Below are 57671 nucleotides of genomic sequence, written 5' to 3' on the forward strand. Positions count from 1 at the left end.
CCGTTATTCTGACTGACTTATCGCTATCTGAAGTGTTTACCCCTGACAGCGGAGGCGCATTCTACGGAAGAATTTTTCAAAAGCAATAAGTTTTTTAATAAATTTTTAAGCGTTTATTTGTTGCATCACTTATTCGATAATACAAGCCCTGATAAACAGTAGTATTTAGGTCTCGTAACGGATGAATCCTCTTTTAAAAATAAGAATAGTAATAATGATAGCTTCGCTTGTTTTTTACTCAACAGGCAGCTTATCGAACGATAAAGTCATTAATGCAGTTGTGAATATAGAATTTAATAAAGTGACTCCCTGGGATGATGGCTACAATTCTTCAGGAGTCGGGACAGGTTTTGTAATCGATAGTAAGCAAGGCTTAATACTAACAAACAAGCATATTTTGAATGTAGGTCCAGTCGTGGCTTATGGTGAATTCTCAAACAAACAGAAATTGGCACTTACGCCTGTATATCGCGACCCAGTGCATGATTACGGTGTATTTAGGTACAACCCAAGGGAGCTACAGGACCTAGAGATAATTCCAATAGAATTAAGTACAAAAGCTCAAGTCGGAGACCAAGTGCGCTTATATGGAAATGATGGGGGAGAAGCCTTATCAATCATCGAAGGAGTACTATCCAGACTAGATCGAACCGCACCCGACTATAATAGTACTACGACTGATTACAATACATTTTACATGCAGGCTGCTTTAGGAACCAGTGGGGGCTCCTCAGGTTCGCCAATATTAAATGAATCAAATCAAGCAATAGCGATAAACGCTGGCGGAAGGAGTGATACGGCAGCAGCATTTTTTTTACCCATGGATATAATATTACCGACGATAAAAAAAGTGTTAGAAGGAAAAGTAGTTCGCCGAGGCACATTTCAGTCTGTTCTTGAACATATACCTTTCAACCAACTTTCTGAGTTTGGTTGGAATGTAAGCGCAATAACTGCGCTCCGAGAACAAACGCCTGAAGCACTTGGAAGATTGAAAGTTAGGCATATTGTCAAGAACAGCCCCGCATATTCTCGATTGCAAGTAGGTGACTTGCTGCTCTCTGCAAATGGCCAACACATCAGTAATTTTGTTCAACTAGAAAAGACTTTGAATGAAAATGTGGGTAAAGAAATTGAATTATTAGTCTCTAGAGATCACAAAGAAGTTTCACTTACTCTGGAAGTATCAGATCTTTTTAAGTTGGTTCCTGACCAATATATAGAATTAGGTAAAGCCGTATTTATTCCTATTGGCTTGAGTACTGCAAGGCAATTTAATGTGCCGGTGGAAGGAGTTTTGTTGACCGCACCGGGTCGGTTTTTTGGTGGGCATAATATCAGTAGTTTTGCACGTTTAGAGGAAATCAATGGACAAGCCGTCTCGTCTTTAGATTCTCTTAAAAAGATCTTTCAAAAAATTCCAATTAACTCAACTTTTGGTATTAGATATCGCTATGTCTACAACCAAAAAGATCAAGAATACAAACGAGTGCGAAATTTAGCGCCATTTTTTATCAATAGGCATTGCAGAAATACCTTGGAGAAGAAAGTTTGGCAGTGCGAAAACATTAAATTTTCCGACGAAATAGCACAGTCTAAAAAACTCACTCACGGAAAACCCGTTGGTTCGCCACTTGTTGAGATAGAGGTATTTAGACCAATAGAGGTTAACATAAATCGAGAAGTGATCAGAAAAGGCAAAGGTGTCATCTTAGATATTAATCAAGGACTAATTCTGACAAACAAAGACATAATCGATTCTAGCCTTAGTCAAGTAAACGTATTTTTTGACAATGGAAACTCTTCTTCTGCCTCTGTTGAAGCTATACATCCTTACCTGAATATGGTGCTGATAAAAGCGAATTTAAGTAAGTTTAAAATTTCAAAAGATCTGATCCCCCAAGTCACCACTGAAAGGTTGGAAGAATATTCTAACAACGAAGTAAAACTCATAGGCAGAACCGCGCATCAAGATTTTACGACAAATGTCAGTATTGATTGGGAAGCAGTTTATTACGGCAAAACTACTTTTGATACTAGAGATGTAAGTTACATTCCAGATGAGTTTTCTATTTATATTAATAAAGACGGTGAACTTTTGGCGATTGCGCCAGGCTATGATGAAAACAACGGTATTTTAGGCATTATACCTTCAGAACTAATCGGCGCGTTTATCAATGACTATAAAATTAACAATCATCAAGTTTTTGAGATCAAGGACAAATTTGACTACATTAGCTACGCAAATGCTGTTGAACTCGGACTACCAACAAACGCTAGCACTTCAGTTGAGAGGAAAATATACGTAACCAAAGCTGAGGAACTAGAACAAAGTGGATTTGCTTCGGGAGACATAATTCTAAAGGCTCCTGATGATGCAAATTCTTTGAATAATTTGTATCTATCGTTTGATGAACCCACAGAAAACTTTACTATTTTGCGTGACGGAAAAATTCAAGATCTGAGTATTAACTTGAGAGAATCGCCTTATCTAATGCTAAATGAAGTCATTATATGGGGAGGTGCCGTTATACATGAAATACCTACCGTGATAAGCACGCCAGCAGGAATCAGAGACAAATGTATCCGAGTTGGCTTTAGATATTTTGGAGCACCACTATATACCGCAATGAATGTAGATCCCATATGCATACTGTCAATTGATGGACATATAATTTTAAACTTAACTGATGTGGTCAATGCCTTAGAGGGGAAACATTCAGGAGAGTTTACTTCGGTTGAAGCGATACGGTTGGATAAAAACTTTCAATTGTCAGAATACCAAGTGAGAGAAGAAAACTATTACTGGCCCACACTGTATTACAAGCGATTAAATAAAGTATGGGCATTTGAACCAATTTCTCAATTGGTACACTAAAAACGGTGAGCTTATAGTGACTCGTTTGGATTACTTCAGCTCGGAGTCTTCATCTGATGCAGTATTTTCATCAAAATCTGCATCAGCTTCCGTATCACCGACCAAATCCTCCAATGTGACCTTATCGACTGTTCTAAATGTATTGATGGGCCCTGCGACTGCATAAAGTAAAAATACAGTTAACAAAACGAGCGAAGGTGCCGTTGCAACGATGATAAACACCAACATAATCGCCAATATCGCCACAAATGGCACTTTACCGTGCCAATCGACTTCTTTAAACGAATTGTATTTAAAATTACTCACCATCAAGACACCTGTCATGCCAGTGATTAAGGCTACGAGATACTCATAGTCATGTCCATTCAAATCATAATCTTGGCAAGCCCACACCATGCCTGCTACAACCGCCGCAGCTGCAGGACTGGCCAAACCTTGAAAAAAGCGCTTATCAGCCGTTGCAACTTGCGTGTTAAACCTTGCGAGTCTCAGCGCAGCGCAAGAGACATACACAAACGCAGCTAACCACCCTACTTTACCTAGCTCGGTCATACCAAAATTGTACGCCACCAAAGCAGGTGCAATGCCAAATGAAACCATATCTGCCATTGAGTCGTACTCAGCACCAAAAGCAGATTGAGTATTAGTGATTCTAGCTACTCTACCGTCTAGGCCATCAAAGATCATAGCCACAAAAATTGCTACAGCCGCATGTTCGAACTTACCGTTCATGGACATAACGACCGCATAAAAGCCACTAAATAAACCGGCGGTAGTCAATAAGTTAGGAAGTAAATATATCCCACGTCTTTTAGTCATCTTATCTCTCTTAATACAATCCATCTAAATAATACATATTCGCAGACGAGTTTGAAAGGCGTGATACAACAGAATTAGTGTGTATAATTGACGATACTTTAAAATTAAACATAATAGCTAAAGTAAGGGCTAAATAGCTTAGTTTAAGCGACAGTGTTACAAAAATAGCGAGATGCTTTCAAAGACTTCCACAATGTTAAGTGAGCAATAGTGTGGTTTTTGTTGTGTCCATATTTTTTACACGAAGCAAAATTTAACAAACATTTAAATTTAAAATCATGCACTTATACATTGGAATACTTTTTGCTTTTTAGGCTATAGATGATTTTAAGGATTTCTTCTTTTGGGAAAGCAATGAAAAAAACAATATTAAGCTCAATTGTGACTTGTTGCAGCATTTTTGTCGCATCAAATAGTCATGCCGCGTTACGTGTTTTGGATTTTGACTTAGACGCCAATGGAAATGCTATACAAAACGGACAAATAATTGATGACGAATACAGCAGCTGGGGCGTGCAAATCAGCGGTTGTAATATCAATGGTGCAGTCAGCTCAGGCACAGATCAAATCAATGGTATTTGTGCAGATGATGGTGGTGACAAAGCACAACGCCAAACGACTTTTGACACCTCACTAGAAAATACAGCGGATCCAGATCTAGAGTTTTTCAACAATGGAACACAGTATGAGTCAAGAGAAGGTACTGACAGCGTAAAGAAATTTTATGACCCGCTTAGCGAGCGCAAAGAATTTTACGAAGATTTATACAGCGATGAGCGCAGAGAAACATATAAAAAACCGGGCAATGTGCTAATTATACATGAGAACAACACCTGTAATGGCAATGAATGTAGTAATCCGGACGATGAAGGCACCAGACCAGCAGGGTTCTTTGTCTTCGAATTCACAAACAACCCTGTAGATATACTAAGTTTAGACTTCTTTGACGTAGAAGTAACAGAGTCTCAATTCGGACAGCCAGCGACTAAATTGTATTTTTTCTTGACAAACAACACGGTTAGAGAAGCTGATGTACCCGGAATTGGGCATGGCCACTATCAAAGAGAAAACTACAGTAATATGTTCGGCGTGACTAAGTTAGTGGTGAATATGCCCGGCTCTGGTGCTATAAATAACCTAGTATTTAGAGACTCGACACCGCAATCAGCAGAAGTAAATGCGCCCGCAGCACTGGCGTTTCTTCTCATCGGATTTGGCTTTATTTATCTCCGACGTCGATAACAAACATGTTACTAACAAAGCGTCCCTCTCGTGGGACGTTTTTTTTTGCCGATAAAAATTTATAATTTAATCGACTGCGGTTACCATAGAAATTCCGTCATCCTTATTAGAGGTTAACTTGAAAGCACTATTTACAATTTTTGCACTACTATTCTCTGTAAATGTATTTTCACAAGTATCAGATACTTATGAAAAAGCACTTCAGAGTTATAACAAAAATGATGTGGAAAGTGCTTACATTTACCTAAAAAATGCGCTTCAACAATCTCCGAACCATTTGCCATCCAAAATACTCATGGGAAAGACATTATTTTCTAAAGGCTTTGCTCGAGATGCATTAATTGAATTTGAAGAGTCTATCGCAGCAGGAGCGGATGAAAATATAGTCGTTGTAGATTTGGCTAAGATACACTTGTATTTAGGCGATGAATCTGCAATTTTTAATTTAAAAGACGCAAGCCTTAACCAAAAAAACAAATTTGAATTGGCTTTAATAAAGGCAACCACCGCTTTCAACACCAACAACGACAAACTCGCTGAACAGTTTTACCTAGACGCGCTGGCAATCAATGCGCTTTCTCCAAGAGCGCTTCAATCCATTGCTTATTTTTATCTTTTTACTAAACAAAGCAGTAAAGCAGAAACCTACATCCAGCAACTGATTGCTATTAACGAAAATGACCAGCGTACACTGCATTTACAAGGGCAATTGGAAAAGAGCAAAAATAATAACGCAGAAGCGCTAATATATTTCAAAAAAGCCTTTGATATAGCCCCACAAGATCCGTTAATACAAAGAACGTTGGCTAGTGCATATTTGGCTGTCAATCAACTGGAAAATGCAAAATCAATAGTCGAAAGCATTATCGAGCAAACGCCTGATGATCCCTTTGCTTTGCTCTTATACGGTAAACTTATTGATTCGAGTGATACAATGCTAGATGAGGATGTGTTTTCGCAAATCAATCAAAAACTGTCATTACTGCCCGACGAAATCAAATCGGAAAGAGCAGAACTTAGCTTTGTAATGGCTTTAGCTACCTATATGTCGGGAAACTACCAACAGGCCGTCACAGAGCTTGAAAGCTATCTAATCAAAAACCGTAAAGACGTAAATGCGATCGGTATTTTGGCAGACGCTTACATAAAGATGAACCAATCTTTTAAAGCGCTGAATCTCTTAGATAAAAATCAAAGTATCATAAAAAACAACTTAACCCTGAATATCTTGTTATGTGACCTCTACATAGAATCCCCAAGAAACTTTAAGTGTGAGCTCCTGCTTGACGAGATAAGTAAAATACATAAGCCAAACAATCCAAATATTGTATTTGCAAGAATTAAGGCTTTACTGAAACGCGGAAAAAACAAAGAAGCCTTACAGCTCTTTGAAGGACTATTTGCAAACCAACTCGATCCAATATCTGTCTACACGGCAATCGATATTTACCGTGAAAACGACATGCTAAACAAAGCTCTGGATAAAGTGAATACGCTCATTGAAAGACTCCCAAATGAATCACAAGCACATATTATTAAGGCAGAGATTCTCATTGCTAAAACTCAATATCAAGAAGCGATAACAATACTCAACAATTTACTTGCGCATGATAGTGCTTCATATTCAGCTAGAAAAAACAAAGCGATAGCGCTCATTAACACAGGGCAATACAGCCAAGCCGAAAATATCCTCTCTCGCTTGATCGAAACAGATAACAAAGATGCATCACTCCATACTTTAATGGGGCAAGCCCTACTTGCACAGGATCTCCACGAGCGCGCTTTACGAGCATTGAATCTGTCTAAATCTCTTACTGAAGATGACACATATGCTTCTGAATTACTGGTACAAGTGTACAAGCGAATGGGAGAAAAAGAAAAAGCCATCTCAGAACTCGATGCACTCCTCAGAAACAGGTTCTTGTTTACGCCATATATTGAAGAAAAAGCCAAACTACTTATCGAGTCAAACGACTACCCCAAAGCCGCGAACGAATTGCGCGTTCTGTTTGGATTGTGGACAAAAGACCTGAATAAATTACTGCGACTTGCGAAGCTTCAAGTGGCTGCAAACGATGTAAATGGCGCATTAAAATCCTTAAGCACAGCTGAACAACTGGCCATTAACAAGGCACCTGTTTTAGTTGAAATGATTCAAGTATATTTACTTCAAGAAGATGTCGCGTCGGCCGAATCCTCACTAAAAGAACTACAAGCAACAGGCATTGAGTCGCCAGTTTTACTTCTATTAGAAGGTGAAATTGCGGCTATCGAAGGCAAAATAGAGAAAGCACACAAAGCATACAAAGCTGCTTACTCTATGAATAACACTTATGTAATAGCAGCAATAAAGCTTTATCAGCTAGCTCAAAAAGGATTCAAGGGTAAAGAGTTTGAAGCAATTGTGAGTAAAGCAATTGAGAGTGAAACCACGCCAATACTTATTTCAAACCTCCTAGCAGACTATTATTTACAGCAAAATAGAATTGAAGAGGCATTGTCTTTATATAAAACACTTGACCAAGAAAGCTATAAAAATCAGAGTATTGTCCTCAATAACATCGCCACGCTATATCTCGAAAAGCTCGACAATATAATGCAAGCTAAATACTATGCCGACAAAGCATTAAAAAAAGCCCCCAACTCTGCGGAAATAATTGATACCAAAGGCTGGATACTTGTTAAAGAAGGAAGACTAGAAGAAGGGTTAACATATCTAAGACAAGCGTACACCCTACTTTCTGATGATGCACAAATTCAGTATCACTTGGCCTATACTCTGCACAAACTATCTCGGATTGACGAAGCAAAAAACATGATACTTGAAGCGTTAAACAACCCCAATGTAACGCTTGTCGCCAACAAAATAAAAGAATTGAACGAAGATCTTCAAGCAGTTAAGGGTGAAAATTAGAGCGTACCTTCAATAACAGCTACCGTTGCGATTACAACAATGATTGCAAGGGCGCAATAAGTCTTCAACACCTGCGCATTGTGTTTATTTTCCTCTAGAACAAAAGACAAATGTTCAACCTGTCGTTTGGCATTCGTTGGCAAAGATATCATCAGTGTTTTGATAAAGCACAGGTAAAGGACTACCGCGGAAAAAATCCCAACTAATGATTCAGATACACGTGTATATAACTGATTAATATCGTCGAGTGTGCTTAACATTGAAGTCAAATTAACCAAGAGATAAATCGTACCTGCAGAGATTATCAATCTCCCCAGATAGTTTAAAAACATGTAGATAGCAATAACTTGCTGTTCCTCCTTTACGCCTTTGAACGCCCCCACTATCAACGGAAAACACGCGCTCCCATATGATGAAAAAGCACCTATACCCGCTATAGATAAGATGAACAATGCTGCCGGAATAGACATCACGCTATTGCTAAGAATTGATGTAGCGAGCATGACCACCAACAAAATTACGAACAATCCTAAAAGCCGAAAAGCGGATGCCTGTTCGCCATTTTGCTCAGTTTGATATCTTATTTCGCCGTGAATCAAAGCTCGGTTTATTAGCCTGTGTTTTTGTACCTGTAAAACCAATTCAGACAACACTACAGCATAAAAAAGAGAAATTTGAATAACGGCTAAAGCGGGTCCAATCATTTTAGGGATTGTAAGATTGACAACAATCAGTAGCAGCCCAACACCCAATGCAATATAAAACCCAATAAAGAAAACTGCGACATCGCATTAAAAAGAGCAATTTTATTTGACAGAATCGAAATAAGTGGTCATTTTTTAACCAAATACTAAAAGTCCATCTCCACTTCATTTTTATGACGTAGCCCTACAGAGCTATAAAAGTGTTCAGACATTAAGGAAAATTGATGAACCTGAATCTACCTTGCAAGCTATATTTAACATTTACATTTATATTGCTCACTGCCTGCGGAGGCGGAAACAGTAGCGCACCAACTAGTGACGATAGTAATGTAAGCTCTCCCCCTCCTTCAAGCCCTTCCCCCGTGTTGGTAAGTGGCAGATTATTCCCAATTGTTCAAGGGTTAACATACCAAGTTGGATCAGAACAGAGAGTCACGGATAGCGAAGGAAAATTCAATTATGAAGAAGGAGAAAGAATAACCTTTTCTTTAGGCGGAATCGAGTTTGGGGTAACAGAAGGTCAGGAATTTATTACTATTCTCGATATTGCAGACAGTAACACAGAAGATATTCGAGTACAGAATATCTACAGGTTACTTTTGATTCTTGACTCCAATGAAGATATTTCCGATGGTATCCAGATTTCGGATGAAGTTCGGGTAGTATCCCCAAACTTTGCTCAACCCGATTTTTCACAACTATTGCAAATTACGGTCACTCTGGACCACGCACATTGACGAATAGAACCAACAACACGTTTTGATTGGACCAACACTCTGAATCAAATGGACCAGAACTTACCAAATTAGTGGCACAGCCACCTTTAGCCTATTCAACCGCTATTGTTTACTTACCCCCTACCGAAATACGCTGCCTAGAGAATTGGACATTCTGCCCATAGCGGACATAAAAAATGCTTCACTATTGTGGCATTAATATTTAACTAAATGAAAACAATCAACTTTTCAAGTTCTCTGACCCCTTGGTACTCAAAAGGGTGGGTGTCCTGTTTAACGTTCCTCATATGGTTGTTGGTTTCAAGCCCGTTGAGATCTAATTGAATTAAAAAATACATTATTGGTATCAGACAGGTTTATTGCTTCACTAAGCAATTTTCTATACATATCCTCTGACATCCAACTTGGCTTGTTGTCTTGAATGACAAGTTCAGGATACTCTTCAAGAATTTGCTTTGAATTTTCCGCAATAATAACTCTCCAAATACCGCCTGAGCCGTAATCGTAACCAACTAAAAATTTGCGCATTAGCCTCCTCCCGATGATATAGGCACCCATTCAGCATTCTCGATACTTATTGGAGTTTCAAAAATGACTTCCGTTCCGCCTCCTGGCTCTCCATTCCAAGGTTCAACTTTTCCCACATGCGAAGGTTTTGGAGGGATGTTAGTCAAAGGGACTTTGTAGTATCCATCAGGGGTTTTGTCTAAAGCAAGACTAGCTCTAGCTTGCTCTCCAGTCGCATATGTATCTGGTGTCATCCATACCTTACCAGAATTAGGACCAGGTAAGATAGCCCCGGATTCATCTATTAAAGCTCTATTTTCATTAGTTGTATAATGATTCAAATGAGCATGTCTTCGCATTGTATCTTCTAATGTTAGTAGAGTTCCTAAAGTGCCTAGAATCTTCCCAAAAAATCGAGAAGCCCCCTTCGAGAAGCTTTTCCAACCATCTTGAATTGCTGTTGCTGAACTATTTACAGTGTATTGAATTGCTGCTGTAACCGCCCCATTTGCAAATTTACCTCCAGTAACCCGAGAGACAGTTCCTCCAACAATGGCTTGAATTGTAGCTCTGCCAGCTATTTCAGAAATACTCGCTCCTTTGCTAGCACCATTAAACATTCCAACGCCCTTCATTACGCCGGCTGTTACGAAACCGTGCCCAAAATTACCTCCCTGCAAATCCGAAATTATGCCGCCACCTAGCGCGTGTGCACCTAACGTTGTCTCTGCGCTCCAACCTGCAGAACCAATACCACCAAACACTGCCCCACTAAATGCGCCACGCAAGGCTCCCTTCAATGAACCTGTGCCAACGGCACCGGCCACAAACCCCGTGATTGCCCCCGCCGCCGCGCCTCCTGCCCAAGTCAGTGTGGCGGCGCTCGTCGCAGTTGCCGCCGTACCCCATGTAGCGCCCCATGTTGCGACCCAACCAGACGCAGCACCATAAGTTATGACGCCAACAACGGCAGCAACAAGCGGCCTCCAATATTTCTTAACAAATTTACCTAAAGCTTTAAAGAAATACCCACTAGGGTCCGTATAACTCAACGGATTATTCAGCACGTAACTGTAGCGGTTGAAACTTTGGCTGTTTGTAGGTGCCTGAATAAACGGATCAGCCTGTAAGAACCTACCCAAGCTTTGATCGTAGATCCGACCGTTCATATGGATACGAAGGCTCTACGATCCTATAATAAACCCTTAAGATTAAGTCTCTATCGTTACTTCATTTTCAATTAATGTAACAATTTCAGAGTACAGATCAATATCAATCTCTGGCGCTTCGAGTGAAATAAGTAAACTGTACCGCACGTCATTTTGCCAACGATCCAACCCTGTTTTATATTTCCACCAACCACCTACAGGGCAAATTGCAATTGTATGCATATCAGCTAAATCTTGGGGCGATCCCGTCCATATATCGGAATGTATACTACCCCGCTTTCTGAAATCGCTACCAAACTTCCAACCAGACCCGTCTCCCTCTGGTCCATCATAGTTATCGTCGGCCATTAATGCGTTCACTTTTCCTTTGAAATTGCTAATTGTTTGTCCTGGCCTTATCACTTCAAACCTTAATGCGTGCGACTGATAACTGTAACGTTGCTTAAAGCCTCTTCGACTCGGATTGGGTTCAATAAAATATGAGAGCGTCACCTTTAGTTTTACATTAATATTATTGGGTAAATCCCGCAGCACTGATGCAGGCCATGGCAATTGGTAGAGTTGCATATTTCCAAGTTTTGGATCGCTAGAGCCTTCTTCAAAAGGTGTGATAAAGTTTTCAGCTACCATGGTAAGTTCATTGGTTAAACTATACTTTGCACGCTCAAAATTTGGAACGCCATAGCCTACACTGCGAAGCATTGTTTCCTTCGCAACAGTTTGGGTGTGAGCTGTTTTGAGGGCATTAAACCTTTGCGACATTTTATCAGTCCAATTGGCTGAATGAACAAGTAGTCCCCTAACAGTTTCAGGCCACAATTCAGAGTATTCAGACATTAGTTGAGCTGCATAATTAGATACAATTGCAGTAGCCGCACTCGAATCTCTAGTGGTTTCAAAAAGTTGACCTGTTGTTCTACCTGAGGTTGTAAGCAACGATACAGTATCAGCTTCAGTCAGAGATTGTTTATCTGGTGATAACAATCTGTTGCCAGCTTCTGCAACTAATTCAGGTTTATAAGGTGCTTGACGCCTCCAGCCCCAATTAACAGAAGTAAGCGCGGATGGACTTACATCTCCTGCTTCAGCAAAAGGAGACCAATCGTCAAAGTCATATTCATCAACTGTCGTTAACTCTGTGTAAGCTCCTACCGTAATTGCATTCCATGCTTGCGCTGGGTCTTCAATTTGAGATAAGTGAGCTTGCTCCCAATAATCCACGTAAGGCGAGATTGCTCTATTATTACCTGTTGAAATTATAAATAATCGATTAAAATCTTCGCTAAAGTTAAATGCAGAATCGTCTAATTGAGAAGACCAAGACGAAGGTTGTCCTCCTAAGTATTCTGGATCGGATGTAACAGCCAACGAGTAAACTCTGCTAATGTTTGGATTATTGATCTCTAATTTGTTAAGCGTACCTAATGTAATTTCACCATAGAGTTTTGGGTCGTTGGTTCCAGTGGGCGGTAAAATCCTTCCAGACTCTATAATATGCGTTATCTCAATATTATCATTAGACAACGCTGCTTTTTGTAAATCACCGTAAGCTACTATACCTGCCTGTAATGAGCCATGGGGCGAGTATGGCGGGCTACCTAAAATATAATTATCGTAGTGCGGCCAAGTGGGAAGCCAACATTCCGAATAACTTGCATTGCTAAAAGGTGAAAGCAAGGGATTGTTATAGTTTACACCAGTATCAAGTATTACTACCGATGTGCTTACATCATTTGGATTGCTAATTCGTTGAAGCACGTTATTTGCCCATTCGAGCTGCTCTTGTGGCTCGCTAGATACGATTGGGACGGGAACTTCCTTTGCCCGGCGAAGTTCTTTTAAATTTGAGATCAGGTAAACAGCATTCTCTAGCTGAGATATTGAAACTTTAATCAAGTGAACAGTGCAATCAAAAAACGTTTGAGAAGAGTTTCCAAGCTCACCACCGAGCCTTTCAGCAAGCAGTGAGACAAATTCTTGTGAAGTATTACTATCTTTGCCTAGCCAAAGTTCTATCCAGACTTGCTGGTTTCTGTCTTCTGGAAAGTAATCCGGATTATCAGTCCAAAATGATTTGATATCGGCTAAGCGAACAGACCGAATACTGTCAATCAGCTTATGATTTCTCGGTTCACCCTTTTCATTCAATCGCGAGTTATCAAGATATTCCTCAATTTTTTTGTGAAACACATTTCTTTTAGATTCCGGCACGAACACGATGGCGTGTTCAATACTATCTTTGTTAGAAAGGCTTTTTAATCTAAAACTTTTATTGTCGATACTATCAAAAGGCAGTGGCAGGTTAGGGAAGCTAGTTAACTCAATGTAAATCCCAAGCTCTTCAGATAATGGGGAATCGATTGTTTGTCTTATTTGTTGATAGCTAGCTAGTGCATTAGAGAACTCACGTCTTAGGCTAGACCCGTGTTGGCCTCTATTTCTTAAAGGTACAGTAGCGCCTCTAGCAGTCTGCTTTGACTCATAATTCTCATTGGTGTAAAACCCTTGAAGTTTTAAATGGTGCTTCCTTTCACTCACAGACTACCTCATTAGTAATTAAATAAAGATTTTCCTGATTTTCTTCTTTCAAATGCAGCTAATAAAATTTCTTCATCAACTAGCGCATCGTTATGGAGCACGAATTCCTTGGCAGCATCTTCACAAGCTTGGGTCACTTCAGCAGCGCTTAAACCCGCAGCAGTATCTAAAATTGGACTCATGCTTACTTGGTCTAAATCGAATAACGCTAGGGTTCTTTCAATTAACTCAGCAATTTGGGGTTGGTCTGGTTTAGAAAAACTAATAAATTGATCAAAGCGACGGTTAAGCGCTCTGTCTAGCAACTCTGGATGATTAGTTGCAGCGACTATTAAACTATCTGAATTATCCTGCTCAACAAACATTAAAAAAGAATTTAAGATTCTTCTAATTTCTCCGACGTCATTTGCAGCGCCTCTTTGTGCACCTATTGCGTCAAACTCATCAAATAGATAAACCGCTCGTGTTTGAGCAATATGATCGAATATTGACCTTAGCTTGGACGCGGTTTCTCCCATAAAGCGCGTGATAAGTGAATCAAGAACAATCGTATACATCGGCAGCTTTAGTTCAGTTGCTAGCATCGAGGCAGACATAGTTTTACCTGTGCCAGGAGGGCCAACGAACATTAGCTTTCTACTTGGCGCTAAACCAAACCGACTCAACTTGTCTTTTTGCCTTTGTTCGAAAATGATTTTCTCAAACCTTGTTACTATTTCGGGCGAAAGAACAAGTTCGTTTAATCTGACTGAATGAGACGTATGCTCCAACAACCCCTGTAACTCACCTGAATTCACTTTTTTGAGTTGAACGGGTGCAGAAGAAACTGGTTTCATATTCGATGTTTGTGATTTTTCGATGATATTTTTTATGTCATCAGCGAGTTTAGTGTGGCCTTTTCTCGCTTCCTTTGCAGCCAATTGTATTGCAAGTGAATAAAAGCGAGTATCGTCACGGTCTGCATGACTTTTTAAAAGTGCTTTTATTTGTTCAGCCGTGGCCATAATGTGTCTTCCGTAATATTAATAGTCGTTAGCTTACTTTTGCTAAACCAAAATGTATTTGTTCTTGAGTTGGTGTAAGCTCTAAAAAACCACTCACCAATTTCTTAACTGGCGCAATATCAATAAGTATTCCCTCGGCATCAATATCCAATGTATCAGTAATAAAACATCTTTGACTATTTATATCCAAAAATATTCGTTCATGATCATTTATTGTTCGCGGTGAGCGAACCGTGTCATAAATACATTGTGATAATTTGGCAAATACACTGATAGATAGACCAAACTTCTTCTCAATATGTTGAACCGTCGCAAAGAACAATAGATCGCCCGTATCAAACCGACGAGCAGAGCGTGCATGAGTAGTTTGCTTACTGTATGGCGCTAGCGCATCAGTCCACGCTCGCAATTGATGTCGCTTAATATTCAGCGCTTCACAGATATCTTTTGTTTTCAAAACGGTCAAAAGTACTATTCACATATTTGTCAGAAACTGCGCTTAATTTAGCACAGTTTTGCTCAGGTATCTATGTGAGGTTGCTCGTTGGCAGCAGGATGCGACTTCTCATAAGTCCTTTCCAACTCTGGGTTAGTAATATGCGTATACACCATCGTAGTGGATATGTCAGCATGCCCCAAATAGACCTGTATTTGGCGAATATCCGCGCCGCCCTCTAGCATATGCGTTGCCGCGCTGTGCCTAAAAACGTTACAGGCAGCGTTGACATCATACCCCGCCATTAACAAGTATTTTTTGACCAATTCAGACAGCTGAGTTTCACCAAATTTACCGCCTGAATTACTTAAAAATAATGTTTGCCCCGAATGAAAAGTCTTTAATGACGGTCGGCTAAATTGCAAATACTGTCTTATCCACTCTCTTGCTCGTTTAGCAATGGGCACAAGCCTGTCTTTCGCGCCTTTTCCGTTGTTGACTCTCAGTTTCTTGGTTTTGAAATTGATGTCGCTTATCTCTAAGTTGCCTAGCTCCATTCGCCTTATTCCCGCTGCATAGTAGGTTTCTAGCATGGCGCGGTCGCGCATGCCTTTTAATCCATACATGAGGGTTTGTGCAAATACTTCCTCTATCTCTTCAAATGTTAAAAATGCCGTTGGTAAACGTTTAGGTACTTTAGGCAACTCAAAGGCTGCCAAAGGACTTGTTGCAATCACCTCCAAATACACCATTCGTGTGAACATAGTTTTAACGGCGGTTAGTCTGTTCTTGCGGGTGCCAAGCGACAATTGATTATTCGTCCTTGAATTGATGTAAGTATTTAAGTATCGTTTATATGCTTCTAACACTTTTTTACTAACCGCTGCCGGCGACGCAATGTCCTCGCTTAAGCACCATTTAACAAAAAGAGTTAAATTGCATCGTTTAATGCGGACAGTCCGCAAGGACTGCCCGCTTGCACAACAATCATCTAGGTAAAAATTTATCCATGCAGCAAAAGATTCAGGCTTGGTATCGCTCATTGCGCACTCCTACACTGCTTAGTGCTCTTGTTAGCCGTGCTTCGAAAACCTTCCACTGTAAAGCGTCCCACTTGCCAATATTCATGACTTTATAGGGTAAACGTACCTCGCACAGCATAATGTTGTATCTAGCAGCCAATGTTTTAGCGTTGTGCACATTAAAGCTTGCTCCCATTGGGTCAGAGAAGTAGACGATTATCGACACACCTAGTTGATGTAACATATCGCAGCTTAATTCCGACATTTCATCTTCAAGCTCCGAATAGCCATTTTGATAGCCGTATTTATCCAAAGCAATCACATCTAACGGGTGATTACACCGAAGTGCCACCGCCCCTAAACCTTGTAATGTGAATATAGGATTTACCCCAAAACAACTGTGTTTTGTTGGCGAAGCACCGCGTCTTGGGCGGTCATAACGTAAACCAAATACGGCGACTGGCTGATTGTCTTCGATTATTGGTAAGGTAATACACCCTCTCATGCTTTCATGACCAGTTGCATTTAATATCGACAATCGCTTCAATGAGCCTCGCAGTTTCTTGCCGTCTATCGCTTTAGGTCTTGGCAACTGAAGACTTAATGAGCGGTCAGCAAACCCGACATCATGGGTTTTAACTTGCGATAGCGAAAGCCCCAATGTGTTCTTGACAAACGCCAATGGTTTTGGGCTATCAAGTAAACACTCGTGGTAGTGCTTAATTAATAGCGGTATTTCCTGCTCAATAACAAACTTATCCCTTTCTAATAAAGGGTGAGTAAACAAACGAGGCGTCGTGTCCAATCGTGACGTATGCAACATTATTTATTCCCCTTTGACTGTGGTTTGGTAATACGTTCCTTGCTTGCTTTCGCTAACGCCGCACCTTTTCTGCGACGATAAGAGTCAGTGTCCCAATCGATTAATATTGCGTATGACACAATTCTGTCTAACACCGAATCGGCAACCACCTTGTCTTGAAAGGCATCGTGCCAAACATCCGTTGGATATTGCGACGTAATGATTAAAGACGAATTTTGGTCTCGCATTTCAATCAATTCAAACAACAAATGGCGCTCTTCGCTTGATAAGTGCTGAATGCCCCAATCATCAATGAGTAACACGCGCACTTTTGATAATTGCCTGCGTAGCTTAGTAAGCTCATCGTTTCCCGCCCGCTCGGCCATTTTTAAACGGCGAATAAGCGCTGGAAAATGCATATACAAAGCCGTATAACCCTGCTCAATCACAGACTGAACCAATGCGCACGCCAAGTGGGTTTTACCTGCGCCTGTGGGACCGGTAATAATGATGTGCTGAAAATTGGCTATCCAATGGCATTTAGCTAACTGCGCCAACATCTTGAAATCGACCGCTCGATGACTGGCTTCTTTAAAGTCTTCCAACGTGGCACTGCTCCAGCGCAACTTAGCTGTTTTGCGTAATCGCCCGACCTTAAGCATATGGTCGTTGTCGATTTGCAGTTGCAGCATGGCGAGAAAACATTCGTAAAAATCGATTTTTTCATCTGCTTGGGACATATACTCTATGAGTGCACGATACATGGGCATCAAGCGTTTTTGCTCGCAAAGCGATTTGATATTACTCAGTACCACTTCGTTATTAATTACTGCCATAGTATTGTGCTCCTCTAATATTTTTATGCTGAGGAAGCACAAGCGGCGCTTGCGTTTCGTTGTTATCTGAATGGATCTCTGTTTGTAATACCAACTCAAGCTCTTGCACTTGGGTAATAACATGAGTGTCTGCGTATTTACATGCACTTACAAATGCTTCATCTCCATAGCGTTTATACAGCTTCTGGATATAAATACACGCCTTGCCAGCAGGGCGGGAGTTCTCAGAGTTAACGCGCTCATATTGTCGCTCGACCAATTTAGCTATGCTTATATCAATAGCTTTTGCCCACTGCATGAAATACGCTTTATTTTTGTGCGATTGTGCAAGGTGAGCAGGCGATTTATGCGCATCAAGCATACGTCGTTGATTAACACCACAGAGCAGTTCATGCGACGCAATCAACTGATGGTTATGAAATACAGATAAGTTATTTTCTGTTATTTCAATGGTGAGCAATTGATTTCGTTTCTCAAAGGGTATGCTGTATAAATTACTTTGATAAGTCACTGTGCAGTTGGCCGAAGATGTTTGCGTAAAGCGTTTATCAAAGGGTGCATAAGCATGGATTGGCAAGCCCTTAGAGGCAGGTTTTTCATGCTTTTCAAATAATGCATTGCGCGAGACTTTTATTTTTTGTAATGGCTCATCGTTTAGCCTTTCTACCTCTGCTAACAAATGCGCATTCACCTCGTCAATGGTCGAAAAATGTAATTTACGCATGGGCACCAACACTCTATTTGATATGTGCTGAACGCCTTTTTCAGCTTTCGCGTTCTGTCGTGGACTCCCTATTTGGGAAGTATCCACCATTAAGTCATAGTGCGCGGACATGCATTGTGCTTGCTCGGTTAGCGTTGCTAATAATCCAGATTTCTTAACCATTTCACCATTGTCAAACTGCACAACACACGGACAAGCATCGAAGTGGGTGAAGGCTTTTACAAACCCTCTTACCCAGTCATTAGTGGTATGCCTTTTACTCGCAACGGCGAACATGCGATTTGAATAGCCCCATATGGCCACAAACACATCTAACAGTTCTGGCTTTTGTGGGGACTCAGGATAATAAATAAGCTTAATACCCGCATAATCTGCGCAAAGTACTTCTCCAGGCTCATATTCGAACAAGTACTCCAGTTTTGATTGTTTTATTTCTTGCCGTACTAAGTAATAAAAGTGAGAGATACTTAAAGCTGTTGATGGGTCTTGCGCTCGGTAGTTTAAGTAAATCGTTTTTATTTTCAGCCCTAATTTTTTAGGTCGCTTTGCGGCTTCATTCATAATTAAAGCGATAGGCGGTCTGCGTTTAGGTAACTCTTTATCTACCATTTTGGGATAAAACAAATGCAGGAGCTCGTTATCCGTTAGGCTGAGCAATTTAGTCTCCGGTAGCTTTTTGTGTATTGCTAAAAATCGAGTGACTGTGCGGTTAACCGTTTGATGTGAGCAATCAATAAATTCGCCAATTTTGCGGCTCGATATTGATTCCAATAATGCACTTTTATTGATTTGGTCACTTGTGTGACCGGCTTGAATAGCTTTTTGTCTCAGGCGCTCTAATACGCGCACTAAATTTCTAAATGATTGTGGATTAATCATAATGTACCTTTGTGTTAAGAAACAAACAAAGGCGCAGGTGAACAAACGAATGTTTTGACAAATCAAAATAATCGTCTATTCTATAAACATCGGAGCAAAATTCGATGTTTACTCAAAGCCCTGCGGTCGCCAAACTTAGCAGGGTTTTGTGTTTCTGCGCCGCCTCAAATTTTCTTTTCGATAAAACCTCCTGAATCAACGTTATTTATTTTTTGTGTCGCCAGCCATTTTGCAACATCATGTGATAGGGCAAACTTGCCTCGACGGTTTTTGATTTTGAAAACATCAATAGTAATGTGCTTACGTGCTGCAGCCTGCCTAAACGCTTCTGCGCTCGAGAATCCCAGCGCTTTATATAAGCTCTGTCCAAACAATAAAGGACCAAACTCTTTGTAGAGTGTTTGTTCAATCCTAAGAGTTAGCTCATTTATTTCATCATCCATCTTAGTTACGTCTCGTTGCGCCAGTGACTATTTACAAAGCTAGTACCTACGGCAAAGATTTGCAATGAGTCACGCTTTGTCACGCATGACTCACGAATTTTTGCTATATTTATGATTAAGGGTTTGGAATTTAAAGAAAAATTTTCGCCAAACGCGACATAACTTATTATAAATCCGTTAAATCAACGCTGAGGATCAGCCGAATTTTCAGTAAATTTATTTTTAAAAATGATCAAATCAATCGTTTTTGTCACTTTCGAGTGGACCACATAGACTATGCATACGAACATTGCGCCCAAATCAATACGTCACTTGGCAACTATTGCGGCATACGGGCATGCCTGTAATAAAGTAGGCATCTGCTTTAATGGCAATCAAATGGAGAGTCGTTTTAGTAATGGGGCACAGGTCAGAACTGGGCTGTTTAATAAACATATTACAAAAGGGATTAGACCTTCCTTCGATACCGTGGCCAGTATCGAAGATGAGGCGAACGGCACCATGAATATATTTTATTCACCAATTTGGGATGCTCTTGAGTTAGTTGAAAATGACGATAACAAAATATGCGATGTGCTTGAACTGCAAGATGTAAATGTAATGGCAGTGCTATTTGAAAAACAACGGAATTACGACCGCACTTTGCAATTGAAGCCTTTATCTAAAAAGGTGATTTGGGATTTAAGACGTATTGCATCGCAAAGCGCACTTGCAGCCCTTATTCTAATAAGACAACAGAAAAGTAAGTCATCCCCATCAGTGTCTATGTCTAAACATGAACTCGATGAAACGCTGATATTATTCTTGATAAACGCTTTCGTTTGCGGTCTCCTGCCTTATAAGTACTGCGGTAATTACATTTTTTCCTTTCTTGAAGCTAAATTTTGTTGGCAAAAGCCAGTAACTAATTATAGAGGTTTACACAACAATAGCGCATACAAAGAAATTGAAGAAAGAACAAACATAAGTACATTAATGAGGCGGTTTCGGCGGTCTTGGACTGAGCATGAATTTATGCTGTTTTTTAATAGAATGGATGAGGGAGTTTCGCATTTCATTAAAGATGAGCTAATAGACTTGTCTGCCAACTTAGACGTCCACGATACATTTGAATTAAGAGGATCGAGTCTTAGATGCCTTTATTGGGTAATGAAAAGAATAAACAGGAGCAGTCCTGACATAGATAAATTTTGCCTTGTTGAGCAGGACAAACGTTACTTCTTGAAGAAGCTTGATCATTTCAGTCTATGAGAAATTTCAGCGTCAATGGTCCAAAGTGATCGGTATATTGGTCCTTACAAATAATGTAGCTGCGCCCATCAAATCGGTGTGACAGTCCAATTAATCGTAATTAGCAACTATCATTTGAAAGTGAAATTATGTCAATAATTGCAGATGTAAATCAGGCAGACAACCGAAATGTAACCTTTCCAAGTGATGAAGAGACTTTAGAAGTTATCTCAGGCACCTCTTCTTGTTTAATATCAGGCGCATTTTCTGGTACTTTCGAAGGAGACGATACAGGAACATACATACTGTTAATTCAACATAAATTGTATAGTCCAGAAACATTTCCAGAAGCAACTATTGGAACCGGTGTAACAACTGGTTATGGTTACAGTAACACTGATGAGTTTCCTTTTTTCTTTCCGTCTAGGGAAGGTGTTAGCCTATCATCCGATAGAGCAGTAATTACTGGCGATGTAACGACAGGTGGCGCATTTTCGGGTGTGTTTAATAAAAGCTATACATCACTATCTGGAACTTGGACAAATTCGATTACTGATGATTCTGGCACCTTTACAGGAGAACGGATGGCGGGTGACTTATCTGCTGTGCATCGCTTGTCTGGCCTTGTTGTGTCCGACCCTGACGCTAGTGACGGCCCTGTAGCCTTGGTTCTTCGAGCATCGTTAATTGGCCTCGATGTGATGAGTGACAATAGCGTTAAGGGCACTTTAATATCTTTGCGTGGAATCGAGACTGCATTGTCAGGAGCTTTATCAGATGGAATTATTATTGCATCTGGCGGCGAGTTCACTTTCAGCTTATTTTTTGATCCTGATGGTGCCGATCCTACAAGCGGTCTACCGCAAGACTCAATTGGCGGATTTGCAGGCGTATTTACAGACAATAGCGTGGGAGGTGCGGTAATCGGTACCAGTTGTCAACTAAATTAGCATACTAAAATGAATTAGTCCGATCAATAAACTGCGATCGGACTAAAACTCTCTAAATAATTACCAGCTTTCCGTCTTTTACATCAATCCGTACTTTATCTGCCTCTCCAAGTTTTCCTGACAATAAAGTTTCTGCGAGGGGGTTTTCAATTTCTGTTTGAATGGCTCTTTTTAACGGCCGTGCGCCAAATACTGGGTCAAAGCCCGCTTCTGCAATTTTATCTAGCGCTGCACCAGAAATTTCAAATTTATAGTCCATTTCATGGAGTCGTTGACGCAAGCCTGCTAGCTGAATCTTCGCAATAGCTTTTATTTGCTCTTGTGCCAAAGAGTGGAAAACGACAATATCATCAACGCGATTAATAAATTCCGGCCTAAAATGCGCTCCCAAAACTTGCATGATGCTGTTTTTCATTTCAGCATAGTTTTCTTCCCCTGCCTGGCTTTGGATAATTTCTGAGCCTAGGTTAGAAGTCATGATAATCAGGGTATTCTTAAAATCTACTGTTCGCCCCTGTCCATCGGTTAGTCGGCCATCGTCCAAAACCTGTAACAATATGTTGAACACATCAGGGTGAGCTTTTTCTACTTCATCTAATAAAATAACAGAATACGGCTTTCTTCTCACCGCTTCAGTCAAGTAGCCACCCTCTTCATAGCCTACATAGCCTGGGGGCGCACCAACTAACCTAGCAACCGAATGCTTCTCCATAAACTCAGACATATCAATTCGGATCAAAGCATTTTCTGTATCAAACATAAAGTTTGCGAGCGCCTTGCAAAGCTCTGTCTTTCCAACCCCGGTGGGGCCTAAAAACAAAAACGATCCCGTTGGCTTTTCTGGATCAGCAAGCCCAGCTCGTGAACGGCGAATAGCATTGGAGACCGATTTAACCGCCTCTTCTTGACCCACAACCCGCTTTGCTAATACAGCTTCCATACTGACTAACTTCTCTTTCTCACTCTCTAGCATTTTAGCAACTGGAATGCCTGTCCATCGTGACAATACATCAGCAATTTCTACATCCGTGACTTTGTTTTTCAGTAGTTTATTGTCAACTGATTCTATTTCTGAGGCACTTTCTAAACGCTGCTCCAAGGCAGGAATTTTGCCGTACTGTAATTCAGACATTCGATTTAAATCTGATGCTCGTCGCGCAATTTCTAAATCCAGCTTGGCTTGTTCAAGCTCAGCTTTGATGCCTTGCGTACCCTGCATAGCATCCTTTTCACTGTGCCATATTTTTTCGAGTTCAGAGAACTTATGCTCGGCCTGCTCACGCTCGAGTTCAATAATTTCAAGGCGCTTGTGGCTAGCAGCATCCGTTTCTTTCGCAAGAGCTTGCTCTTCAAGTTTCAATTGAATGATGCGACGCTCAAGTCTGTCCATTTCTTCAGGCTTAGAGTCGATTTGCATACGAATACTTGACGCTGCCTCGTCAACAAGATCAATCGCTTTATCCGGCAGTTGACGATCGCTAATGTAGCGGTGAGACAAACTTGCTGCCGCAACAATTGCAGGGTCGGTGATGTCGACAGCGTGATGTAGCTCATATCGCTCTTTGAGACCACGTAAAATCGCAATAGTATCTTCTACACTGGGTTGATCGACTTGAACCTTTTGGAAACGGCGCTCTAGTGCCGCATCTTTTTCGATAAACTGCCGATATTCATCGAGCGTAGTTGCACCGACACAATGTAATTCGCCTCTTGCAAGCGCTGGCTTCAACATATTGCCTGCGTCCATTGCACCCTCTCCCTTGCCAGCACCGACCATAGTGTGTAACTCGTCAATGAATAGAATGACTCGCCCTTCTTCTTTTGACAATTCATTCAGGACGGCCTTCAATCGCTCTTCAAACTCACCTCTATATTTGGCACCAGCCAGCAAAGCTCCCATATCTAGTGACAAAACGCGTTTATTTTTGAGGCCTTCGGGTACTTCACCATTAATAATCCGCTGAGCGAGCCCTTCAACAATCGCCGTCTTACCAACACCCGGCTCACCAATAAGTACAGGGTTATTTTTTGTTCGCCGCTGTAAAACTTGCACAGTACGCCTAATTTCTTCATCCCGTCCTATAACTGGATCAAGGCGACCCTGCTCGGCTCGTTCGGTTAAATCAGTCGTGTATTTTTCAAGCGCTTGTCTTACGTCTTCGGCGTTTTGATCCGTGACTTTTTGTCCGCCACGCAATTTATCAATACTTTTTTCAACGGTATCCTTGGTCACAGCAAGCTGTTTGAATATACCACCCAGTGCCCCTGTGTCTTCCAATGCTGCCAAAACGAAAACTTCGGAAGTAATGAAGTCATCTTTCCTCTGTTGAGCTATTTTGTCACACATGTTTAAGGCTCGGACGGTATCTCGTCCAAGTTGAACGTCACCTGATATTCCTTGTACTTTCGGTAGTTTATCGATAGCTTCTGCCAACAGAGAGCGCAGTGAGTTCATATTGACCTGTGCAAGATCCAACAAAGGTCTCACCGTCCCGCCTTGCTGATTTAACAGCGCAGACATTAGGTGCACTGGTTCAATATATTGATGATCTCTGCCCAATGCCAAAGACTGAGCATCTGATATAGCGATTTGAAACTTACTGGTAAATTTATCGAGGCGCATGACTTTTACTCCAAATGCTTGATGCTTCAGAGATATGATTGGCTAGTGTTTATTTCAAGAGAGATAAATTTGATTTAGGTCAATTTAGGGTCTGTTGATCATTGCTGTACAAGTTTTTTACGGCAAAGATCAACAGACCCTAAGGATGAATGTTGCATTTCGTCCAGTAGACGCTTGCCCCTCATGTGTGGCCTTACGATGAGAAAAATACTGGTCATCTGCGTATGTACAATGATCGGAAACACCGATTTTGGATACACCACTCATTTGCAACTTTCTCTGGCATATCTCTTTCAAATCCAATAGGTATTTTCCATTTTTACTTTGATTACAATGAGCGTAAGAATATTTGTCAAATAGCTTTGCGACTTCCTCGCCTACTTCAAAATGCCTTTGACTGATTGCAGGACCAATCCAAACTTGAAGCTTGGTCGTGTCGTCAAAACAAGCTACTGCCTTCTCAATTATGCCATCCACCAACCCTCGCCAACCGGCATGAACCGCAGATATTTTTTTGCCATCTGTCAAAACAACGGGTAAGCAGTCAGCCGTCATCACCGCCAAAGGCATGTTGACTCTTGAAGTCAATATTCCATCCATTGGCTTTGTTAAGTCATAGTGCCCAAGGTCAAGCTCACAGAGGCGTGTAGTATGTTGCTGATTCATATAAATTGATGGCAAGGCTTTGTGTGAGAGGCTTTGAATAAAGTCATCAATCGCTTGCCTGTTTTTGGCTACTAGCTCGGGCTTATCACCAACATGATAAGCCACATTCAAGCTTTTAAAGGGAGCTTCGCTATACCCACCCAAGCATGTCGTAGTGAAACAAAGCACATTTTCAGTCAAATAAAAGTGCTTGGCAATCAAGATTAGTATTCCATTAAATCTTTATTGTCGATAACATCATTTCTCATAATCAATAGTAAACTTGAAATATCTTGCGGCAGTGGTACTTGCCAAGACATACGTTCGCCACTGACTGGATGATTAAGTGTGAGCTGTGCTGCATGCAAAGCTTGACGGTTAAAACTTCGCAACGCATCTGCAAATGAGGCATCCGCTTTTTTTGGTGGGCGCGGCCTACCACCATATTGATTGTCACCCACTAACGGATGCTTAATGTGCGTCATATGGACTCTTATTTGGTGGGTACGCCCACTTTCCAGCTTAAGACGCAAATGTGTATGTGCACGAAATTTTTCGATAACGCGATAATGTGTGACGGCAGGTTTTCCGGTCTCGCGCACAGCCATTAGGGTGCGTTTTGTAGCATGTCTGCCAATGGGCGCATCCACATATCCACCTGCAATTAAATTCCCCATCACGATCGCTTCGTATTCTCGCCCCATAGTGCGGCTTTGAAGCTGCTCAACTAAACTTGTTTGCGCTTGTAAGTTTTTAGCAACGACCATTAACCCAGTAGTGTCTTTGTCCAAGCGATGAACGATGCCCGCTCTGGCTACTTTGTCTATCTCAGGTACATGTGACAGCAGTGCGTTTAACATTGTCCCACTGGCGTTCCCCGCTCCTGGATGAACCACTAAGCCAGTAGGTTTATTGACGACCAATATATCATCATCTTCGTAAACGATATCCAGCGCAATGTTTTCTGCCTTGTTCTCCACCTTCACTTCTTGAAGCGCGGATATTACGACATTCTCCCGGCCTTTCATTTTTGTCCGAGGGATGGCTATCACTTCACCATTCACGCTAACATGATTATTTTCTATCCACTCTTTAATTTTTGAGCGAGAATATTCTTGGAACATTTCAGCTAAGCACTGGTCTAGTCTTTTATTGAATAAATGTTCGGGAATGTTTCCCGAAAGGTGGATAGTTAAGTTATTGTCTTGCATGGCACCGGCTGTTTAATCGAATTGCCGTAAGTATAGCAAGCGCAATGGCTAAATTGCAGTGATAAGTAGAGGCTGTTTATCTTTGTTTATTTTTTGTGTTGGTTCTAAAATTGGATAAGACAAGGCGTAGTGGGTGTAGTTTGGTGGCTCCAAATAAACCAACTACAACGAAGTATTATCCAATTTTAGAGCCAACCCTTCGGGCTGTGGCCATTAATTCGCCACACTGCCTCTAAATTCACTCATTTGGAACCACCAAACCACGTGAATTTAGCGTTGTTTGACGAATTAATGACCTACAGCACAAATAATAAACAAAGATAAACAGCCTCTAATAATTCACCGATTTTAAACATCGTGTAGTAGACATATATCGTGTAAACTATGTGGCTAGGTAGAAAAAATAGAATATGAGCAATTTGAACATGAAATATTGGTTGGTCGCAGTTTCAGCGTTTGCGATAACAAGTTTAACTAGCTGCAGCAATTCAAAAGATGAACAGAGAGAATTAATAGCCAATCAAGGAGCCAATGCGCTCTATAAGGAAGCTAAACAAGATTTAGATGTAGGTAATTTTACGGGAGCCGCCCAATTACTAAGCTCTATCGATTCGCGCTTTCCGTTTGGAGAATTGTCCCATCAGGTCCAGTTAGATTTGATTTACGCCTACTACAAATCAGGCAATACTGACCAAACACTAGCGACCATCGATCGTTTTGTACGTTTAAATCCAAATCACTCCGATGTTGATTACGCAATGTATATGCGTGGCTTAACAAACATGGAAAGAGATTCAAATTTATTCCAAGATCTATTTAATGTTGACCGTTCCGACCGAGATCCAAGTAGCTCAAGAGAGGCATTTGAAGATTTTCGCAGACTAGTGGAACAATATCCTGAATCAAAATACAGCGACGACGCTAAACAACGCATGGTTTCAATCAAGAACCGTCTGGCTAAATACGAAATTGCTGTAGCAAAATTTTATATGAGAAGACAAGCTTGGGTAGCCGCAGCAAACAGAGGGCGCTATGTGTTAGAGTATTATGCGGATACCACATTGACACAGCCCGCACTAGAAATAATGGTTGAAAGCTATGACCAACTCGGGCTTGAGGAATTAAAGAACAACGCGTTAAAAACGCTAAAGCTCAACTACCCAGAGAGTGTATACATTCGTAACTAAGCTAGTCTTAGATTATACGACCCTTTTGAGTTTGAAAAACGCGTGGCTAAGCGGATTAATCAGTTTAGCCCAAGCTTGAGTAAAACTCAGCGGCTCATCCAGCACACAAAAAATTAAGCAGCCATCTGCTTCCTTCGTTGAGGGCGCGTGGGTATGAGAGCCATTAAAAGTAAGTAAATCACCTTTGCTGTAGGTACTCAATCCATCATGAAATTTTCCATGCAAAACTAATATATGCTCTGTTCCTTTGTGCGAGTGTTCTGGCACGCTTCCATCAGCATCTAAATACAGAAAATAGCCGATATGATTTCCGCCCAAATTAACACCAAGTTGCCACAATTTACCTAAGTGCTTTGACCATACTCCCCGTGCATCAACAAATTTTGTTAGTGTTCTGGGTACTAAAAACTCTTTACCATCTAATCGCAGTTTTTTAGTTTCAGTCAGATGTAAGTTGTGATTTTCATTCGCTACAGTGATTGATGAAGAAAGCTGCTGATATTGGCTATCAGACCTCGGACGCGCAACTATTTCGTCCATCATCTTGGCGAGGGCTAAATCAAGTCCGAGATTGTCGAGTGACTTTGATTCTAGAGCTTTAGATTGCCGGTGTTGAGCATTTTCTGCACGAATAGCGCAACATCGGCACATGTCAATATGTGCCGATATAAGTAAAGACGCTATGGGATCTAATTTACCCGCAACAAAATCTTCGATTTCCCATTCAGAGGGGTGGTGCTTAATCATGTTCCTTTAACATGTCTTTAAGTCGCTGAAGTGCGAGTCTTGTTCTAGATTTTACCGTTCCAAGCGGAATTGCAAGCTCATCCGCTACCTCTTGCTGAGACTTCCCATCAATATAAATCGCTTCTACAACTGCTTGCTGCTTGGACGGTAAATTCTCAAAAAATTGCCCTACCTGTTCAAGTGTTATTTGCTCATCCAAAGGTGCGGCGGTGGTGTCTGCAGTTTGCTCGCACAACACTGGCCATAAGTCGTCAGAGCAAATATCTTCTTTTCTGTTTTGAAGCTTTCTTAGCATATCGAAGCGAATATTCCGCGCTATCGTAAAAATCCATGTAGAAGGGGAGCCTTTTTCAGAATTAAATAGATGTGCTTTTTGCCATACATTCGACATCGTATCCTGCACCAATTCCATAGCTAGCGCTTCATTCCCCATTTGTTTTAAGGCATAGGATCGAAGTCGTGGTGCGAAATAACCAAAGACTTTGCCGAAAGACAACTTACATCGTTTTCTTGCTACCGTGTCTAAATACATCGACATTTCAGCAGCACACTCCTTTGGTTTTACATCGTCCTTTTTTTTGTTTTCCAAGGGAATTCCAATCAACATGTCAGCATACCTTTAATAGAATAAATGGCAATTAAGCAAAGTATACAAAAATGACTATCAACTAAAAGTGAAATATATTTAATGTTAATGTAAGTTTTTTCGATGAATTAATTTAAAAAAAACCGAGTGCCTTGACGACACTATTCCATCAACTGAAAAAGATAATGCAGTACTTTCTGTGTGTCCCCAGTTTTCAAAAAATACTGTTTTTGTTCAGCCGCCACTGGCAGCAATTCTAACCAGCGGTTAATCACCCATTCGGGATCATCAAATTTTAACTCGTCGTATAAACTACTTACCTCGGGATAGTGAGAAAAAACCTCTTCCAACTTTTCATCTACCCCTGCCAAACCACTACTAGGCAGGTGCTTCTTCCAAACATCATTGGGCTCGCACTCTCCCACCCTCAGTCCGTCAAACTCAGTATGAATGTGCTTGACTAACACGCAATACTCTCCTTGCACCGTTACTCCCAATAAACCGTCATCAAGGATGTCGAAGTCAATCACCTTACAAAAGGTACCTATGGGGTGTATGTGCGTATTAGTGCTGCTTTCGCCATTGGTATTGATCATACATATCACGAATCCACTGTTTGCTTCGCAGACTTGCTTTACCATTCTTATGTAACGCGGTTCAAATATCCTAAGTGCCATCCTCCCTTGTGGCATCAAGTGAGAGGAAAGCGGAAAAAGTGGGATTTTCATTATTGCCATGTTTCCTGTTTTCCTATTCGGGCATTGATGCGTTTTTTTACTTAAATAACATGTGCTTGGATTTCTAATCGCTTAAATTAAATAATTTTAATTGATGATCTTCAAGCGAAGCGTTGTAGTAAAAAATTTACAAAAAAAGAAACTGACGCAGTAAATGAATATAATCGACAAATTTTCAATGTTTTACGTAGATCTAGCATCGATGAAAATTGATGGACTAGCCAACATCTACAGAAAAGACGTTGTATTCATCGATCCAATAGCGCAACATCAAGGTCTAGATGCCGTCGAACGATATTTCACGCGTTTATTAGGCAACGCAAAATTTTGCAAATTTACAATTCACAGTAAAGCGCAGTCAGACGAGTTCAACGCGACTGTATCGTGGACAATGTCTTATACGTCATCCAAGTTGAACAGCGGAAGACCTATTGACGTCGACGGTGTGACCGTAATAAAAATCGAGAATAATATGATTGTTTATCACCGTGACTACTATGACCTAGGCCAAATGGTATATGAACATATTCCTATTTTAGGCCGGCTCATAAGCAAGATAAAGCGAACCGTAGGATAATGGCTAGAGTATTAATCACTGGCGCTAGCTCCGGATTTGGAGAAGCGTTGGCTATCGAATTTGAAAATAGCGGACACAATGTCATTGCTTGTGGCAGAAACCAAGAAAAATTAAATGAACTGGCCAGCCAATATGCCATGGACATTAGAATCTTTGATCAAAACAACGGAAAAGAAACCGAACTTGCTTTGCGCGATGCAAGTGCTGACATTTATATTCTCAATGCGGGTACCTGCGAATATGTTGACGCCCAAAATATCGAGAGCGAACTATTTGAGCGCGTGTTCACCACAAACGTATTCGGTAATGTCAAAGTGCTACGCGCGATTTTGCCCCAATGTAAGCCTGGCGTCCAAATAATATTTGTCGATAGCCTAGCTCGTTTGCTGCCATTCACAAGAAGTCAAGCATATGGCGCAAGCAAAGCAGCACTGCATTATCTCGCGAAGAGCTTTGCCGTTGATTTAGCTAAAAAAAATATTCGTGTAAAAACGCTGTCACCTGGCTTTATAAAGACCCCTCTAACAGACAAAAACGACTTTGATATGCCGATGTGTATTAGCGCTTCAGAGGCGGCAAAATATGCATATAAGGGCATTTTTAGTGGAAAATCTAGTATATATTTTCCATTTAGATTTAGCCTTTTTCTGCGAGTTCTTGGCTTACTACCTGAATATTTTCAACACAAAATTTGTTTGAACATGCTTGGCAACAACACAGGATCCAAGAAGTGATGAAGAAAAAAATAGCCATTGTTGGAAGCGGCATTTCTGGCTTAAGTTGTGCCTATTTACTCTCACGGAGTGCTGAGGTCACGGTTTTTGAAGCAAATGACTATATTGGCGGACACACAGCGACAAAAACAGTCAGCGTTAACGGAAAAAGTTTCAACATTGACACAGGATTCATTGTGTTTAATGACTGGACGTATCCGAACTTCCTAAAGTTGATTGAACAACTAGGGGTAAGTAAGCAAGCGACAGAGATGAGTTTTAGTGTGCATAATGAAGCGACTAAAATGGAATACAACGGCAATAATCTTAACAGCTTATTTGCACAACGTAGAAATCTAATTTCCCCTCAATTTTGGCGCTTTGTGCGGGACATTTTGCGCTTCAATAAATTATGTAAGTTGGCACTTATTAATAACCAATACTCACCAGACATGACCCTTGGTGAATTCGTCCAATCCAAAGGCTTCTCCAAATTGTTTTTGAACAATTATATATTGCCAATGTGCGCCGCTATTTGGAGTGCAAGCTTGGAGCAGTCAGCAAATTTTCCCCTGCAGTTTTTTCTACAGTTTTTCAACAATCATGGCTTATTGAATATCACTAACCGTCCCCAATGGTACACGATTGTTGGAGGTTCAAATGCGTATATTCCTCCTTTAATTCAAGCGTTTAAAGACAAGCTATATCTCAATACACCAGTGAGTAGCATTGAATTCAATGAAGACGGTGTCAAGCTGACGGCAAACAATCAAACGTACCCATTTGATGAAATCATATTCGCCTGTCACAGCGACCAAGCATTAAAGATCCTCAATAAGTCTAACTGTCCAGACACATATCTGCGCAAAGTAAATGCTGTACTCGGTGCTATTCCTTACGAAACCAACAAGGTCGTTTTGCATACCGATACATCGGTACTACCTGATAGAAAACTAGCTTGGGCTAGTTGGAACTACCGTTTAAGCGGTGCAGAAAATGAGCATAGTTCACTTGCCAAAGTCTCATACAATATGAATATTTTACAAAAGTTAGACGCAACTGAGACATTCATCGTGAGTTTGAACGATGACGGCCATATCAGTGAGAACAAAATTTTGGGTGAATACCATTATGCCCACCCGCAATTTTCTCAAGCAATGGTCGCAGCACAAGGCAGAAGAAACGAAATCTGTGGAATAAATGGGATACATTTTTGTGGGGCATATTGGTACAACGGATTTCACGAAGATGGAGTGCGAAGCGCTCTAGACGTGTGTGCACGTTTTGGAGAAACACTTTGACAGCCCAATTTGAAAGTAGTCTTTACAAAGGTTGGGTGTTTCACCAACGGCTGCAACCAAAACTTCATAAGTTTTCTTACCGCATTTACTTGTGGTGGATAAAACTGGAAGAACTGGATGCATTGGCAAAGGAACTCAAACATTTTGACACCAATATTAAAAAACGCAGTTGGCTAAGGTTTTCGCTGTCGGACTATATGAACACCGACAAAAACCAACACAACGCTTCAACCCCTGAAGAACTAGAAGCACATGTTATTTCTCGAATGTCTGCGCTGGCTAATGATTCTTTGCGTGGGAGGGTATTTTTTTTAGGGCAAACTCGCACTTTTGGTAAATATTTCAGCCCCGTCAATTTTTGGTTTTTACAAAACGAAAAACAAGAATTTACCCATATGTTAGCCGAGGTATCCAACACACCATGGAACGAACGTCACCACTATCTGGTTGATTTAAACAAACAGTGTGACACGCAAAAAGCGTTTCACGTGTCACCTTTCAATCCAATGGATATGACATATAAATGGCATGTACAAACTCCGGGCAAGAATATGCGGCTGCACTTGAGCTGCCATCAGCAAAGTAAACAGTTTGAAGCAGCGATAGACATGACGAGGGAGACCTTGAGTAATGACAACTTAAGAAAAACACTGTTCTCGATTCCAAGTATGACAATTAAGACAATATTTGGAATTTATTGGCAAGCGCTAAAACTATTTGTGAAACGCGTACCTATTTATACCCATACATAGTAAAGGAAGTAGCAATGTCTCACACTGAGCAAACTTATCACGTTTCAACTAACATGACGTATTGGGAAAAGACATGCCGTTCTCTTTTCATTAGCGTGTTAAAAAAAATGCCAGCAGGATACATGGTCATCAAAGAAAATGGCGCTATTGTTGCAGAGCTCGGAAACCAGCACGACGACCTTAAAGCAGAAGTAAATGTTTTAAGCCCTGCGGCCTATCCTAGGTTATTGCTTGGAGGCAGTATTGCATCTGGTGAAACATTTACGGACAAACTTTGGGATACCCCAAACCTGACCAATGTCATTCGTATTTTTGCACGCAACCTACCAATGCTTGACAGTTGGGAACAAAAGTTCAAATGGCTGACAATGCCTCTACTCAAGCTCAAACATTTTGCCAACAGAAACAATACCACGCAAGCAAAGAACAACATTGCGGCGCACTATGATTTAGGAAATAAGCTGTATACCAAGTTTCTGGACGACAGTATGATGTATTCAGCGGCCATATACCCTGATGCAAACACATCGCTGGCAGAGGCACAACAATACAAGCTTAAAGCGATATGCGAAAAACTGCGACTGCAGCCTGAAGACCACTTGGTAGAAATTGGCACAGGATGGGGAGGCCTAGCGATATATGCGGCACAACACTATCAATGCCAAGTGACAACAACTACTATTTCTGAAGAACAATACCAATTTACAGCAAATAAAATACGTCAGCTTGGTTTAGAAAATAAAATTACGCTTCTCAAGCAAGACTACCGTTCACTACAAGGTAAATATTCAAAACTAGTATCAGTTGAAATGATAGAAGCTGTTGGAAAGGCCTTTTTACCTACTTTTTTCAAAAAATGCCAGTCCCTATTGAGCAACAATGGCATCATGCTCATTCAGTCTATCATCATCGACGACCGACGATATGACAGTTACGCAAACAGTGTCGATTTTATTCAAAAACACATTTTCCCAGGCGGTTTTCTACCATCACAATATGTGCTGAACAAACAAATTAAAAAATACACTGATATGAGTATTCGTGATGTTCATGACATAGGACTGGATTATGCACAAACACTTCGGGACTGGTTTCAAGCGTTCATGTCACAAAAAAATGCCTTAAATGAAGAGGGCTATGACGAACGCTTCATGCGAATGTGGCAATACTACTTAAACTATTGCGAAGGTGGTTTTCTAGAACGTGTAATTAGCACAGTGCAACTTGTCATGACTAAGCCAGGCTATCTTGAAGAGTTACAACGAGGATAGCAAAAACAATTGCTCTAGGGGAAACATAGCGGCTCTAAACCGCTATTGATTTATGATTCTGGCTGCGACAGAGATATGGGATCGGAGTACTTGGGCTTGCCCTGCGTAATGGCTATTTCTACTCGCCTGTTTAACGCTCTGGCTGCGGCAGTATCTTCATTACTCATAGGCTGCGTAGCTGCTTTCCCGATAACCCGCATTCTGGCTTCATCGAAGCCAGGCGCACGCCTTAACTCTTCTGCTACAGCAACCGCACGTTGTGCACTTAGATCCCAGTTAGAACTGTACAACTCATTTGATATCTGGATACCGTCACTGTGTCCAGTGATCTCAACATCCCCTGGCATATCATTAAGTAGTACGCCTAAGCGTCGAATAACTGGCACAAACTGCGGCTGTAAAAATGCTGAACCGGCAGAAAAAGAGCCATTTTCTCGAATCCTAATAATGATTTGTTGACCTAAATTTTCGACATCAACCGCACCGTCTTTTATTTCTTTTTGCAAAAGTTCTTCAACTTTCTTTTTGTTTTTTTCTTGGCGCTCTTTGTCAGCAGCAGCAGCGCCAGCCGTAGCAGTTTCATTCGCCGTTTTAGGTGACTGACCACCTCGGAAACTCCCCCGTTGTTTTTGTCTTCCGCCGGATGAGTCATCTTCACCCTCTTGAAAGTTTAGCATCGGGCGAGTGATGTCTTGAGTAACCTGTTGTATGGTTTCAATGGGTGTTGGATCAGGTTTACCGGGTCTAAATTCGAGCGCCACGACACTGGTACCTTTGGGGATATCTTTTAACTCAACTTTGTTTTGTACACCAAAAGCAAACTTCATCGAGCCTGCAATTTGCTTAAATTTTTTGACATCCATTTCTGAAAAAGAAAGCAACAATACAAAAAAGCACATCAACAAAGACATTAAGTCAGCAAATGTCCCCATCCATGCCGGTAAGCCCTCGGGAGGGCATTTGGGGCATTCTTGTTCTTCCATTATTCGGCCTCACTTGATTTGCGTTTACCTTCCGCAATATAGCCTTTGAGTACACCTTCAATAACACGGGGGTTTTGCCCATCGGCAATGCCTAAAATACCATCAAGAATCAAGCTTTGATTGAGTTTTTCTTCTCCACAACGGACTTGAAGTTTAAATGCTACGGGCAAGCAAAACAGGTTGGCAAGCATCGCACCATACAAAGTCGTGAGTAGTGCTACTGCCATTGCAGGTCCAATCGATTTAGGGTCATCCATGTTTGACAACATGGCAACCAAACCTATCAACGTACCAATCATTCCCATAGCCGGCGCGACATCTCCCATTGACTTAAAGATGACTGAGCCAGAATCATGGCGTTCTGTAGTATTTGATATATCCTTGGCCATTGTTGCTCTCACCACATCAACGTCATGACCATCGACTAACATATCCACGCCTTTTTGCATGAAAGGGTTTTCTATTTCGGCTTCTTCTAAGGCTAAAAAACCACCTTTTCGTGCGGCGTCTGCCATTTCTACGATTTTCTCTATCAGTTCTTCTGGCGCTTGAAGCTTAAAGGAAAATGCTTTTGCCACAACCTTGCCTGCCCCCAAAAACTGGGACATGGGGTATTGCATTAATACGACAAAAATCGAACCGCCAAATACAATAAGCACCGATGGAACATTGAAGAAAATAGTAATATCTCCTCCCAGAATCATCGCCATGACGACGAATCCTAGTGCGCCTAAAAATCCGACAAGGGTTGCTAAATCCACTGAAAACTCCTAAAAATTTTAATGCTTTGCAGTCAAAAAGGTGTAACAGACTCTACAGAAGTTAACGGCAAGCCCTAGCAATCCTTTATTAAAAAGAAAACTCCCGCAAACAACTCTGCAACAGGCAATGGACTGCGCGCTCACGCGTCATTTTTAAATTGAATTTACAGGCGGGTTTAGGTATCGTTCAGTCCAGTTTTTTATTGTGAAAAGACACGCTATCTAAATTATGAACACCGACAACCTTTCTTTTGAACAAGCCATGCAGGAATTAGAGCAAATTGTGTCTCAAATGGAACAAGGCGATATTAGTTTAGAGGCCTCACTTAAAAGCTTCGAGCGTGGTATTTCTCTTGCTCGACATAGCCAATCCTTGCTAAACAAAGCAGAACAAAAAGTAAAAATACTGACCAGCAATGGTATTGATGAAAACTTGCAAGATTTCACTGCTCACGACTAGGTTCTTATGAGTGAAACCTTAGCATTGCTGCAAGATGAAACTAACGCGGCCTTAAAACGCAGTTTTGAAAGCTTAGCTTCTAACCTTCAATATACCGATTCATACTTATTGCAGGCTGTTTCTTATTCGTTGTTAAATGGCGGAAAAAGAATGCGTCCACTATTACTGCGTCTGACGGGTAAAATGTTATCCGCAGATACCCAAGATTTAAACGTTGCAGCCTTGGCATTAGAATGTATTCATGCGTATTCATTAGTTCACGACGATTTACCAGCTATGGACGACGATGCACTGCGTCGCGGGAAGCCAACTTGCCACATTCAATTTAACGAAGCGACGGCGATATTGGCAGGAGATGCTTTACAATCGATGGCTTTCGAATGTCTCAGCTCAATGCCGATGAGCGAGTATGGAGAGAGTAAGCGAGCTAAACTGGTTGCCATTTTATCAAGAGCAGCCGGTATTAGAGGTATGTGCCAAGGGCAAAGCCTAGACTTACTCGCGACAGATAAAGCTATTTCTTTAGAACAACTGAGTGAGTTACACAGACTAAAGACGGGTGCTTTAATTGAATCAGCGGTCAGTATGGCAAGCTGTTTGTCTCCACAAGCTAGTGAAGAAACCGATGAACACTTACGCAAGTATGCAAGAGCAATTGGCCTCGCTTTTCAAATTCAAGATGACATACTCGATGTAACATCTGATACCCTAACACTAGGTAAACCTCAGGGGTCTGATGTCGAAAATAACAAATCTACCTTTGTCACACATTTAGGTTTGCAAGGTGCAAAAGAAGCCTTAAAGACACAGTATCAAGAAGCACTACAAGCATTAACGCAATTGCCTTACAATACCGAAGATTTACGGTGTTTTACTGACTATATGGTCGCCAGAATTCATTGATTCTGGTCACCGTTCAACAAGATATTAAATAAGACAAAAAAGCATGACCCTAGATTTATCACAGTATCCGCATTTAGCCCTTGCCAATACGCCCAAAGAACTTCGGCAATTGTCAAAACATCAGCTAAATAAAATAGCCAAAGAGCTTCGGCTATTTCTACTTAACTGTGTAAGTCAAAGTAGCGGTCACTTCGCTTCTGGCTTGGGTACAGTAGAACTGACCGTCGCCCTACACTACGTCTACAATACCCCCTTTGATCGCTTAGTTTGGGACGTGGGTCACCAAGCATACCCGCACAAAATACTCACCGGTCGTAGAGACCGCATGACTACTATTCGTCAAAAAGAAGGCTTACACCCTTTTCCTTGGCCGCCTGAAAGTGAGTACGATACTTTTGCCGTAGGGCATTCCTCTACCTCCATCAGTGCCGCACTCGGTATGGCCATTGCGGCGAAAAAAGAAAATAAGGGCAGGAAGGTCGTAGCGGTTATCGGAGACGGAGCGATGACAGCGGGTTTAGCTTTTGAAGCATTAAACCACGGAGGTGACATTAACGAAGACTTGCTGGTCGTGTTAAACGACAATGAAATGTCGATTTCAGAAAATGTGGGCGCGTTAAATAGTCACCTCACTCGGCTACTCACAGGCTCCCTCTTTAACTCTTTTCGAGACGGCAGTAAAAAGCTACTTAGTAACGTTCCACCAATCAAAGAACTCGCTAGTCGTGCCGAAGAACACATTAAAGGCATGGTTGCACCTGGTACAATATTTGAGGAACTCGGTTTTCACTATGCCGGTCCAATAGACGGGCACGATGTCACTACCCTGGTCGATACCTTAAGCAACATGCGAAAAATGACGGGACCGAAACTTTTGCATGTTGTCACTCGCAAAGGCAAAGGATACGAAAAAGCGGAACAAGATCCGATTAAATGGCATGCGGTACCTAAGTTTGACCACACGACTGAAAAGTTTCCTGAGAGTAAACCTGGTAAACCCACTTTTTCCGCAATTTTTGGAAACTGGCTATGCGACATGGCTGAACTTGATCCAGATCTAGTCGCAATCACGCCTGCAATGCGCGAAGGCTCGGGTATGGTAAGGTTTTCACAACGCTTTCCTGAGCAGTACATCGACGTTGCCATTGCTGAGCAACATGCAGTTACCTTAGCCGCTGGGTTAGCAAGAGAAGGCAAGCATGCCATTGTAGCAATATACTCGACTTTTCTGCAGCGCGCGTACGATCAACTTATTCACGATGTTGCCTTGCAAAATCTACCCGTATTATTTGCTATTGATCGCGCAGGAATAGTGGGCGCGGATGGACCAACACACCAAGGTGCATTTGATATCGCATTTTTGCGCTGTATACCCAATATGATCATCATGACGCCGTCTGATGAAGCAGAATGTCGAAATATGCTGTTCACTGGACATAAGGAAAATTCCCCCGTCGCAGTGCGTTATCCTAGAGGCGCAGGTATTGGCGTAGCGCCAGAAAAAACAATGACTCAAGTTGAAATCGGTAAGTCAAGAACCCTCAAAGAAGGTAAAAAGATTGCTATTTTAAACTTCGGCACATTGATAAGTGAGGCAAAGAAAGCAGCGAATCAACTGGATGCGACATTAATCGATATGCGCTTTGTAAAACCCATTGATACAGAAGCGGTTCTCAATGCGGCTGATACTCATGATCTGATTGTTACTTTAGAAGATGCCGCTGTAACAGGGGGCGCTGGCGCAGCCGTTCAACAATGCTTGACTGAACACAAGATCCTCGCGCATGTGCTTTGCCTTGGACTACCAGATAAATTTATTATGCAAGGCACGCAACAAGAAATGTATACCGAACTTGGCATTGATGCTAACGGAATTGTTGAATCGATTAAAAACTTCTAGTAGCTCTTGAAAGCTCTGTATCGAATACTCTCTAGGAAATAGTCTATAAATTGGTCTACTGGCAAAGTACTTGCTTGTATTTTAAGCACAAACAAAATGACGAAAAATCGTCACTATCTCTATATCACTAGATTTGTCTTAAATCAGGAAAGTCAATGAAGAAGCTAGCTGTATTATTTGCGCTATCTGCGTGTTTTTGCGTAAATGCCAATCCATATGAATCGATCGCGAATGCTATCAATATAGATAGTGACGGACTTGTACAAATAGAATTATTGGCTTTGGATGATGATTCAGCGGAATGCATTGATACGGGTTTGTATTTTAACCTGAATAGTGCTGCAAGTGAGGTTTGGCTTGACACGATTATCCTATCAAGACAAAGCAACCAACTTTTAAACTTTACTTTTGAAGAGTCTAGCTGTGAACTCACTCAACTCGGCTTACCTCAAATTTATACCGATAGCGAGAATACCCCAAGTTTAGGCCCCTTAACCGAAACCGGTTTATACGGAAATGTGGCGCTAATTGGCACAAATGGCATCGACGAAACGAGTATAACATCTAACAGTCACTACAAGCGAGACGTCGCTGCGGCTGCTTTCGATGGCTATCTATATACTCAAAAAACCAATGATGACGCAGGCGATCGTGTTGCTCGGGGAATTTGGTTGGCTCCTTTGGAGGAAGATGAAGCAGACCTAGATTTGAGCCCCACAATTACCGTCGACTTCCAGCTTGCTGTCGAGCTAAAAGGCATAGGCATCTTTATCAATCAACAGTCTCTGAGCCTAGGAAGATTGCCACGTCAAATGGCGATATCTGTCTCGCAAGATGGTCAGAATTTTGAACCATTGGTTGTTCACAACCTACAAAATAAAGAAGACAATATGTTTGAACTTCCTCAAAACACAAAGTTCCGTTACTTTAAAATGCAGTTTATTCAAAACTTTGGCGATGCAAAATTTGTTGAGGTCGATGAAATAGAGTTTTATCAGTAATAAGGAATTTCGATAAGCTTTTGCAGACGGTTTTATGAATAGATATCTAAATAAATTGATACCCGTAGTTGTCGCAGTCTTATTCGGGTCGTTGATTGCTTTTCTCGGCAGCTACATTACAGGATATACCGCAGCGCTGGTGATGCCAGTTTATTTCGCAAGTTTTATGATTTTATGGGATATCGTAGTCATTCAGTTTTTGGGTTTCGGGTTAATCACGATTTTAACTGTGACCACTTATGTAAGATATTTTTGTAAATCATACATTAACGCAGTTTTCGTAATATTTATTTCTTGTCAATTTGTTCTCAACTTCCCATTTACACAATCTATTTATTGGATTAATTTTGGGCTAATTTTCGCAATAGTAAATCTAAGCTATCTGTCGACTCGATTATTGACAAGAAAACAATACTACCAACAACACCTTTTAAGTATCATTAAATAAAATCAATCCACAACATCAATTGCATAAAGATGCAGGCAAAAGCGCCCGCAATCAAATCATCTAGCATGATGCCAGTACCGCCATGTACATGTTTGTCAAAAAAGCTAATGGGCCATGGCTTCAAAATATCAAAAAATCTAAAAAGAACAAAACCAATTAATATATTTATCCATGTCAATGGTAAAAACAAAAATGTCACAAGCATGCCTGCAATTTCATCCCAAACGATAGACCCGTGGTCATGCAGTTCCAAGGCTTCAGAGGTTTTCCCACAAAACCGAACACCTGACAAGCAAACGACAAAGGTTACCAATAGATACCATTCTATGCTGACATACGATAACAAAATTAAGATAGGGATAGCTGCGAGAGAGCCAAAAGTGCCGGGCATAAATGGGATCAAACCCGATCCAAAGCCCAAGCCCAAAAAGTGATCAGGATTTTTTAAGGAGACTTTAGCGCGTAGTTGAGGTTCCATAATAATCTAGTTTCCCCCAGACATACTCAATAACAGCTGCCTAAAAGTGTTGATAACCGCGCTGCAGTGTTTCAGGCAATTCATACTCTTTGTCATCCAATCGCAGATCTACTTTCCCATTTGCGCCTGTCACTTGACCAATGCAAGTACACGGAATATTGTAGCTAGCCATAGCTGATTCTACACTGACCCTGTGTACCTCGGGAACAGTAAACAATAATTCATAATCATCGCCTCCGGTGCAAGCGTAGCCCAAGGCCTGATCCAAATGAGGAACAGTCGAACCCAGAGCCCTTGAAATGGGTAGGCGATCGAGGTGTAAAATTACGCCCACACCCGAAGCCTCGACGATGTGTTGCATGTCTTGCAGTAAACCATCTGACACATCGATACAAGAGGATGCCAATCTTCTTAAGGTTTGTCCGGCTAGTATTCTCGGTGTGGGGAAATAGTGTCGGTTAACAAGGGCATGCTTGTGAGTAGGATCAGCGGCTTCCAACTTACCTAAAAGTATATCCAAACCGGCTGATGCATCACCCAGGGTGCCAGTAACAAACACCCAATCACCTGGTTTGGCACTGGAACGAGTCAAGGTGCTGTCTGACGGAACAAAGCCTTGCGCCGTTATTGTAATAGCCAAGCTACCTTTGACGGTGTCACCACCAATAAGCTGTACCGAAAAATACTCAGTTAATTCTTTAATTTTGTCCGAAAAAGCACGAAGCCAAATTTCGTCGGCCTTTGGGATAGATAACGACAAATTAATCCATGCAGGCTCAGCACCCATTGCGGCTAAATCACTTAGATTTACTGCCATAGCTTTGTGGGCAATTGCGGATGGCTGACTTTCCTTTAAAAAATGAACAGATTCCAGCAAAGTGTCTGTGGTGGTGGCTAAAAGTTGCCCTTCTGGGATCTGCGTTATGGCCGCATCATCACCAATGCCAATCAGCACGTCTTTGCGCTGGTTGTCGGATGTTTGAAAATACTGCTTGATCAGACTAAATTCGTTCAAAACTACTTTCTTTCGTCTTTACGAAGTGTTTTCACGGCTTTATCTAAAGCACCGTTTATAAACTTATGACTTTCTTCGGCACCATAAATTTTAGCCAGCTCGATCGCTTCGTTTATCACGACTTTGTAAGGAATATCGAGACGTTCGACTAATTCAAAAGTAGCCATGCGTAGAATAGTTTTTTCGATTGGGTCGAGCTCATTGGGTAATCGACCTAGATAGGGCTTAATAGCTTGATCAAGCACCTCAACATCCTCGGCTACACCCTCCAATAGAACCTTGAAATAACCCATATCGATTTTGGTCATATCATTGGTAGTGGCCAAGTGTAATTCGATTTGCTTGATATCATTGCCGCTCATCAACCAACTGTACAACGCTTGAACGGCGAGCTCTCTCGCCTTTTTTCTGGCTTGTGGCTTCACTATAGAGCCTCGTCAATAGCAGCCATGACATTTACCATTTCAAGCGCAGAGTGCGCAGCTTCAGCGCCTTTGTTCCCTGCTTTTGTGCCCGAGCGCTCAATTGCTTGCTCGATGCTGTCAGTAGTGATAACGCCAAATGCTACTGGTATCGTCGCATCCAAGGCGACTTGAGCCAAGCCTTTGTTACACTCACCCGCAACAAAGTCAAAGTGCGGAGTACCGCCACGAATAACTGCGCCTAGCGCAATAACCGCATCAAACTGCCCTTTTTCGACGAGTTTTTTTGTCACTACGGGTAGCTCATAAGCGCCAGGCACTCTTACTAGCGTAATATCATCAGGATTGACTTCTCCATGCCTTTCTAATGTATCAAGCGCACCTTCGACCAAGCTTTCAACAACAAAACTATTGAATCTGGCGACAACCACAGCAAACTTTTTACCTGTAGCACGAATATTACCTTCGATTATGTTCATAGATTAGTCTCCTGATAAAAACGGCGCGAAGTATAGCACATCTGCGCTGGATGCCAGCTTATTTTTAATACTCAATCGGATATATACTCGACAACTTCTAGGCCATATCCGGATAAAGCAGAGTATTTAATTGGTTTGCTCAACAAACGCATTTTCTGAATACCTAGTGAGGCGAGAATTTGGCTGCCGACACCAACAGTGCGTGATGACCCTTGCCAAGTTTTAGCTTTACCTGCAGCGCCGGAATCTTCAGCTTCAAATTGCTTTACCTGACCAATAAGATCTTCTTTTTTACCCAGTAAAAGCAATACACCGTTTTCGTCGTGAATTCGTTGCATCGCTTTTTGCAAGGACATAGAACGATTTATTGATCGCGTTGATCCCAATAAATCACTTAAAGTATTAAGCAGGTGTACTCTGACGAGCGTGGGCGAATCGGGTGTGATTTCCCCTTTTTTGAGCGCAAAGTGTAACTGGTTGTCAATCACATCTTTAAATGTAATCAGCTCAAACTCACCCACAGCAGTCGGTAGCTTACAAGTCGCCACCTGCTCAATCGTTGTTTCGTTTAGATTGCGGTATTCAATTAAGTCTGCAATCGTACCGATTTTCAATCCATGCTTGTGCGCAAAAGCTTCTAGCTCGGGGCGTCTCGCCATACTGCCATCTTCGTTCAATATTTCAACAATAACAGCAGCAGGTTCACAACCTGCCATTCGAGCAAGATCAACACCTGCCTCCGTATGTCCAGCTCGGTTTAATACACCGCCTTCTTTTGCCACCAAGGGAAAAATATGACCTGGCTGAACAATGTCATCGGCAACGGCATTTCTATTAACTGCAGCAAGTATTGTTGTTGCGCGATCAGCTGCGGATATACCTGTCGTCACACCCTCTGCAGCTTCAATAGACACAGTAAAGTTTGTTGAAAACTGCGCCCCGTTGTTGTCGACCATCAAAGGTAACTTAAGTGCCTTACAGCGCTCTCGCGTCATCGGTAAGCAAACTAAGCCGCGAGCATGAGTAACCATAAAGTTGATGGCTTCAGGTGTCACATGCTCAGCAGCCATGATGATATCACCTTCATTTTCGCGGTCTTCATCGTCCATCAGAATGACCATTTTACCAAGCTTAATGTCTTCTATTATTTCTGCGGTACTATTTAACGCCATTTGATTCTCTTATTTTAAATACCCGTGTTTTGCTAAAAAAGCTAAACTAATATCTGACTCTGCCACTTCCGAAGCTTTTTCACCCAATAGAAGTCTTTCTAAATAACGCGCCACGAGGTCTACTTCTAGGTTTACTCTCGTACCCGCTTTGTAATCTCCAATTGTGGTCTCTTGCAAAGTGTGTGGAATCAGCCAGAGCATAAATGCTGCTCCTTTCACTTGATTCACAGTAAGGCTGACACCATCCACCGTAATTGATCCCTTGTGAGCAATATATTTTGCAAGCTCGTCTGGTGCTTTTACCCAAATTTCGACGTAACGACTGTGATCGGTAACGGATACCACTTCACCCACACCATCCACATGCCCAGACACAATATGTCCACCAAATCGGGTATCAGGACGCATGGCCTTTTCCAAGTTGACGCTACTGCCAGTTCGATAATGAGCAAATCCGGTATGCTTGATTGTTTCTTCGGACACATCTGCAGCGTAATAATCTGCTCCAACATCAACAACCGTCAAACAAACGCCGTTTGTGGCAATGCTATCCCCGAGTTTTACATCTGACATATCGAGTGTATTTGTATTTACAACTAAACGAATATCCGAACCATTATTAAATAATCGCTTAATTGTGCCTTTTGCTTCAATAATTCCAGTAAACATAGATTAAGATCTGTCGGTCTTGTTTGTTGAATCCAATTTGATTCTATATTTTACATCATTACCCACGCGAGTAATGCTCGAAAATGGCGCCGATATTGCTTTTTTTAAATCAGTCAGTTCAGGTAATACTAACAAATCTCTACCTTTATCACCCAAAATAAGGGGTGCCTGATATACAATGAGCTCATCTATCAAACCTTCTGACAAAAGAGCGCCACACAAGGACGCGCCAGCCTCCACCCATACCAAGTTAATGTGCTCTTCTATCGCTAAGTACTGCAATGCTTCATGTAGGTCTACGTGCTCACCAACTGATTTTATTTGGTGTTGCCGTGTACCGGGTAAGGATACAAGAGATTGATTTTCTTTGAGATTAAATACCAAATTCTGGTTTCCGTCCTTGAATAACTGAAATTGTGACGATAGTCGATTCTTGCCATCAATAATGACTCGAAGAGCTTGTTTTCCTCTGTAGTTAAAAGCACTTTGAGTGGCTGGTTCTAAGCTGTCACTTCTTACTGTTAATCGAGGGTCGTCGCTTATTACCGTATTGGCACCAGTTAATATGGCACACGCTCTTGCTCGCTCAACTTGCACATCCTCGCGAGCGGCTTCGCTTGTGATCCATTGGCTCTTACCATTTGCTAAGGCAGTTTTACCATCCAAACTACAAGCGAGTTTAGCAATGAGGTATGGGCGTTTTTTTTGCATTCTATTGAAAAAAGCGACATTGACTTTTTTGGCTTTTTGCTCGAGCACGCCAAGCGTCACATTGACATTTGCGTCTTTCAGCATGTTCACACCTCGGCCAGACACCAAAGGATTGGGATCTGTGCAGGCTATGACTACCCTTTGGACGCCCGCTTCGATCAGTGCCTGCGTGCAAGGTCCAGTTCTCCCCGTGTGCGAGCAGGGCTCCAAGGTTACGTATACATCGGCACCTTGCGCATTTTCTCCTGCTGAACGTAAGGCATGTATCTCTGCGTGAGGCTCACCCGCCTTTTTATGGTAGCCCTCACCGACTATTTTGTTGTTTTTAACAATTACACAACCAACTTGAGGGTTTGGCGTAGTCGAATACTGGCCTTTCTTTGCTAAAGAAATAGCATAGGCCATATATTTGGCATCATCGATTGCGTTCATACACACTTATTGCCTAGGTTAGTCATCTGATAAACGTGCAATTTCTTCGCCAAATTCTTTAACATCTGCAAATGAGCGATACACTGAAGCGAACCTTACATATGCAACCTTATCTAACATCTTCAAGTGTTGCATGATAAGTTCCCCGATAAACTCGCTTTTTAACTCTCTCTCACCAGTTGCACGCAAAGCTGATTTAATTTGATTGATGCATTTTTCGATTGATTCTGCGCTAACAGGACGCTTTTCCAGTGCCCTCTCGATACCGGCTCTAAGTTTATGTTCATTAAAAGGTTCGCGAGTGTTATCGCGTTTAATAACCCCGGGAAGCACAAGCTCTGCCGCTTCGAAGGTGGTAAAACGCTCGTTACACACTGTGCATTGGCGTCTTCTGCGAACCTGCGCGCCATCGGATACCAAGCGAGAGTCAATCACCTTGGTCTCTTGCTGTGAACAAAATGGACAGAACATTAATCGCTCCAATAAAAAACAAAAGAGTCGGAACAAGTCCGACTCAACACTTTTGGCTCAAGCAATCTTTCCTTTACGAGCAATCATTCTGCATTCTGTTAGACTACTTGTACGCTTACGCCCCTTTTTAATAACGCGCAGAGTTACTCACTGTATACAGGGAAAGACTCACACAAAGTCACCACTTCTGACTTTACTCTCTCAATGACACTATTGTCACCCATGTTGTCTAAGACGTCACAAATCCAAGTGGCTACTTGTTTTGATTCCGCTTCGCCAAATCCTCGGCGAGTGATCGCTGGGGTACCAATACGCAATCCACTTGTTACGAATGGAGAGCGTGGGTCATTTGGCACTGAGTTTTTGTTAACAGTAATGTTAGCCGAACCTAAGGCAGCGTCAGCATCTTTACCCGTAATATCTTTATCTATTAAATCTAGTAAAAATAAATGGTTATCTGTGCCATTAGAAACAACTTTGTACCCACGCTCTTGAATAACGGCGACCATCGCTTTTGCATTTTTTAATACTTGCGCCTGATACGTTTTGAACTCATCAGAAAGGGCTTCTTTAAAAGCCACTGCTTTGGCAGCAACAACGTGACATAGCGGTCCACCTTGATTGCCAGGGAAAACTGAGCTGTTTAGCTTTTTGTAAATAGTTTCGTCACCACAAGCAGAAATTATTAGTCCGCCTCGTGGCCCGGCGAGTGTTTTATGTGTTGTAGTCGTCACAACATGAGCGTGAGGGACTGGGCTAGGATAAACCCCCGCGGCTACCAAGCCAGCAACATGAGCCATATCAACTAAAAGATAAGCACCGACTTTATCCGCAATTTCTCTAAAACGCGCCCAATCAACAATTCCAGAATAAGCCGAAAAACCACCGATAATAAGTTTTGGTTTGTGCTCCAACGCCAGCGCTTCAACCTGCTCGTAATCAATCACCCCTGTCTCAGGATGTAGACCATATTGCACAGCATTGTATGTTTTACCCGAAAAGTTAACGTGTGCGCCGTGCGTCAAATGCCCACCATGCGCAAGGCTCATGCCGAGAACAGTGTCATTGGCTTCAATTAAGGCCATAAAAACCGCTGAATTAGCTTGAGAGCCAGAATGAGGCTGCACATTCGCATAGTCAGCGTCAAACAATGTTTTAGCACGCTCAATGGCTAGCTGTTCAGCAATATCAACATATTCACAACCGCCGTAATAGCGCTTGCCGGGATAACCCTCAGCATATTTATTTGTTAACTGAGAACCTTGAGCTTCAAGCACACGTGGACTGCAGTAGTTTTCAGAAGCAATCAACTCGATATGATGCTCTTGGCGCTGCGTTTCCTTTTCCATTGCAGCCGCTAATTCAGGATCGAATTCTGCGATGGTCATTTTGCTTGATAACATAAGGTCTCCTTGGGCAGACAGAAATTTCTGATACAGAACATAAAAATCGCGTGTATTTTAGCCCAAAAACTAAATTTGTATAGGCTTACTTAGGAATATCTTAGCCAAAAACTGTAAATTAAAATGCAGCAAAAATGTAAGACTATTTAGTGGCTTTTTCTAATAATTTCACTCGCTCATAGAGTTTATCGATAGAGCGCAGTTTAACTGTGTTTCGCTGCCAGTCTTTATTGGGAGCAGCAGGGATGCCAGAGGAGTATACGCCTTTCTCTTTAATACTCTTTGTTACCATAGAAGCCCCCGTAATTTGCACACCATCAGCGATGCTTATGTGGCCATTGATTGCGCATTGACCCGCAATAACCACATACTTGCCAATATGAGCACTACCCGCAATCCCCACACCACCGCATAAACAGCTGTGATCGCCAATAATAACGTTGTGCGCGATATGCACATGATTATCTATAATGCAGTTTTTACCAATCACTGTATCGTCAAGCGCACCGCGATCAATACACGAATTAGCACCAATTTCGGTGCGTTCGCCCACTAACACGCTGCCCACTTGAGGGATCTTCACCCAATTTCCAGCATCGTTTGCATAACCAAAACCATCGCTACCCACAACCGTTCCACTATGAATCGATACCTCGTCGCCCAATATTACATGATGATAAATCGTTACATTAGCACGCAATTTAACCCCACGGCCTAATTGGCTCCCTTTCCCTATGTAAGTATTTGCGCCAATCTCACAGTCATCACCAATCTGCGCTCCATCGTCAATTACAGCCCCTTCGCCGATGGCAACATTTTTTCCTAGCTTCACAGTACTGGCAATCACCGCTGTTTTAGCGATGCCCGAATCTACAGAAGGGGTGGTATCGAGTAGCTGCGCAGCTAAGGCAAATCCAAGGTAGGCATCTTTAACCAGAATGGCATTGCCCTTGTACTCATCGGCATTTGCTTTGCTCAGTATGACGGTGCCGGCTTGCGTGGTTCGAAGTTGCTCAACATATTTGGGATTGGATAAAAATGAAAGCTGATTGGTTTGCGCTTTACCTAAATTTGCAATTCCTTCAATGATTAACGCCCCCTCGCCTCTGACTTCTCCACCAATATGTTCTGCAATTTGCTCAACGCTATACGCCATGTATACCTATTCCTACTAATTGTTACGGCTTTCACCTTCAACTATGTCTTAACTTGCTTGCAGTTATTTGCGCCATTACAGACATACAACTGCATGCTTATCTTCTGGTCAGAGCGGGTCTGTACTGTATTGGCCAGGGTCGACTAGAATCAAAATTTGTTATTCATGGATGAAAAACAAAAGTGTATATGGATATACTTGCAGCGTTTTTGATTCTAGTCGACCTTGGCCAATACAGTACAAACCCACCAAATCTTCGAGTTATGGTAACACAAAATTTGTATGACTAAACTGACCGAACTGATTTACAATACGCATTATTAACAATTACTTGGTAGCGACATAAATGGCACAATACGTTTATAGTATGCATCGGGTGGGCAAAATCGTTCCACCGAACAGACAAATTTTAAAAAACATTTCACTTAGCTTCTTTCCGGGAGCAAAAATTGGTGTACTTGGTCTAAATGGCGCGGGTAAGTCTACATTGCTTCGCATCATGGCCGGTGTTGACACGGATATTGAAGGTGAAGCAAGGCCGCAACCAGATTTAAAAATAGGCTACTTGCCGCAAGAACCGCAACTTAACGAAAATAAAGATGTAAGAGGCAATATAGAAGAAGCCGTTGCCGATGTAGTTGACGCCCTCGCTCGTATTGACCAAGTCTATGCAGCCTATGCAGAACCCGATGCAGATTTTGATGCCTTAGCAAAAGAACAAGGCGAATTAGAAGCTATCATCCAAAGTAAAGATGGACACAACCTAGACAACGCTCTCGAACGCGCAGCTGACGCACTTAGACTGCCTCCTTGGGACGCTGACGTGAGCAAATTATCCGGTGGTGAGCGCAGGCGTGTTGCCCTGTGTAAATTGCTATTAGAAAAGCCTGAAATGCTGTTACTTGACGAACCAACAAACCACTTAGATGCCGAGTCGGTAGCATGGCTTGAACGGTTTTTACACGATTACGAAGGAACAGTGGTAGCGATCACCCACGATCGGTATTTTTTGGACAATGTGGCGGGATGGATATTAGAACTCGACCGTGGTGAAGGCATTCCTTGGGAGGGTAATTACTCTAGCTGGCTAGAACAAAAAGATCAGCGTTTAGCACAAGAGGAACGCAGCGAAAATGCGCGTCAAAAATCAATAAAACAAGAACTTGAGTGGGTACGCTCTAACCCCAAAGGCCGACAAGCTAAAAGTAAGGCGAGGATGGCGCGTTTTGAAGAACTCAATACCAGTGACTATCAAAAGCGCAACGAAACGAATGAATTGTTCATTCCACCTGGTGAGCGCCTAGGCGATAAAGTCATTGAAGTCAATAACTTATGCAAATCATACGGCGATCGTGTTTTAATTGATGGTTTGAGTTTTAAAATGCCCAAAGGATCCATTGTTGGCATCATTGGTCCCAACGGCGCAGGAAAATCCACTTTATTTAGAATGTTATCTGGCGCTGAAAAACCCGACTCTGGGGAGATCGCTGTAGGCGATACGGTGCAACTTGCCAGTGTTGAGCAATTTAGGGATCACATGGATGAAAACAACACGGTATTTAACGAAATATCGGATGGCCAAGATATCATCCGCATTGGCAATTTCGAAATCAATAGTCGAGCTTATTGCAGTCGCTTCAATTTTAAAGGTACTGATCAGCAAAAGTACATCAAGGATCTATCAGGTGGTGAACGAAATCGCGTTCACTTGGCGAAATTGTTAAAGGCAGGCGGCAATACTCTATTACTCGACGAACCGACAAACGACCTAGATGTTGAAACCTTGCGCGCACTAGAAAACGCCTTACTGGAGTTCCCAGGTTGTGCCATGGTTATCTCTCACGATAGATGGTTTTTAGATCGTATTGCCACTCACATCATGGACTACCGTGACGAGGGTAAAATCAACTTCTACGAAGGTAACTATGCTGAATACGAAGCATGGTTGAAAGACACCTATGGACAAGATGTTGTTGAACCGCACCGTTTGAAATACAAAAAGATATCAGCTTGATTTGGTCGTACCGCCCAATATTTAGGCGGTACACACTCTGTATCAGTGATTATCGGGTGCCAAATATCTTGTCACCCGCGTCCCCCAAACCTGGTAAAATATAGCCTTTGTCATTGAGTTTTTCATCTATTGACGCGGTGTAGATTTGCACGTCAGGATGAGCCGCTTGCACAGCTTGAATCCCTTCAGGCGCAGCCACTAAAAACAATCCCAATATTTGTTTACAGCCTTTTTGTTTTAGCAAGTCGATAGTGGCGATTAGGGTTCCGCCGGTCGCTAACATAGGATCAACTATCAAAGCGGTCCGTATATCGACATCTTTGACAACCTTGTCAAAATAGGCAACTGGCTGCAAGGTTTCTTCATCTCGGTACAAACCTACTACACTGATTTTGGCATTGGGTATTAATCTCAACACACCATCCATCATGCCTAGGCCTGCACGCAAAATAGGTACAACTGTGATTTTCTTTCCTTTTATTTTTTCAACTTGCAAGGACTCTCCCGTCCAACCTTCTATTGAACAGGCCTCAGTCTCTAAATCGCGAGTGGCCTCGTAAGTCAGTAAATTGCCGACTTCACTGGCAAGTTCTCGAAAATCTTTACTACTTACTCCACTTGCTCTCATTAATCCGACTTTATGCTTAATCAGTGGATGTTGAATTTCATGGACGGACATATTTGACCTCAGATGACGATGTTGATGTATTTATAGTAATGGACACCCCTCAAGGAGTCACGGAGGTATTGAGGTATTGAGGTATTTTTTCAAAGCGGAATGAGAACATTAGAGGCTTTTTAAAAGCGAAAGTCATTTTTATAAACAAATTATGTGTTGTTTGTGTTAAATTGTGTAACGATTATGTTTCAATTCGGGTGTTGTTAATGAATTACAAAAAAACGAAAAACAAATTTGTATTTGCGGCCATCAGTATTGCTATGCTCAGCGCTTGTAACGGGTCTAAAAATGAAGGCTCGACAGACAGCAGCAAAGCGAGTACCGAGAGCATTCTGTTTGATTTCGAAAATACACAAGACTTTTCTGCTGTTCATATCGAAAATGGTGAAGCTAAGGCGATTGACGCAGGTGGTAACCAAAAGTACGCCATTACCTTAAATTCTAGCAAACACCACAAAGCAGCATTCAAATTTAAACCAGAGCAAGCTTGGGATTGGAGCAAAGAAGGCGACTTTGCCTTTGCTTTGGATATTGAAAACACACAAGATAAACCCGTATTTGTATACGTCACGGCAAAAGACAAAGGTGGACAAACCCATAACCGAAGTTTGTCTTTACCCGCTAATAGCACAAACACTTATTATTTAGAGTTGTCAGGTAAAGATCTTGATGTGGAAACGGGTCTGCGCGCCAATCCAAAAGCCTGGATCACAGAATACGCGCCCATTGTGTGGCGCTGGGGCGTAAAAAACATAGATTTAAAAAATATTGAAAGTATTGAGTTTAAACTTCTGGGAGTGGTAGAAGACAACACTTTCGTTATTGATAACGCCCGACTGATCAAACCAACAGCCATTGACGAGAATTATTTGGTCGATATCGTCGACGAGTTTGGTCAAAATGCAAAAATGGACTTTGTTGGAAAAGTAAATAGCTTGGATGAACTCATTCAAGTCTCAAACAAAGAGCAAAGTGCATTACGGAAAACACCTCTAGATGGACGATCAAAATTCAACGGTTGGGCACAAGGTCCCAAACTCGAAGCCACAGGTTACTTCAGAACAGAAAAGCTTGATGGCAAATGGTGGTTAGTAGACCCCGAGGGCTACTTATTTTTCTCAAATGGTATAGCCAATGTTCGCATGGCGAATACATCCACAATTACGGGTTATGACTTTGACAGCAAATTCATTAAGCAACGTGATCCCAACGACAAAACGCCTGAAGATTCGATTGGCTTAAACCCCGCTCCGGAAAAAGCCTGGCCAACCCGGCATGTGGCGTCTGAACTAAGAGCCAATATGTTTAAATGGCTGCCAAGCTATGAAGACGACTTGGGTATCCACTTTGGTTATCGCCGTGAAACCTTCATTGGAGCGTTAGAGAAAGGCGAAACATATAGCTTTTACCGCGCCAACTTAGCCCGTAAATATCAAACCAATGATCCGGACGTGTTTTTAGAAAAATGGCGAACAACAACCGTGGATAGGATGCTGAGTTGGGGCTTCACGTCATTTGGAAATTGGATTGACCCATCCTATTACCAACTTAACCGTTTTCCGTATTTTGCTAATGGCTGGATCATTGGCGATTTTAAAACCCTAAGCAGCGGAAACGACTTGTGGAGTGCACTGCCCGATGTGTTTGACCCAGTGTTTAAAGAACGGGCATTAGTCACTGCTGAGCAAATAGGCAAAGAAGTACAAAACAACCCATGGTGCGTAGGCGTATTTGTTGACAATGAGAAAAGCTGGGGCATTGAAGACCCAAGTGCAACAACAGTAAATGTTACAGCGACTTATGGGATACCAATCAATACTTTAAGTCTGGATGCTAGCAAAAGCCCGACTAAAGCAGTATATATGACTGCGCTTACAGGTAAGTATGAAACCATCGAAAAACTCAATGATGCATGGGCGACGCACTTTGATTCATGGGAAACGCTAGCCGGCGGAGTGGCACTGGAAACATTCAATGATGTACTAATCGAAGATTTAGCAAACCTTCTCTACATATACGCTGAACAATATTTCAGAATTGTTAAAGAAGCTGTAAAAACTTACCTGCCCAATCATATGTACATGGGTGCGCGCTTTGCAGACTGGGGGATGACCAAAGAAGTTAGGGCAGCGGCAGCAAAACATGTCGACGTCATGAGCTATAACTACTACAAGGAAGGGATCAGTGATAACTTTTGGCATTTCTTAAAGGATATTGATATGCCGAGTATTATTGGTGAATTCCACAGCGGAGCCTATGACTCTGGTTTGGTTAATCCAGGGCTGATACATTTGCCTACACAGGCTGATCGAGGCGAACGTTACAAACAATATGTCTACGGCGTAATCGACAATTCTTACTTGGTTGGCGCACATTGGTTCCAGTACATTGATGGACCACTCACAGGCCGCGCTTACGATGGAGAAAACTACAATGTTGGCTTTGTCAATGTTGCAGATATCCCCTACCAGCCATTGGTTGATGCTGCCAAAGAAGTTAATAACGCCATATACACAAGGCGCTCTGGCAAGTAAATTGGCGCAAAAACGCTAAGACCGAGATGATTGTACTCGACAATGATTCAAGCATGTACAAGGATGTGCATGCCGTCATCTTGATTCTTATAAATAACCTGAACTCGGGATAACAAGGTGACGAATCAACATAGTACTTAACCCAAGCTGTAGTTACTTATCCCGAGCTCTGGTTACTTATACCCATTCGCTCATGACTACATGCGTTTTAATTTTTACAATATCTTCTGACATGTCTAAAGCTTCTCTAATTTCGTGAATACGGCGCATAGAACTGGCGTGTACAAAAACAAGTAAGTCCATATCTCCCGTTATTCCATGGCATTTGATGACTTCTGGAAACTTTTTGATAAACGGGATCAACTCAGCGCAACGGGCGCATTGATGTTGGATCTCAAAATAAACACTCACCCCGTCTTTTTGAGACTCAGTAAGCAACACTTGGTAACCTTTTATTACTTGGTTTTGCTCTAATTTTTTGATGCGCTCAGATACTGAAGAGCGAGAAAGATTAACTTCTTCAGCAATGGAAGAAATGCTCGCTCTTGCATTAATTTTTAGCGCTTCTAAGATGGCTTGGTCAAATTTATCCATTGTTCTCTGATTACACCCCGACGATTTGCCGTAAAAATAGCATTAATCCGTTAAAATGGCGGAAATACCCTTTTATTGTCAAGGTGTTTCGTCAGTTTGCATCGCGCGTTCACATTATAATCTCTGCTCTCATGAGTAAACTATCGCAAAAAGGTAAACTGAGTATGCAACAAAAAGGCAAGTTGGGGCGTTGGCAAGGTGCGGGATTACTGGCGACAACACTATTGGGCACGAGCGTCTTTATACTGCCGCAGATCACGGTCGAAATAGCGGGGAAAAACGCCATCTGGGCTTGGACAATACTGACGATTTCCATGCTACCTATCGCACTAGTTTTTGCCAAATTATGCGCTGAACATCCACATGCTGGCGGACCAGCCAATTTTGTTGCTCAGGCTTTTGGTCAACCATTTGGCTGCGCAATAGGCATGAGTTTTTTGCTCGTGGTACCCATCGGCGCACCTGCAGCATTGATCATGACGTATCAATTTGTCGACAGTATATTTGCCTTTCATTCGTCAATCGGGCTATTTATTCAATATGGGTTTTTGGCCTTGATTTATGCGCTAAATCGCAAAGGGATCAGCTTTTCCGCCAACATCCAACTTTTGTTGACGACATTAATATGCATTGTCATAGTTGGATTGTGCATGAGCTACTTTCTTAGCTCCCCTGCTGACCTTGTCGCTCCTAGGCTCAATGAAACCTCAGCAATAAGTATCATGCCAGCGGCCGCGCTCGCTTTTTGGAGCTTTTTAGGAATCGAAGCCATGGCGCATTTATCAACCGAGTTCAAAAAACCAAAAGAAGATATGACGCCAGCTATCATAATAGGCACACTTACTGTGGGTATCATCTATATATGCTGCACTTTTTTACTTATTCACCTAAACACTACAAGCTCATTGGCTATCATTGACGTATTTAATACGTTGTTTGGAAACTATGGTGAGATTGTCATCGGCTTTCTTGGTATTGCTGGCGGCTTGGCGACGATAAATGTATACATGGCAAGTTGTTGTAAGCTTATGCAAAGCTTTGCTCAACAAGGTGTGTTGCCTAAATTGTACGATAGAGAAAACGCTCACGGAGTGGCTAGTACAGCTCTTCGGCACCTCGCTCTGTTGATGTTTTTTGTGCTCACAGTGTCTCATGGTTTGTCACTGGATCTCGAAACATTAGTCGGTTTATGCAACGGCGTATTCATTGCTATTTATGCAACATCCATGCTTTCTGCTCTAGAACTTCTGTCTAGGGTTTACCGCGGATTTATATTTGTCGGTATAACTGTGTGCCTAGTACTAGCAGCAAGTTTAGCTTGGAAAATGATTTACGCAGCTCTGTTGATTTGTCTGCTAGTGCCACTAATGAAATATTGGCGTCAGAGTAAATTAACCCTCTGTCATCATAAAAAGTAGAGTTATTCTCGTCAAACGTGACCATACTTATTACGCCCATGAAATACCATTTGGTAAAGGAAAACTACTGTACTCAAGATGCAGTACTCGGCGCTGAGACGGTGATATAGCCTTGCTAGATGAATGCAGTATATTTGGGCGCATAACTAAAGCAGATCCTGACGGCGCTTCACAGGCTATTGTGTCATGACTATGCACATATGCTTGAATTTCTCCTGAGTTTAAGATGCCTAGCTGATGGCTATTTGGTACAACTTTTAAGCACCCATTTTTCAGACTTGTGTCATCGAGGTGAATGCGAAAAGTTACCATTTGGTCAAGCACATACACCGGAGGCTGAACATGGTGAGTTCCATCCTTAATGCTCCATGGCCCCCATCCATGCTTTTCGAGTTTATTGGAAACCGCTACAGTTTTGTCTTGATGCCATGTTACCAGCCAGTTATTTTCAGGTGTTTTATTGAATAAAATTGCTCGAACGAACTGGGCAGCACCCGAAAGATAAACCCCAGCCTTTGCAATCAATTTATCTGAAAAAGCAATATCGCGAACAGAAGCAAATTTTTTCTCTGCGTTGCGAATTCCACCTGTTCTATTTGGGAAGCGAGCGCCTTCTATTTCGTTCTTTATGGAATTGAGCTGTTCAAGAGATAAAAACCCCTCTATCAATTCATATCCATTCTCTAAGCGTGACACTATGCTTTCATCCTCAAATAACACACAATGGTTGATCTACAAGGATACAAGAGGACAACAGTAAAGTTCTTCATTTCATCCTTTGTTCCGCGAGAATGGCGAAACTATATACGTCAATCGCCGCCACCTCCGCCTGTTGTGGTTGAATTAGCTGGACACTTCAAGAAAGGATAAACTCTTAACTTGAGGTGAACAATGACTAAACGACAATATAGACGCTATCCTGATGAATTCAAACAAGAAGCGATTGCACTCGTGAATGAACAAGGTTACTCAGTAGTAGAAGCGGCAGCATCACTGGGTATTACTGATAAATTGCTTTACAACTGGGTTGCCAAGCACAAAAAAGCAAATAAATGATCCTAAGCTTTCACGTCAACTGAAGGCTTAGCTTTGTCATACCGACGGTCTCTACCAGAACGCGTGTCGAGCAATACTTTTTGGTTTCGCTTGCGGCGGTCTCTTCCCTTGCGTTTTTCGTCAATTTTTGCATGAATAACACCTTCTTGTTTAGTGGCATCATTATCAGTTTCTGACTTGTCCAGCGAAACAGTGGGTTTCTTGGGTAATTGCGTTTTTTGCGGACGAATAGGTAAAAAATACGATGGGACTCTCACTTCTTCTCCTGAGCGCTTGACTACTTCCTGAACACATCATACATAAATCAAAGCCACATGTCTTTATTCGG

General features: G+C 41.8%; 54 protein-coding genes. 20 read left to right on the plus strand and 34 right to left on the minus strand.

All coding sequences use genetic code 11. The features are described 5' to 3' along the window. Positions 1 to 214: 214 nt before the first annotated feature. Positions 215 to 2878 (plus strand): trypsin-like peptidase domain-containing protein, encoded by a 2664-nt coding sequence (locus ACFOHL_RS10505; RefSeq protein WP_376920187.1) that lies wholly within the window; start codon positions 215 to 217, stop codon positions 2876 to 2878. A 30-nt stretch (positions 2879 to 2908) separates the two neighbouring features. Here ACFOHL_RS10505 and pssA read toward each other — a convergent pair whose 3' ends face one another. Continuing rightward, positions 2909 to 3697, minus strand: coding sequence for a CDP-diacylglycerol--serine O-phosphatidyltransferase (pssA, locus tag ACFOHL_RS10510; RefSeq protein WP_376920188.1), 789 nt, complete (start codon positions 3695 to 3697; stop codon positions 2909 to 2911). Positions 3698 to 4051: 354 nt separating this feature from the next. Here pssA and ACFOHL_RS10515 point away from each other — a divergent pair, with 354 nt between their 5' ends. Further along, on the plus strand, positions 4052 to 4939 hold the full coding sequence (locus ACFOHL_RS10515; RefSeq protein WP_376920189.1) for a hypothetical protein: 888 nt from the start codon (positions 4052 to 4054) through the stop codon (positions 4937 to 4939). A 118-nt stretch (positions 4940 to 5057) separates the two neighbouring features. Continuing rightward, positions 5058 to 7853: an XrtA/PEP-CTERM system TPR-repeat protein PrsT gene (gene prsT, locus ACFOHL_RS10520; RefSeq protein WP_376920190.1), complete on the plus strand. Its 2796-nt coding sequence runs from the start codon at positions 5058 to 5060 to the stop codon at positions 7851 to 7853. Here the strand turns inward: prsT and ACFOHL_RS10525 are convergent. Further along, on the minus strand, positions 7850 to 8557 hold the full coding sequence (locus ACFOHL_RS10525) for a hypothetical protein (RefSeq protein ID WP_376920191.1): 708 nt from the start codon (positions 8555 to 8557) through the stop codon (positions 7850 to 7852). The genes prsT and ACFOHL_RS10525 overlap by 4 nt on opposite strands. Positions 8558 to 8781: 224 nt before the next feature. On the opposite strand from ACFOHL_RS10525, the gene ACFOHL_RS10530 reads away from it, so the two are divergent. Then, positions 8782 to 9294: a hypothetical protein gene (locus ACFOHL_RS10530; RefSeq protein ID WP_376920192.1), complete on the plus strand. Its 513-nt coding sequence runs from the start codon at positions 8782 to 8784 to the stop codon at positions 9292 to 9294. A 300-nt stretch (positions 9295 to 9594) separates the two neighbouring features. Here ACFOHL_RS10530 and ACFOHL_RS10535 read toward each other — a convergent pair whose 3' ends face one another. The 10 genes from ACFOHL_RS10535 to ACFOHL_RS10580 all read right to left on the minus strand — a co-directional run bounded on the left by ACFOHL_RS10535 (position 9595) and on the right by ACFOHL_RS10580 (position 19654). Then, positions 9595 to 9822 carry a hypothetical protein gene (locus ACFOHL_RS10535; RefSeq protein WP_376920193.1) on the minus strand — a complete coding sequence of 76 codons (228 nt, stop codon included), beginning with the start codon at positions 9820 to 9822 and terminating at the stop codon, positions 9595 to 9597. Next, the gene (locus tag ACFOHL_RS10540) at positions 9822 to 10970 is read right to left on the minus strand and encodes an RHS repeat-associated core domain-containing protein (RefSeq protein WP_376920194.1); all 1149 of its coding nucleotides are present in this window, start codon (positions 10968 to 10970) and stop codon (positions 9822 to 9824) included. The genes ACFOHL_RS10535 and ACFOHL_RS10540 overlap by 1 nt, the downstream gene beginning before the upstream one ends. A gap of 42 nt (positions 10971 to 11012) precedes the next feature. Then, positions 11013 to 13508, minus strand: a complete 2496-nt coding sequence (locus ACFOHL_RS10545) for a S8 family serine peptidase (RefSeq protein ID WP_376920195.1) — start codon at positions 13506 to 13508, stop codon at positions 11013 to 11015. 11 nt (positions 13509 to 13519) lie between these two features. After that, positions 13520 to 14512: an AAA family ATPase gene (locus tag ACFOHL_RS10550; RefSeq protein ID WP_376920196.1), complete on the minus strand. Its 993-nt coding sequence runs from the start codon at positions 14510 to 14512 to the stop codon at positions 13520 to 13522. Between the two features lie 28 nt (positions 14513 to 14540). Further along, positions 14541 to 14969, minus strand: a complete 429-nt coding sequence (locus ACFOHL_RS10555) for a hypothetical protein (protein WP_376920197.1) — start codon at positions 14967 to 14969, stop codon at positions 14541 to 14543. A 62-nt stretch (positions 14970 to 15031) separates the two neighbouring features. After that, positions 15032 to 15991, minus strand: a complete 960-nt coding sequence (locus ACFOHL_RS10560) for a tyrosine-type recombinase/integrase (protein ID WP_376920198.1) — start codon at positions 15989 to 15991, stop codon at positions 15032 to 15034. Next, positions 15972 to 16793 (minus strand): hypothetical protein, encoded by an 822-nt coding sequence (locus ACFOHL_RS10565; protein WP_376920199.1) that lies wholly within the window; start codon positions 16791 to 16793, stop codon positions 15972 to 15974. The genes ACFOHL_RS10560 and ACFOHL_RS10565 overlap by 20 nt, the downstream gene beginning before the upstream one ends. Continuing rightward, positions 16793 to 17608: an ATP-binding protein gene (locus tag ACFOHL_RS10570; protein WP_376920200.1), complete on the minus strand. Its 816-nt coding sequence runs from the start codon at positions 17606 to 17608 to the stop codon at positions 16793 to 16795. Before ACFOHL_RS10570 ends, ACFOHL_RS10565 begins: the two co-directional genes overlap by 1 nt. Continuing rightward, complete coding sequence (locus ACFOHL_RS10575; RefSeq protein ID WP_376920201.1) at positions 17595 to 19211, minus strand: Mu transposase domain-containing protein; 1617 nt, start codon at positions 19209 to 19211, stop codon at positions 17595 to 17597. The genes ACFOHL_RS10570 and ACFOHL_RS10575 overlap by 14 nt, the downstream gene beginning before the upstream one ends. 164 nt (positions 19212 to 19375) lie before the next feature. Then, a complete protein-coding gene (locus tag ACFOHL_RS10580) occupies positions 19376 to 19654 on the minus strand; it encodes a hypothetical protein (protein ID WP_376920202.1) in 279 nt (92 codons plus the stop codon). Positions 19655 to 19966: 312 nt separating this feature from the next. Between ACFOHL_RS10580 and ACFOHL_RS10585 the strand changes: the two genes are divergently transcribed. Both ACFOHL_RS10585 and ACFOHL_RS10590 read left to right on the plus strand, forming a co-directional pair. Continuing rightward, positions 19967 to 20905 (plus strand): hypothetical protein, encoded by a 939-nt coding sequence (locus ACFOHL_RS10585; protein WP_376920203.1) that lies wholly within the window; start codon positions 19967 to 19969, stop codon positions 20903 to 20905. A gap of 128 nt (positions 20906 to 21033) precedes the next feature. Beyond that, positions 21034 to 21834, plus strand: a complete 801-nt coding sequence (locus ACFOHL_RS10590) for a hypothetical protein (RefSeq protein ID WP_376920204.1) — start codon at positions 21034 to 21036, stop codon at positions 21832 to 21834. 52 nt (positions 21835 to 21886) lie between these two features. On the opposite strand, the gene clpB is transcribed toward ACFOHL_RS10590, so the two are convergent. The 3 genes from clpB to rluD all read right to left on the minus strand — a co-directional run bounded on the left by clpB (position 21887) and on the right by rluD (position 26313). Next, positions 21887 to 24457, minus strand: a complete 2571-nt coding sequence (gene clpB / locus ACFOHL_RS10595) for an ATP-dependent chaperone ClpB (RefSeq protein WP_376920205.1) — start codon at positions 24455 to 24457, stop codon at positions 21887 to 21889. Between the two features lie 129 nt (positions 24458 to 24586). Further along, on the minus strand, positions 24587 to 25324 hold the full coding sequence (gene pgeF, locus ACFOHL_RS10600) for a peptidoglycan editing factor PgeF (protein WP_376920206.1): 738 nt from the start codon (positions 25322 to 25324) through the stop codon (positions 24587 to 24589). Between the two features lie 2 nt (positions 25325 to 25326). Continuing rightward, positions 25327 to 26313, minus strand: a complete 987-nt coding sequence (gene rluD, locus ACFOHL_RS10605) for a 23S rRNA pseudouridine(1911/1915/1917) synthase RluD (protein WP_376920207.1) — start codon at positions 26311 to 26313, stop codon at positions 25327 to 25329. A 425-nt stretch (positions 26314 to 26738) separates the two neighbouring features. Between rluD and ACFOHL_RS10610 the strand changes: the two genes are divergently transcribed. Further along, on the plus strand, positions 26739 to 27500 hold the full coding sequence (locus ACFOHL_RS10610) for an outer membrane protein assembly factor BamD (protein WP_376920208.1): 762 nt from the start codon (positions 26739 to 26741) through the stop codon (positions 27498 to 27500). Positions 27501 to 27512: 12 nt separating this feature from the next. Here ACFOHL_RS10610 and ACFOHL_RS10615 read toward each other — a convergent pair whose 3' ends face one another. From ACFOHL_RS10615 to ACFOHL_RS10625, 3 genes are all read right to left on the minus strand, one after another. Beyond that, positions 27513 to 28247, minus strand: a complete 735-nt coding sequence (locus ACFOHL_RS10615) for a ChrR family anti-sigma-E factor (protein ID WP_376920209.1) — start codon at positions 28245 to 28247, stop codon at positions 27513 to 27515. Then, on the minus strand, positions 28240 to 28854 hold the full coding sequence (locus ACFOHL_RS10620; protein WP_376920210.1) for a sigma-70 family RNA polymerase sigma factor: 615 nt from the start codon (positions 28852 to 28854) through the stop codon (positions 28240 to 28242). Before ACFOHL_RS10620 ends, ACFOHL_RS10615 begins: the two co-directional genes overlap by 8 nt. 140 nt (positions 28855 to 28994) lie before the next feature. Beyond that, positions 28995 to 29570, minus strand: a complete 576-nt coding sequence (locus tag ACFOHL_RS10625) for an LON peptidase substrate-binding domain-containing protein (protein ID WP_376920211.1) — start codon at positions 29568 to 29570, stop codon at positions 28995 to 28997. Positions 29571 to 29724: 154 nt separating this feature from the next. Between ACFOHL_RS10625 and ACFOHL_RS10630 the strand changes: the two genes are divergently transcribed. The 5 genes from ACFOHL_RS10630 to ACFOHL_RS10650 are packed head-to-tail and all read left to right on the plus strand — an operon-like array spanning position 29725 to position 34184. After that, entirely contained in the window at positions 29725 to 30147 is a 423-nt protein-coding gene (locus ACFOHL_RS10630) for a nuclear transport factor 2 family protein (RefSeq protein ID WP_376920212.1), read from the plus strand. Beyond that, complete coding sequence (locus ACFOHL_RS10635; RefSeq protein WP_376920213.1) at positions 30147 to 30881, plus strand: SDR family NAD(P)-dependent oxidoreductase; 735 nt, start codon at positions 30147 to 30149, stop codon at positions 30879 to 30881. The genes ACFOHL_RS10630 and ACFOHL_RS10635 overlap by 1 nt, the downstream gene beginning before the upstream one ends. Next, positions 30881 to 32161: an NAD(P)/FAD-dependent oxidoreductase gene (locus ACFOHL_RS10640; protein ID WP_376920214.1), complete on the plus strand. Its 1281-nt coding sequence runs from the start codon at positions 30881 to 30883 to the stop codon at positions 32159 to 32161. The genes ACFOHL_RS10635 and ACFOHL_RS10640 overlap by 1 nt, the downstream gene beginning before the upstream one ends. Further along, positions 32158 to 32913 (plus strand): DUF1365 domain-containing protein, encoded by a 756-nt coding sequence (locus tag ACFOHL_RS10645; RefSeq protein ID WP_376920215.1) that lies wholly within the window; start codon positions 32158 to 32160, stop codon positions 32911 to 32913. Before ACFOHL_RS10640 ends, ACFOHL_RS10645 begins: the two co-directional genes overlap by 4 nt. Positions 32914 to 32927: 14 nt before the next feature. Further along, a complete protein-coding gene (locus ACFOHL_RS10650; protein WP_376920216.1) occupies positions 32928 to 34184 on the plus strand; it encodes a class I SAM-dependent methyltransferase in 1257 nt (418 codons plus the stop codon). Positions 34185 to 34234: 50 nt separating this feature from the next. On the opposite strand, the gene ACFOHL_RS10655 is transcribed toward ACFOHL_RS10650, so the two are convergent. Both ACFOHL_RS10655 and pomA read right to left on the minus strand, forming a co-directional pair. Continuing rightward, positions 34235 to 35167: a flagellar motor protein MotB gene (locus tag ACFOHL_RS10655; RefSeq protein ID WP_376920217.1), complete on the minus strand. Its 933-nt coding sequence runs from the start codon at positions 35165 to 35167 to the stop codon at positions 34235 to 34237. Next, positions 35167 to 35928 (minus strand): flagellar motor protein PomA, encoded by a 762-nt coding sequence (gene pomA / locus ACFOHL_RS10660; protein ID WP_376920218.1) that lies wholly within the window; start codon positions 35926 to 35928, stop codon positions 35167 to 35169. Before pomA ends, ACFOHL_RS10655 begins: the two co-directional genes overlap by 1 nt. Before the next feature lie 229 nt (positions 35929 to 36157). Here pomA and ACFOHL_RS10665 point away from each other — a divergent pair, with 229 nt between their 5' ends. The 4 genes from ACFOHL_RS10665 (at position 36158) to ACFOHL_RS10680 (ending at position 40192) form a co-directional block, all read left to right on the plus strand. Beyond that, positions 36158 to 36388 carry an exodeoxyribonuclease VII small subunit gene (locus ACFOHL_RS10665; protein WP_376920219.1) on the plus strand — a complete coding sequence of 77 codons (231 nt, stop codon included), beginning with the start codon at positions 36158 to 36160 and terminating at the stop codon, positions 36386 to 36388. A gap of 6 nt (positions 36389 to 36394) precedes the next feature. Beyond that, complete coding sequence (locus ACFOHL_RS10670) at positions 36395 to 37291, plus strand: polyprenyl synthetase family protein (protein ID WP_376920220.1); 897 nt, start codon at positions 36395 to 36397, stop codon at positions 37289 to 37291. Between the two features lie 43 nt (positions 37292 to 37334). Further along, positions 37335 to 39191 (plus strand): 1-deoxy-D-xylulose-5-phosphate synthase, encoded by a 1857-nt coding sequence (gene dxs / locus ACFOHL_RS10675; RefSeq protein WP_376920221.1) that lies wholly within the window; start codon positions 37335 to 37337, stop codon positions 39189 to 39191. Between the two features lie 155 nt (positions 39192 to 39346). Continuing rightward, positions 39347 to 40192 carry a discoidin domain-containing protein gene (locus tag ACFOHL_RS10680; protein ID WP_376920222.1) on the plus strand — a complete coding sequence of 282 codons (846 nt, stop codon included), beginning with the start codon at positions 39347 to 39349 and terminating at the stop codon, positions 40190 to 40192. A gap of 440 nt (positions 40193 to 40632) precedes the next feature. On the opposite strand, the gene ACFOHL_RS10685 is transcribed toward ACFOHL_RS10680, so the two are convergent. The 10 genes from ACFOHL_RS10685 to lpxD form a co-directional block, all read right to left on the minus strand. Then, positions 40633 to 41118, minus strand: coding sequence for a phosphatidylglycerophosphatase A family protein (locus ACFOHL_RS10685; protein ID WP_376920223.1), 486 nt, complete (start codon positions 41116 to 41118; stop codon positions 40633 to 40635). 40 nt (positions 41119 to 41158) lie between these two features. Further along, positions 41159 to 42133 (minus strand): thiamine-phosphate kinase, encoded by a 975-nt coding sequence (gene thiL / locus ACFOHL_RS10690; RefSeq protein ID WP_376920224.1) that lies wholly within the window; start codon positions 42131 to 42133, stop codon positions 41159 to 41161. Between the two features lie 2 nt (positions 42134 to 42135). Continuing rightward, a complete protein-coding gene (gene nusB, locus ACFOHL_RS10695) occupies positions 42136 to 42558 on the minus strand; it encodes a transcription antitermination factor NusB (protein ID WP_376920225.1) in 423 nt (140 codons plus the stop codon). After that, positions 42558 to 43034, minus strand: a complete 477-nt coding sequence (gene ribH, locus ACFOHL_RS10700; RefSeq protein WP_376920226.1) for a 6,7-dimethyl-8-ribityllumazine synthase — start codon at positions 43032 to 43034, stop codon at positions 42558 to 42560. The genes nusB and ribH overlap by 1 nt, the downstream gene beginning before the upstream one ends. A 71-nt stretch (positions 43035 to 43105) precedes the next feature. Continuing rightward, the gene (gene ribBA / locus ACFOHL_RS10705; RefSeq protein ID WP_376920227.1) at positions 43106 to 44206 is read right to left on the minus strand and encodes a bifunctional 3,4-dihydroxy-2-butanone-4-phosphate synthase/GTP cyclohydrolase II; all 1101 of its coding nucleotides are present in this window, start codon (positions 44204 to 44206) and stop codon (positions 43106 to 43108) included. Positions 44207 to 44215: 9 nt separating this feature from the next. Continuing rightward, the gene (locus ACFOHL_RS10710) at positions 44216 to 44875 is read right to left on the minus strand and encodes a riboflavin synthase (protein ID WP_376920228.1); all 660 of its coding nucleotides are present in this window, start codon (positions 44873 to 44875) and stop codon (positions 44216 to 44218) included. Between the two features lie 3 nt (positions 44876 to 44878). Beyond that, positions 44879 to 46018, minus strand: coding sequence for a bifunctional diaminohydroxyphosphoribosylaminopyrimidine deaminase/5-amino-6-(5-phosphoribosylamino)uracil reductase RibD (gene ribD / locus ACFOHL_RS10715; protein ID WP_376920229.1), 1140 nt, complete (start codon positions 46016 to 46018; stop codon positions 44879 to 44881). Between the two features lie 18 nt (positions 46019 to 46036). Then, entirely contained in the window at positions 46037 to 46489 is a 453-nt protein-coding gene (gene nrdR, locus ACFOHL_RS10720) for a transcriptional regulator NrdR (RefSeq protein ID WP_376920230.1), read from the minus strand. 143 nt (positions 46490 to 46632) lie between these two features. After that, the gene (glyA, locus tag ACFOHL_RS10725; RefSeq protein ID WP_376920231.1) at positions 46633 to 47892 is read right to left on the minus strand and encodes a serine hydroxymethyltransferase; all 1260 of its coding nucleotides are present in this window, start codon (positions 47890 to 47892) and stop codon (positions 46633 to 46635) included. Between the two features lie 142 nt (positions 47893 to 48034). Beyond that, a complete protein-coding gene (lpxD, locus tag ACFOHL_RS10730; protein WP_376920232.1) occupies positions 48035 to 49048 on the minus strand; it encodes a UDP-3-O-(3-hydroxymyristoyl)glucosamine N-acyltransferase in 1014 nt (337 codons plus the stop codon). A gap of 346 nt (positions 49049 to 49394) precedes the next feature. Here lpxD and ettA point away from each other — a divergent pair, with 346 nt between their 5' ends. Continuing rightward, positions 49395 to 51062, plus strand: a complete 1668-nt coding sequence (ettA, locus tag ACFOHL_RS10735) for an energy-dependent translational throttle protein EttA (RefSeq protein WP_376920233.1) — start codon at positions 49395 to 49397, stop codon at positions 51060 to 51062. A gap of 49 nt (positions 51063 to 51111) precedes the next feature. Here ettA and upp read toward each other — a convergent pair whose 3' ends face one another. Further along, positions 51112 to 51741, minus strand: a complete 630-nt coding sequence (upp, locus tag ACFOHL_RS10740; RefSeq protein ID WP_376920234.1) for a uracil phosphoribosyltransferase — start codon at positions 51739 to 51741, stop codon at positions 51112 to 51114. Between the two features lie 206 nt (positions 51742 to 51947). On the opposite strand from upp, the gene ACFOHL_RS10745 reads away from it, so the two are divergent. Continuing rightward, on the plus strand, positions 51948 to 54275 hold the full coding sequence (locus tag ACFOHL_RS10745) for an agarase (RefSeq protein ID WP_376920235.1): 2328 nt from the start codon (positions 51948 to 51950) through the stop codon (positions 54273 to 54275). A gap of 177 nt (positions 54276 to 54452) precedes the next feature. Here the strand turns inward: ACFOHL_RS10745 and ACFOHL_RS10750 are convergent, their stop codons facing one another. Continuing rightward, entirely contained in the window at positions 54453 to 54869 is a 417-nt protein-coding gene (locus ACFOHL_RS10750) for an Lrp/AsnC family transcriptional regulator (RefSeq protein WP_376920236.1), read from the minus strand. A 164-nt stretch (positions 54870 to 55033) separates the two neighbouring features. Here ACFOHL_RS10750 and yjeH point away from each other — a divergent pair, with 164 nt between their 5' ends. Beyond that, a complete protein-coding gene (gene yjeH / locus ACFOHL_RS10755; RefSeq protein WP_376920237.1) occupies positions 55034 to 56287 on the plus strand; it encodes an L-methionine/branched-chain amino acid transporter in 1254 nt (417 codons plus the stop codon). A 30-nt stretch (positions 56288 to 56317) separates the two neighbouring features. Here the strand turns inward: yjeH and ACFOHL_RS10760 are convergent, their stop codons facing one another. Then, the gene (locus ACFOHL_RS10760; RefSeq protein WP_376920238.1) at positions 56318 to 56983 is read right to left on the minus strand and encodes a phytanoyl-CoA dioxygenase family protein; all 666 of its coding nucleotides are present in this window, start codon (positions 56981 to 56983) and stop codon (positions 56318 to 56320) included. A 195-nt stretch (positions 56984 to 57178) separates the two neighbouring features. On the opposite strand from ACFOHL_RS10760, the gene ACFOHL_RS10765 reads away from it, so the two are divergent. Continuing rightward, on the plus strand, positions 57179 to 57343 hold the full coding sequence (locus tag ACFOHL_RS10765; RefSeq protein ID WP_376920239.1) for a transposase: 165 nt from the start codon (positions 57179 to 57181) through the stop codon (positions 57341 to 57343). 2 nt (positions 57344 to 57345) lie between these two features. Here the strand turns inward: ACFOHL_RS10765 and ACFOHL_RS10770 are convergent, their stop codons facing one another. Further along, the gene (locus tag ACFOHL_RS10770; RefSeq protein ID WP_376920240.1) at positions 57346 to 57600 is read right to left on the minus strand and encodes a hypothetical protein; all 255 of its coding nucleotides are present in this window, start codon (positions 57598 to 57600) and stop codon (positions 57346 to 57348) included. Positions 57601 to 57671: the final 71 nt, after the last annotated feature.

Source organism: Agaribacter flavus (genome assembly GCF_042646125.1).
Taxonomy (GTDB): domain Bacteria; phylum Pseudomonadota; class Gammaproteobacteria; order Enterobacterales; family Alteromonadaceae; genus Glaciecola; species Glaciecola flavus.

What these genes read in the sequence shown, in the direction of transcription:
- ACFOHL_RS10505 (WP_376920187.1), top strand. Translation starts at nt 215, where the DNA reads ATGATAGCTTCGCTTGTTTTTTACTCAACAGGCAGCTTATCGAACGAT.
- pssA (WP_376920188.1), bottom strand. Translation starts at nt 3,697, where the DNA reads ATGACTAAAAGACGTGGGATATATTTACTTCCTAACTTATTGACTACC.
- ACFOHL_RS10515 (WP_376920189.1), top strand. Translation starts at nt 4,052, where the DNA reads ATGAAAAAAACAATATTAAGCTCAATTGTGACTTGTTGCAGCATTTTT.
- ACFOHL_RS10525 (WP_376920191.1), bottom strand. Translation starts at nt 8,557, where the DNA reads ATGATTGGACCCGCTTTAGCCGTTATTCAAATTTCTCTTTTTTATGCT.
- ACFOHL_RS10530 (WP_376920192.1), top strand. Translation starts at nt 8,782, where the DNA reads ATGAACCTGAATCTACCTTGCAAGCTATATTTAACATTTACATTTATA.
- ACFOHL_RS10535 (WP_376920193.1), bottom strand. Translation starts at nt 9,822, where the DNA reads ATGCGCAAATTTTTAGTTGGTTACGATTACGGCTCAGGCGGTATTTGG.
- ACFOHL_RS10540 (WP_376920194.1), bottom strand. Translation starts at nt 10,970, where the DNA reads ATGAACGGTCGGATCTACGATCAAAGCTTGGGTAGGTTCTTACAGGCT.
- ACFOHL_RS10550 (WP_376920196.1), bottom strand. Translation starts at nt 14,512, where the DNA reads ATGGCCACGGCTGAACAAATAAAAGCACTTTTAAAAAGTCATGCAGAC.
- ACFOHL_RS10560 (WP_376920198.1), bottom strand. Translation starts at nt 15,991, where the DNA reads ATGAGCGATACCAAGCCTGAATCTTTTGCTGCATGGATAAATTTTTAC.
- ACFOHL_RS10565 (WP_376920199.1), bottom strand. Translation starts at nt 16,793, where the DNA reads ATGTTGCATACGTCACGATTGGACACGACGCCTCGTTTGTTTACTCAC.
- ACFOHL_RS10570 (WP_376920200.1), bottom strand. Translation starts at nt 17,608, where the DNA reads ATGGCAGTAATTAATAACGAAGTGGTACTGAGTAATATCAAATCGCTT.
- ACFOHL_RS10575 (WP_376920201.1), bottom strand. Translation starts at nt 19,211, where the DNA reads ATGATTAATCCACAATCATTTAGAAATTTAGTGCGCGTATTAGAGCGC.
- ACFOHL_RS10580 (WP_376920202.1), bottom strand. Translation starts at nt 19,654, where the DNA reads ATGGATGATGAAATAAATGAGCTAACTCTTAGGATTGAACAAACACTC.
- ACFOHL_RS10590 (WP_376920204.1), top strand. Translation starts at nt 21,034, where the DNA reads ATGTCAATAATTGCAGATGTAAATCAGGCAGACAACCGAAATGTAACC.
- clpB (WP_376920205.1), bottom strand. Translation starts at nt 24,457, where the DNA reads ATGCGCCTCGATAAATTTACCAGTAAGTTTCAAATCGCTATATCAGAT.
- rluD (WP_376920207.1), bottom strand. Translation starts at nt 26,313, where the DNA reads ATGCAAGACAATAACTTAACTATCCACCTTTCGGGAAACATTCCCGAA.
- ACFOHL_RS10610 (WP_376920208.1), top strand. Translation starts at nt 26,739, where the DNA reads ATGAAATATTGGTTGGTCGCAGTTTCAGCGTTTGCGATAACAAGTTTA.
- ACFOHL_RS10615 (WP_376920209.1), bottom strand. Translation starts at nt 28,247, where the DNA reads ATGATTAAGCACCACCCCTCTGAATGGGAAATCGAAGATTTTGTTGCG.
- ACFOHL_RS10620 (WP_376920210.1), bottom strand. Translation starts at nt 28,854, where the DNA reads ATGTTGATTGGAATTCCCTTGGAAAACAAAAAAAAGGACGATGTAAAA.
- ACFOHL_RS10625 (WP_376920211.1), bottom strand. Translation starts at nt 29,570, where the DNA reads ATGGCAATAATGAAAATCCCACTTTTTCCGCTTTCCTCTCACTTGATG.
- ACFOHL_RS10630 (WP_376920212.1), top strand. Translation starts at nt 29,725, where the DNA reads ATGAATATAATCGACAAATTTTCAATGTTTTACGTAGATCTAGCATCG.
- ACFOHL_RS10635 (WP_376920213.1), top strand. Translation starts at nt 30,147, where the DNA reads ATGGCTAGAGTATTAATCACTGGCGCTAGCTCCGGATTTGGAGAAGCG.
- ACFOHL_RS10640 (WP_376920214.1), top strand. Translation starts at nt 30,881, where the DNA reads ATGAAGAAAAAAATAGCCATTGTTGGAAGCGGCATTTCTGGCTTAAGT.
- ACFOHL_RS10650 (WP_376920216.1), top strand. Translation starts at nt 32,928, where the DNA reads ATGTCTCACACTGAGCAAACTTATCACGTTTCAACTAACATGACGTAT.
- ACFOHL_RS10655 (WP_376920217.1), bottom strand. Translation starts at nt 35,167, where the DNA reads ATGGAAGAACAAGAATGCCCCAAATGCCCTCCCGAGGGCTTACCGGCA.
- ACFOHL_RS10665 (WP_376920219.1), top strand. Translation starts at nt 36,158, where the DNA reads ATGAACACCGACAACCTTTCTTTTGAACAAGCCATGCAGGAATTAGAG.
- ACFOHL_RS10670 (WP_376920220.1), top strand. Translation starts at nt 36,395, where the DNA reads ATGAGTGAAACCTTAGCATTGCTGCAAGATGAAACTAACGCGGCCTTA.
- dxs (WP_376920221.1), top strand. Translation starts at nt 37,335, where the DNA reads ATGACCCTAGATTTATCACAGTATCCGCATTTAGCCCTTGCCAATACG.
- ACFOHL_RS10680 (WP_376920222.1), top strand. Translation starts at nt 39,347, where the DNA reads ATGAAGAAGCTAGCTGTATTATTTGCGCTATCTGCGTGTTTTTGCGTA.
- ACFOHL_RS10685 (WP_376920223.1), bottom strand. Translation starts at nt 41,118, where the DNA reads ATGGAACCTCAACTACGCGCTAAAGTCTCCTTAAAAAATCCTGATCAC.
- ribH (WP_376920226.1), bottom strand. Translation starts at nt 43,034, where the DNA reads ATGAACATAATCGAAGGTAATATTCGTGCTACAGGTAAAAAGTTTGCT.
- ribBA (WP_376920227.1), bottom strand. Translation starts at nt 44,206, where the DNA reads ATGGCGTTAAATAGTACCGCAGAAATAATAGAAGACATTAAGCTTGGT.
- ACFOHL_RS10710 (WP_376920228.1), bottom strand. Translation starts at nt 44,875, where the DNA reads ATGTTTACTGGAATTATTGAAGCAAAAGGCACAATTAAGCGATTATTT.
- ribD (WP_376920229.1), bottom strand. Translation starts at nt 46,018, where the DNA reads ATGAACGCAATCGATGATGCCAAATATATGGCCTATGCTATTTCTTTA.
- nrdR (WP_376920230.1), bottom strand. Translation starts at nt 46,489, where the DNA reads ATGTTCTGTCCATTTTGTTCACAGCAAGAGACCAAGGTGATTGACTCT.
- glyA (WP_376920231.1), bottom strand. Translation starts at nt 47,892, where the DNA reads ATGTTATCAAGCAAAATGACCATCGCAGAATTCGATCCTGAATTAGCG.
- lpxD (WP_376920232.1), bottom strand. Translation starts at nt 49,048, where the DNA reads ATGGCGTATAGCGTTGAGCAAATTGCAGAACATATTGGTGGAGAAGTC.
- ettA (WP_376920233.1), top strand. Translation starts at nt 49,395, where the DNA reads ATGGCACAATACGTTTATAGTATGCATCGGGTGGGCAAAATCGTTCCA.
- upp (WP_376920234.1), bottom strand. Translation starts at nt 51,741, where the DNA reads ATGTCCGTCCATGAAATTCAACATCCACTGATTAAGCATAAAGTCGGA.
- ACFOHL_RS10745 (WP_376920235.1), top strand. Translation starts at nt 51,948, where the DNA reads ATGAATTACAAAAAAACGAAAAACAAATTTGTATTTGCGGCCATCAGT.
- ACFOHL_RS10750 (WP_376920236.1), bottom strand. Translation starts at nt 54,869, where the DNA reads ATGGATAAATTTGACCAAGCCATCTTAGAAGCGCTAAAAATTAATGCA.
- yjeH (WP_376920237.1), top strand. Translation starts at nt 55,034, where the DNA reads ATGCAACAAAAAGGCAAGTTGGGGCGTTGGCAAGGTGCGGGATTACTG.
- ACFOHL_RS10765 (WP_376920239.1), top strand. Translation starts at nt 57,179, where the DNA reads ATGACTAAACGACAATATAGACGCTATCCTGATGAATTCAAACAAGAA.